Origin of the sequence: Paraburkholderia sp. Cpub6 (assembly GCF_014201065.1) — a bacterium.
GTDB lineage: Bacteria > Pseudomonadota > Gammaproteobacteria > Burkholderiales > Burkholderiaceae > Paraburkholderia > Paraburkholderia tuberum.
The window spans coordinates 1-54,821 of the sequence record NZ_JACHDM010000032.1; the positions used below are offsets into that span (position 1 = coordinate 1).

The window sequence follows — 54,821 nt, forward strand, 5'->3', positions numbered from 1 at the left end:
CGCCGCGCGTTCTTCCGCACTCAAATGCTTGTAGTTCTTCTTCATCGCAACACCCTACCTCATTCAAGGTGTTGCACTTGGAACTAGAGACTAAGAAGAATGCCTGCTTTGCCGTATCACCTATTCGATCTACTCAAACTTTCCGCCAATGCCATCCGCAATGGCGCTGAACATCGAAACCGGCGAATGGTTTCCGTTCGATAGGCTGAAGTCGTATTCAAACGGTTACGAGATGGCCGTAGCCCTGGGCACCGCATGGGCGTGCGATTGTCGCGGGCGCTCACGACAAGCGGACGACGCGAGCATGGCAAGCTCGCTCTATGGCAGCAGCCCGCGCGTGCCGGAGAATCTCGGCAATGCTCAGTCGTTCGTCTATCAGCCCGACATGCCGGACGGCGGCGCTGTGCAGCTCGCCGGCGCCGATGGTCGGCCCGGTAACAATCAGGCGCAGAACAAGCAATTTAAGGCGGTGGTCAAAGCACTTGGACTAAGCAAGAATCAAGCACGCCGCCTTCACTACGATATTCAGATGGACGATCTTGAGTATCACGGCATGATGGAGCGCGCCCTGGACCTGTTTGGAGACAAATTGGAATGATCGATACGAAAGAGCAGGTAGGACTTCACCTTTCCGCCTTGATCGGGCTTAACGTTAGCGGAGTGGCGCACGCGGCCGACATGCTTACGTTACAGTTCGGTCCGCTTCGGGAGGTAAAGACCGGCAGAGGAACCATCAAGTATCTGGGCGATTGGGCGCTCCATATTCAGTGCGACTGGCGCATCGAGCAGGGACACGTGATCGTTGCGTCTTATTCGGACTTCGCAGCGTCTGAAGAGAGAACGAGAGTGACAACGGAACGAATCCGTGATCTCCTTGTGACACATGGCCCAACGGCTGTTTTGAATATCGAGGCGGGCGAGAACGGTGATGCCGTCATTTTGCTGGCGAGAGATATGCGACTAGTCATTCTTGCGGATGCGATACCTGATGATGAGGACTGGCGCCTATTCCCCTCGAATCCCGACGCGAAGCATTTCGTGATCGAGGGTGGCAAGGTCGATCCCTGGTCCTTGTCGTAAGGAGAGACTGGACATTGAGCGTCCCCTCATTACCGGTATTCCTGGTAATCGTCAGGTGATGCTCGACATGGCAGAGGTATCGACATTGAATAAATTTTGGAGGTGCTTCTTGCTAGTCATGGCGCTTTGCAGCTTTCGACCGATATTTGCCGATGAGGTGATCAACGATTCGAATTGCATGCAGTACCTGGGCGGTGGCGGATTTGGAGATTTTGATTGCTATGAGCATCATGCAAGATCCCTTGAAGTCGACAACAGGAAACTGGCGAATTCAATTAAATCCGCACGAGGCATCAAAGGCGCGAGCAAGGCTGAGCTCGATCGGTACATGCGCGCACAAGATGAATCGGCAAAGGCTTGCGATCTAGCCCCTAAACTAGCTTATGATATGGAATATTGAAGAACCGCCAAAAACACACGTGGATATGTACGATGTCACGGGAGCGCGTTGCCATTATTCAATTCGCAAGCAGCAAAACGAAATCCTGCGCGACCTCTATTCGATAAAAACGGGTTGAACGACCCGTTTCGGCGGGGCCATTTAAAGGCGGGTCACGCAGGCAAGCGGCACCACCACGACTGAGCATCGGCCACGTCGCTTATCAACTCGATCCCGCGAGCACGAAGTCGTTAGGCATCAGACGTCGGGCTTACGGGTGCCGCGACGAGGCGTACATATTCCTCAAAATCCGCGCCGCGTTCCCCGGCATTGCGCTCGTGACGAAGCCTCAGGCTGCGGAAGGAGCGAAGCCATGCGATCCGCCCCGCCAAGCACCACTACTTCCACGCATACCTCATCCCCACCCAGAACCCCCTCGGCGCACCCGGCCCGACGAACTGCTCGTTGACCGGCGCCGTGCCGTTGAACGTATTGCCCGGTCCGGTAAAGAAGTTCTCCCCGAGCGCGCCGAAGCTCGCATAGCGCTTGTCGAGCAGGTTCGACACCGACGCGAACACCTGCAACTGTTTCGTCACCTGGTAGCTGGTGTCCATATCGATCAACAGATAGCCGGAGATCTTGCCGTTCACGTCCTGGTTGTTCTCGTCGCCCTGCGCGTAGATGCTGCCGCGCCACGTCAGATTCGTGCCGATTCGCCATTTCGCGGTGGCCGCGTAATCGAGCCGCAGCTTGACGGTCGTCGCCGGAATGCTCGGGATGTGGTCGCCGGGATGCACGGTGATGTTGCCGTTCGCGTCGGCGCTCGAGTTGCTGGGGCGGCTTTCGACCCATGTCGACTGGTAGGTCGCATTGACGTAGCTATAGCTTCCGGTCACCGTGAACGGACCGTACTTCGTCTGCCCAGCCAGTTCGACGCCTTGCCGGCGCGTGTGCCCGACGTTCTGGAAAAACCCCTGCGAACTGCCCGCGCCGTTGCTGCTGATGAACTCGATGTCGTTGTCGAGCGTCGTGCTGTAGGCAGCCGCGCTCCATGTCGTGTTGCCGCCGATCCTGCCGCGCGCGCCGACTTCATAGGTCTTCGAAATGACCGGCTGCAACGACGGATCGGAGATGAAGTCGTTCGGCAGCGAACACGGCGCGTTCGGATCGGCGCAGGCCAGCTCGATCGCGGTCGGCGAGCGCATGCCCTCGTTGTAGGTCGCGTAGGCGGTGAGCGCCGGCGTCGGATTCCAGTTGATGCCGACCGCCGGATTGAAGCGCGAGAACGTATGGTGGCCGTCGAGCTGCGGCTGCGTGCCGGATTCGTCGCCGATCGTCGCATCGGCCCAGTTGTAGCGGCCCGACAGCGTCAGCGACCACTGCGGCGTCAGCGAAAGCGTGTCCGTCAGGTAGATGCCGTAGTTCGTGTTGTGCGTGTTCGCGTTGGTCTGCTGAGCGAAATTCCCGATGCCGACCGTCGCGCGCGAATCGGTAAACGTCGCGTCCTGCGACGACTGCGTGAAGCGCGAGTCGGCGGCATCGACGGCCATGCCCGCGATGAACTGGTTCTGCATGCCGTCGAGCTTGCCGAGCAGCGTCAGTTGCAGGCTCGCGCCGTAGCTGTCGGTCGTCACGGTGGACTGTACGTTGGTCGCCTGCAACGTGTCGACGGTGCCGTCGGGATTGATCGTGCCGTAGTCGTTGTTGACGTTGCTGCTGGTGTTGGCATTGCGAAAGTGCCGGTAGTACGCGTTGCCGCTCAGCTCGACGTTGTCGTTGAAGTAATGATCGCCCGACAGCGTCAGGTAGCCGGCGCTGTTCTGATTCCGATCGGGATACGTGTACGGTTGCCTGGGGTTACCGAGGAACGAGCGTGGAATGGTTTGCGCGCCGTGCAGATCGTTGTCCGCGCCGCCGGCCGATAACGACAGCGTCGTGTCGGCGTCGGTATAGCGCAGCTTGCCGAACGCCTGGCGGATGCGGCTCTCGTTCTGCTCGGCCCAGCCGTTGTCGTTCGCGGCGTTGGCGGTGAAGTAGTAGTCGAGGTTCTGGCCGATCGTGCCGCCCTGTTCGATCTGCGCGGCCTTGCGTCCCCACGAGCCGCCCTGAATTTCGGCCTCGCCGACCGGGTTGTCCTTGCCGTTTTTCGTCGTGATCGACAGCGCGCCGCCGAGCGTATTGAAGCCGAAAGTCGGATTGGAGCCGGGGATCAGCTGCATCGTGTCGATCGCCTGTTGCGGCAGCAGGTCCCAGTTCACCACGTCGCCGAACGGTTCGTTCACGCGCACGCCGTCGACGAATACCGACAAACCTTGCGGCGTGCCCAGCAGCGGCGACGCGGTGAAGCCGCGATAGAACAGGTTCATCTGATACGGGTTGCCCTGCGCGTCGGAGATCGTGACGCTAGGCAGATTCGCCGCGAGGTAGTCGCTGAGTGTCTGGCGGCCCTGCCGTTGGATATCGGCCGCGTGGACCGTCTGCACGTTGGCCGGCACCAGCGTGAGCGGCGTGCCGATGCCGAGCAGCGGCGTGGTGCCTACGACGACGATCGGCGCGAGGGTCGTGGTGGGTGTCGTGTTGCTGTTGGCGTTGCCGTCGGCTGTGCCGGAAGAGGCAGCGGAAGACGCCGAGGCCGGCGCCGACGCCGCGACTGGCGGCTCCGCCTGCGCCCATACGCTCGTGGACAGACCGGCGAGCGCGCCGCCGACGCAGAAGGTGATGCCGGCACGCCGCTGAAGCCGGCGTTTGCGGCGTGCTTGTGATCGCATGCTCATCGTTATTGTCTCCTGCCGGCTTGATTGGTACGCGTGTCGCGCGTTGCTTGGGCGTTGGTGTAAAGCTTCGCATACGCGTCTGTAAGCCGCGCGGGAGCTTTTCCCGATCTGCCGGGGAAGCGTTCCCAAACTCGCGCAAAACCCGCTGCGTGTGCCGGCGCTGAGTAGAATGCAAGCGTCATGTCAAGCGAACCGATCCATTCCTCTTCCGCTGACCGAGCGCCGCCATCGTCGCCGATATGGCGCGACCTCGGCTGGGTCGTCGCCGTGACCGTGCTCGCGGCGGTGCTCGGCGCCGCCTTCGATCTCAGCGAGAAGGTCTACCGGTTCACGCGTGGCATGGAGCGCTTCCAGCTCGACGAGTTGCCGGGCGCGCTGTTCGTGCTGTCGATCGCGCTCGCGTGGTTCGCGTGGCGCCGCTATCGCGATGCGCGCCGCGAACTGCGCCATCGCCGCATGCTCGAGGAACAGGCCGAACGGCTGCTCGCCGACAACCGGCGCCTTGCCAGTCAGGCGCTGCAGGCGCAGGAACTGGAGCGCCGCCATCTGGCGCGCGAGCTGCACGACGAGCTGGGTCAATACCTGAACGCGATCTCGCTCGACGCGGCGCGCATCCGCGATCTATCGGGCGAGCGCGAGCCGGAAATTCATCGCATCGCGCTTGGGCTGATGCAGAGCGCGACGCATGTGTACCGCGAGATCGGCGGCATGATCCGCCGCCTGCGGCCGATCGGTCTCGACGAATTCGGCTTGCCGACGGCGCTCGAACATTGCGTCGACGGCTGGCGCGAGCGCTTGCCCGAGGCGTCGTTCTCGATGACGATCGAAGGGGATTTCAGCGGCCTCAGCGATGCATTGACGATCACGCTGTACCGGCTCGTGCAGGAAGGACTGACGAATGTGTCGAAGTTCGCGCGCCGCTCGCGCGTCGAACTGTTCATGGTGCGCGCGCCGCGCGAATACAACGGCACGCAGATCGACGAGATCGTCGTGACGATGGCCGACGACGGCCCCGGCACCGATCTGACCAGGCCGCGCAGCGGGCTCGGGCTCGGGCTGATCGGCATGCGCGAACGCGTCGAGGCGCTCGGCGGCGAATTTCACATCGCGAGCGAGCCGCAGCGCGGTTTTCTGTTCTGCGCGCGCGTGCCCGCTCAGGCGGGGCTGGCCGAGCCCGTGAACTGAAGCCCGAGGCGGCTTGCCATCTGCGCAAGCTGTACGCCGTTGTCGGCGCCGAACTTCTGCCGGATTACCGATTGGTGGTTGGCCACCGTTTTCTGACTCAAGCCCAGCTTTTCGGCGATGCTCGGCAGCGTATAGCCCTGCACGAGCAGCCGCAGCACCTCGAACTCGCGCGCCGACAACTGACGCCCCGGCGGCCCTTCGTTGAACGCGGTGCGCAGCGCGAGCGCCTGCGAGATGTCCGGGCTCAGGTAGCGGGCACGCCGCGCAATCGAGCGCACCGCTTCGACCAGCACGTCGGGCGCGCTCGCCTTGGTCACGTAGCCGAGCGCGCCCGCGTCGAGCGCGCGCCGCACGAAGATCGATTCCTCGTGCACGCTGAAGATCAGCACACGCGCGTCCGGTTCGCGCGCGAGCATGCGCCGCATCGCTTCGATGCCGCTTGCGCCCGGCAGCGACACATCCATCACGACCACGTCGGGCCGCAGCGCGCAAAAACGCTGGTAGGCCTGCGCGGCGTCGCCCGCTTCGCCGCACACCTCGACGTCGGCATTCAGTTCGAGCAGACGCCGGTAGCCTTCGCGCACGACCGCATGGTCGTCGACGAGCAGAACGGAGATGGTGTCGGCACTCATGATTGGACTCCGGGTGACGCCCGGTTATCGCCGCCGGCCTCGGGCTCGCGGGCAGCGGCCGCGAACTTGCGTGAGTTGGCGTCGTTGCGGAACAGGATCGGCTGTTCGCGGGCCGCTGCTGTCGCCTCGGTCGCGGATGCCGCGTGCCGCACGATCTTGACCACGGTGTCGTGAAACGGCGACTTGTCGCAGACCGGGTCGGCGTTGGCCGCGTCGCCGGTCAGCAGGTAGGCCTGGCAGCGGCAGCCGCCGAGGTCGCGGTCCTTTTCATCGCAGCTGCGGCACGGCTCCTTCATCCATTGCAAACCCCGAAAGCGGTTGAACGCGTCGCTGTCGTACCAGATCTCGTGCAACGGCATGTCCTTCACGTTCGGCAGCGTCAGGCCGGGCAGGCCGCGCGCCGCGTGACACGGCAGCGCGGCGCCGTCGGGCGCGACGCCGAGGAACACCGCGCCCCAGCCGTTCATGCAGCGCTTCGGACGCCGCTCGAAGTAGTCGGGCACGACGAAGAAGATCTTGCAGCGCTCGCCATGCGTGCGGCGATAGCGCGCGACCACCGCTTCGGCTTCTTCGAGCTGCTGTTGCGTCGGCATCAGTTGCGCCTGGTTCTCGCGCGCCCAGCCGTAGAACTGCGTGTTCGCGAGCTCCAGATATTCGGCGCCTAGGGCCAATGCCATCTCGATGATCTTGTCGACATGCGGCAGGTTGTAGCGATGCAGCACGCAGTTCATCACCATCGGAAAGCCGTGCCGCTTGAGCGCGACGGCGACGCGCTGCTTCAGCTCGAAGGTGCGCGTGCTGCTCAGGAAGTCGTTCAACTGCTGCGTCGAATCCTGGAAGGACAACTGGATGTGATCGAGCCCGGCGGCCTTCAGATCGCCGAGGCGCTGATCGGTGAGACCGACGCCCGACGTGATCAGGTTCGTGTAGAAGCCGAGCCTGTGCGCTTCTTCGACGAGTACTTCGACGTCGTCGCGCACCAGCGGCTCGCCGCCCGAAAAGCCGAGCTGCACCGCGCCGAGCGCGCGCGCCTCGCGCAGCACGTCGAGCCATTGCCCGGTGGTCAGTTCGCGGTTGTGATCGGTGTAGTCGAGCGGGTTGTAGCAGAACGCGCAATGCAGCGGACAGCGATAGGTCAGCTCTGCGAGCAGCCACAGCGGCGGCGGCACGGCGGCGGCCGCGTCGCTTTGCACTTGCGCGCCGGGTTGAGAGCCAGCTTGAGAAAGATCGGTCATCGCGCTACTCCAGCCAGCCGCGCCCATGCGCGTCGGCGATGAAGGCCCGCACCTCGCTGCCGATGCCGGTCGTGTTGAACGCCTGTTCGAGGTCGGCGATCATCGTATCGATGTCGCGTGTGCCGTCGCAGCGCTTGAGGATTTCTCCCGCGCTTTGATTGAGCTTCACCATGCCCTCGGGATACAGCAGCACGTGCGCGTTCTGCGCGGGCTCCCATTGCAGGCGAAATGGCTTCGCGATCGCGAGCGGCGTGGCGGGGTCGGCGCGTGTCGAGTCGTTCATTGTGGAAACGCCTTCTCGATCGCGTCGAGCATGGTCCACAGAATGTCGAGCTTGAACTGCAGGATGTCGAGCGCCCGTTCCTGCTGATCGCGTCGCGTGAAATGGGCAAGCGTGACCTCGAGTCCGTGCTGCACATCGCGCTGCGCGAGCGAGATGCGCGAACGGAAGTACGCGAGGCCCTCCGCTTCGATCCACGGATAGTGCTCGGGCCAGCTCGCGAGCCGGTCGCGATGCACCTGCGGCGCGAACATCTCGGTCAGCGACGAGCACACCGCTTCCTGCCACGGCGCGCGGCGCGCGAAATTCACATACGCGTCGACGGCGAAGCGCACGCCCGGCGTCACGTGTTCGAGCGACCACAGTTCGTCGCGTGTGAGGCCGACCGCATCCGCGAGACGCGCCCAGGTTTCGATGCCGCCTTCCGCGCCATCGTAGCCGTCGTGATCGAGAATGCGCACCACCCAGCGGCGGCGCGTCTCGCGGTCCGGACAGTTCGACAGCACGGCCGCATCCTTCAGCGGAATATTGATCTGGTAGTAGAAGCGGTTCGCGACCCAGCCGCGAATCTGCTCGCGCGAGCAGCCGCCGCTATTCATCTTCACGTTGAACGGATGGTGGATGTGATAGGCGGCGCCCTTCGCGCGCAACTGCGCCTCGAATTCTTCACGGCTCCAGGCGGGTCGGTCGATGCCTTGAGTTCCCGTGGTACTCACGTCGCGTGTTGGTGTCGTGTCCTGAATGTCTTTCGCGTTCATGCCGTCTCCGTTTTATCGTCATTCACAGCCGCGCCTCGTTACCGCATCGCTCCGTACTCTTCACTGCGCGCCTCAAAGCTCGAAGCTCATTCCGTCGTACGCGACCTCGATGCCATGCTCGCCCAGCATGCGCCGCTCGGGGCCGTCTTCGATCAGGATCGGATTCGTGTTGTTGATATGGATCAGCACTTTGCGTTTCGCGCCGAGCGAATCGAGCGTTTCGATCATGCCGCCCGCGCCGCTCTGCGGCAGATGGCCCATATCCGCCGAGGTCTTCTTCGACAGGCCGAGGCGGATCATTTCGTCGCCGGTCCACAGCGTGCCGTCGACGAGTAGCAGATCGGCCTCGCGCATCGCCGCCAGCACGTGCGGCTCGATCGCGCCGAGCCCCGGCGCGTAGAACACGCGCCGGCCCGATTGCAGGTTCGTCAGCACGAGTCCGATGTTGTCGCCGCGCTCCGGCGCATCGCGATGCGGCGAGTACGGCGGCGCCTTGCTCGACAGCGGCAGCGCGTCGATGCGGATGCCGGGCAGCGCGTCGACGGCGAGCGGCGCGCCGTCGAGCGCGATACGGCGGTGCTCGACTCCGCAGTAGTGCGACAGGATCGGCGCGACCGGAAAGCCGGAGCGGAGGTCTTGCCAGACCGCATCGGTCGCGTATAGCGGCAGCGGGGTGTCGCGTTCGCGCAGCATCAAGAGGCCGGTCACGTGGTCGATCTGCGCGTCGATCACGAGCACCGCGGCGATGCCGCTGTCGCGCGCGCGCCGCGCGGGTTGAAGTTCGGGATGCGCGGCGATCTGCGCGAGCAGATCGGGCGATGCATTGACGAGCAGCCAGTCCTCGCCGTTCGCGCTGACCGCGATCGACGACTGCGTGCGGCGCGTCGCCTTCACCGTGCCGCGACGCACTCCGTCGCAATTGCGGCAATTGCAGTTCCACTGCGGAAAGCCGCCGCCCGCCGACGAGCCGAGTACCTTGATCTTCATGCCGCGCGACGCATGCTGCTGCGCCCCTCTTCGACGGTGGGAGTGAACATCGCGGTGAGCGCCTGCGCGACGCATGCATGCAGCGCGGGGTCGCTCGCCAGATGACCCGCCGCGCTCACAGACTCGACGCGCGCCGACGGAACCGCGCGCGACAGACGTCGCAGATTGCCGCGCGGACACACCGGATCGCGCGCACCATGCACGGCCGCAATCGATACCCCGGCCGCCGCCGCGCGGCGCGCGAGCGACAGCAAACGCGTCTCGCCGAGCCAGCAGCGATGCGCGAGGTAGTGCGCCTGAATCCGATATTTGCCGATCAGCTTGCGCGCGTGGCGTTGGGATTCGCGTGGGTTTCGCAGGTTCGCAGGTCGTTGTGCGGCGCCTCGCGGCGATGCGCTCGCGAGCACCGCGTTTTCATAGCCGCGCCAGGCCAGCGCGAGCGCGCGTTGCCGCGCTTCGTTCGCGCCGTATTGCAAGGTCTCGCCGCAACGCGCGGCCAGTGTCGCGGGCTGCTCGCAGCGAGCAGCGGCACGCAGTCTCGACCACGCACGCGGCGCACGCTTGCGTGACGCGATGAACAAGCCGCGCACTTCGCGCGCGGACGTCAGGAACAGGCCGCGCAGCACGACGCCCGTCACCGACTGCGGACACTGCCCCGCATACGCGAGCGCGAGCGCCGCGCCCCACGATCCGCCGAGTACGCCCCAGCGCGCGAAGCCGAGCCGCGCGCGAATCGCTTCGAGATCGGCGATCAGATAGTCGGTGCGGTTGTGGCGCACGCTGCCGTGCGGCGTCGAGGCACCGGTGCCGCGCTGGTCGATCAGCACGACGCGAAAGCGCTGCAGATCGAACAGCCGCAGCACGCCGGGCTGACTGCCGCTGCCTGGGCCGCCGTGCAGCACCGCGACCGGCACGCCGTCGCGCGCGCCGGCCAGCGCATACCACACGCGATGACCATCGCGCGTGCGCAGCGTATGGACTTCGAGCGCGGCGGCTGCCTGCGTGTGGCGCGATAAGCTTCGCATCGTCATGGCAGCATCCTCGCGAGCAGGTTGTCGCGATCGATCCACTGATGCTTGAACGCGCCCGCCACGTGCAGCACGATCAGCACGATCAGCGCGAAGCCGATGGCGTGGTGAAGGCCGAAGAACAGTGCGCGCAGATGCGCGTCGTCCCAGCCCCACTTCGGCAGCAGGATGCCCCAGAAGCGCGTGCCGTAGGTGTTGAACGACGAGCCGAGATACCCGGCAAGCGGCATCGCCACCATGCCGACATATAAAAGACCCTGCGTAGTGCGCGCGGCGGCGCGTTGCCACGGTGGCATCGGCGGCAGCGGAGGCCGGTGAAGGACCAGCCGCGCGACGATGCGCAAAAGCACCAGCAGGAAAACCGTCAGTCCGAGCGACTTGTGCAGATTGATCAGCGTCGCCTTGACAGGCAAGCCCTTCGGCAAGCCGACCATATAAAGCCCGAGTGCGAGCAGCCCGACGATGCCGAGCGCGATCAGCCAGTGCAGCGCGATCAGCAGCCCGGCATAGCGCGGGCCGCCGGCGCTGGCATTTGCGTTGACGTTGATATCAGGCTTCGCGTTTGCAGAATCCGCTGTCCTCATGCCCTGTCTCCATGCAACATCGTTGCAGGACGTTTCTTTTTGCCGAACACCGTTTCAGTCCTGGCTGACATAGCGCCGCGTCAGCCGACGATCAGTATTTCACCGCGGCCGTCGACCGCGAGGTCGCCCGTGAAGCGGACCGGCAGACGGTCCGCGCGCCACTGCGAAAACGGCGCGATTTCGGCCGCGAGACTGCGTATGAGCAACGCCCAGAATACGTCGAAACCGTGTCCGCCGCCGGTGAAAGTAGGGGGCGGCAGTGGCTCTGGCCGTTGCGCGAGCAGCAGCGTGCCACGCCTCATTGCATAGGCATAATGCGCGCCCAGTTGCCCCGCCACGCCGACGGTCCCCGCCACCAGCCGCGACGCCGCGAAGTCGCCCGCGTTGCCGCCGACCAGTACGAGGCCGCGGCGCATCCGGTCGGCGAGCCGCGCGCCCGCGTTGCCGTGGATCGTCAGCGTGCCGCCGCTCATGCCTTCCATATCGCCCGTCAGTGCGCCGGCGGCGAAGTCGCCGCTGTCGCCGCGCACCGTCACGCGTCCGCCGCGCATTTCGCAGCCGGTGAAATGCCCCGCGTCGCCGTCGATTTCAAGCAAGCCGCCGCTCATTCTGAAGCCGCTGTAGTCGCCGACCGAGCCGCGCGCGACGAGCCGTCCGCCGTCCATCTGCGCGCCGAGCCGGTCCAGCCACCGCGCGGCGTCGTCGATCAGCAGCGTGGCCATGTCGTCGCCGGACGCAGGCGCGTCGTCGCGCGAAACCTCGAAGACGTCGCCGACCACGCAGCGCTCGTTGCCGGCCGGCAGCACGATGCGCTCGATCTCGGCCACGCTCATGCTGGCCAGCGCCGAGGGTGACAGCGCTGCGGCATCGACGCGAAAGCCGGGTGGTGTCTTCACGCGCAACGTGGTCGTGCTCATGCGTGACTCCCGTTGAGCCCCGCCGCCAGTTCGTGCAGATGAAAGTGGTACGGCCCGAGCTTGCCGCCGTAGTTGCCCGCCGAAATGCGCAGCACGCCGGCCGCGCGGCCGAGTCCGGCGGCCGCGCCGATCCCGGCCGTCATCGCCGCGCCGACGTCGGCGTCGGTCAGACCGTCGATGACGATCTCCAGCACGCAGCCAACGTCCGCGCTCAACTCGCTGCGCCGCGCGAGGCCGATCAGGCTCGGGCAGAACGCGTCGTTGGTCGACGCGGTCGCGCCCGCGTACTTCGAGCCGATCTTCGAGCCCGAGCGCACGATGCCGCCGGGAAACGGCATGATCACGTTCGGCAGCCGGCGCATCGCGTCGACCGCGGCTTCGGCGGCCGCGAGCGCGGCGCCGAGGTCGCGCGCGAGCAGCAGCAGGTTGCCGCCGCCGACGGCCTTGACCGTCGCCGCCGTGTCTTCGCAGACGAACTCGCCGTCCATCACCGGCACGCGCCAGTAACGCGTGGGTCCGTTCCCCGCGTCGATCATCTTCGCGATCTGCCAGCCGTCGCCGAAAAAGCGCAGCCCGCTGCCGAGCGGCGCCGGGTCCGACAGCGGCGCGCGGCTCGTGGCCGGATCGATGCCGCCGTAGACGGCCGTGCTCGGGCAGGTGAGCACGCATTGGCCGACGCGCCGCCCGATCTGCTTCGCGAGCTCCTTCGACGACACCGCGAACAACAGCACCGCGACGCCGGGCCGGCCGTCGGGCGTGGCAGTGGGCGCGAGCGCACGCTCGACGCCCGCCTCGCAGCCGCAACCGATCACCGAGGTCGCGAAGCCCGCCAGCGAGTTCGCCGCGTGCATCGCCCACGTCGCCGTGTGCGCGGTGATCACGAGCCGGGTCGCCTTCATCGGAAAGGCTTCGGCGAAGGTCGCGTCGATCGCGGTGCCGTTGATGTCGAGCGGGGCGGGAGGGTTCATCGTGGACGCGTCAGGTTAGACATTCGACGGGCAACAGTCGTCCGCCGCGGCAGCAGCGGCAGGCTTCGTCGTCGCTGATCGCGGCGTGGGCGAAGTTGCTCGCGAGGTTCGCGTCGCTATACGCGCGCAGCGTTGTCTCGATGCCGCGATCGAATTGCGGCGCGACGAAATGGATGCCGCCCGTCGGCGTCGCGACGAGCGTGCCGTCGCGCGCGACCAGCTCGCCGTCCTTGAACACATAGGCCGGCGACGTGAACATCCGCTCGCGGTCCGGCTCGTCGCGATAGACGGCGATGTCCGCCGCCGCGCCCGCGCCGAGATGGCCGCGATCGCGCAGACCGAGCAGACGCGCGGGACCGGCGCGCGTGATGATCGCGATCTCGTACAGCGAGAATTCGCGCTTGAGCTCCGGCAGCGCGCTGGCGACCTGCGCCTCGGGATGCAGCTTCGCCAGTTGCTCATCGCGAAACGGCTTGTCCATCAGCAGGCGAATCAGATGCGGATAGCTCGTGAACGGTCCGCCGTTCGGATGATCGGTGGTCATCGCGACGCGCCACGGGTCGTCGACGAGCAGGAAGATTTCGAGGCCGATGATCCATTGCAGCGCGTTCACGTAGCTCTGTTCGCGATAACGGAACGGCAGCACGCCGCAACCCGCGTCGCACTCGATATCGCCCACCACCCACTTGTGCGGCCGCGCGAGCGGCGCGTTGCGGAACTGCATCATCGTGTCGCCGGAGGCCGTGACGGTCTGTCCGAAGATGATCTGGCCGACGTCGATCGACACGTTCGGCCGCGCGTTCACGGCCTCGGCAATCTGCCGCGCGCCCGACGAAAACTTGCGCGAACCCTCGGTGCCATAGCTGTGAAACTGGATATGCGTCAGATGGATCGGCAGGCCGTCGGCGGCGTCCATCGTCGCGATGGTCGAGGCGAGGTTGCCGGGCACGCCGAGGTTGCTCGTGTGCACGTGCAGCGGATGCGGCACGCGCAGCTCGGTCAGCGCGCGCGTCAGCGTGCGCAGCACGTCGCGCGGCGTGATGCCGTAGTGCGCGTGCGGCTCGTCGACGTCTAGCGAGCGCTGGTTGAACTTGAACGCCGAGATGCCGCCGGGGTTCACCACCTTGACGCCGAGCGCCTTGCTCGCGTCGATCGTCCAGCCGACGTAATCGCGCAGACGTTCGAAGTCGTCGCGCGCGGCGAGCATCCGCAGGAACAGCTCGTCGTTGCCGAGCATCACGTACGCGCCATGATCGATGATCGGCGTGTCGCCCATTTCGAGGTGCGTGTGGCGCGCGTTGGACGGCATCATCGCCGGCTCGAACGCGGCCGTGTAGCCCATTTCGGCGTAGCGGTAGCCGGTCGCGAGCGTGCCCGGCGTGCAGACGCCGCACGACGGCAGGCGCAGGTAGCGGCCGTTGTCGTCGCGCGCGGCTTCGTAGGCGGCCTCGCGCGGCGCATGGGCGCCCCGCGCATCGGCGCGATGGTCCTCGGGCAGCAGCAGGCGCGACAGATTGGTCTTGCCGCCGCCGATATGCGAATGCAGGTCGATGCCGCCCGCCATCACGATCATGCCGGTCGCGTCGTATTCGCGATCGACGGGCGTGGTGGCGGGCATGTCGACGATGCGGCCGTCGCGGAACGTCAGGTCGCGGCGCTCGCCGTTGACGTTGTGGATCGGGTCGAACAACGTGCCGCCCTTGAGCCGGACGAGACTCATGGCTGATCCTCGCGCGTACTCGAGCGTTCGCTCAGTTGCCCGCTCAATCGCCCGCTCAACTTCGCGGCAATCGACGCCACCGACTCCAGCGCGGCACCACGCGCGGCGGTGAGCGGCATCACGACCGTGCCGTCGATGCGAAACAGATGCCCGCCGCTATCCACGCCCGGTGTCGCGACCGGCACGAACACGGTGTTCGCGCCGCGTGCCCTGGCGGCATCGGCGAGCGCCGGATGACCGAGCACGATGAGGGGAAGCGCGGGATCGAGCGACGCGGGCCACGCGTGCGGCGCGAAGCCCGCGATCCACAGCAGCGCATCGACTTCGCGTTCGGCGAGCAGCCGAGCCGCCCGATAGCGGTACGGATCGTGATCGAGCGGCGCGGTGCCCGCGGCGTGCGCCGGCATCGACACGCGCGTGCGCAGCGGCAAGCCGGACAGCCACGTGACGGTCTGATTCACCGTCAACGCGCCGTCGTCGCCGCCGAGCGCGAGACATGCCGCGCGCGTCGTGCGATTCACGGCCTTCACGATCCGGTTCAGCGCTTCGATCAGCAGCGCCGCGTGCGGCGCGGGCAGTGCGGCCGGTTCGTAGACGACCACCGTATAGCGCGCGCCGGCGATGCGTGCGTGCAACGACGCGAGCGCGGTTGCCACGTTGGCTGCGCTGCCATCGCCGTGGCTCAGCGCGGCGGCGTCGCGTCCTTCCGCGAGCGCTGACCACAGCGCGAGCGTGTCGTACGGATCGGTGTTCGGCAGCAGCGTGTCGATGCGCGTTTGCGCGAAGCCGGCCGCGGCCGGGTCCGCTTCGCAGCCGACGAACACCAGCTCGCGCGCGAGTTCGGTGCCCGCCAGCGCGCGCGTGAAAAAGCGCGGATAGCGCCGCGACGGCTGACAGCCGAAGAACACCAGCAGGTCGGCGCGCGCGCGCACTTCGGAGAGCGTCGTAAAGAACGAGCCGCGGTCTTGCAAAGCGAGCGTCGCGGGCGTCAGCGCATCGCCGTGCAGATGATCGAGGATCGCGCCGCAGGCGGCGGCAAGCGGATACAGCGCGCGGATGCCGGCGACGTCGGTGGCGAGGCCGCCGAATAGCGGGCGGCGCGCGTTCGCGAGCAACTGCGCGGCGCTCGTCAGCGCGGCATCCTTGGCCACTTCGTCGCCATCGACGGTGCAAGCGCATTGCGCGTCCGTCGCGCCGTACTGCGCGAGCGCGTGAGCGAGCCGCGAACATTCGGTGTCCGGCACATCGAGCGTGCCGTCGTCATGGGCAGCGGCGGCCAGGTCGTCGCACAGCAAAGGGCAGAACGGACAGATCCAGTCGCGTGTGAGCGCCGCGGCGCGCGTTGCGCTCGGGCCGGGGGTCGATGGATCGATGGAGGGGCTATGCATGGGGCAGGTTTAGCAAGCTCCATGCCGATCTTTCGACACGCATCGGCGGGCGAGCGCCGCGTTGAAGCGGGGCCGCGCCTACGGTCGCACTGCTTTGCATTCAGCGGATGAACATGCGCGGGGTCCCTGCGGTAAGCGCGCCTGATCCTGCGTCGGCGCGCGCGTCAAAGGCCCGCTGCACCATACAAAATGTGTGCCGTTCTGGAGCAGAGTGTCAAGCAGAGTGTCACACGCGAACAGTCCGGCTTGCGTTGCGTTTACCGACAGCGCTGTCAGGACGCGTGGCATGGAAATTGTATGGAAGGCCTACGCGGAATCGGAATGCGCGTAGTCGATCTGTCGATCGTGCAGCGCGGAGGCCACCAGCCAGGCGCTTGCGCCGGTGCCGGCCGCGGCGGCCAGATCGTCGCGATTGCGGATGCCGCCCGCGCCGATCAGCGTGGTGTGCGCGGCGGCTTGCGCGCGCACGCGCTCGAACGTCGCGAGATCGGGGCCGGCGTAGCTGCCGACCTGGTCGAGCGTCATCGCGATCACGCGCGGCGGCCACCATGCCGACGAGCGGTCGAGCGCGGCCGCGGCGAGCAGTTCGCCCGCCCGCTGATCGAGCGACAGGATCGGCGCAAGGCCGGCGCGCTGAGCCGCGTGCAGTGCGTGGATATCGCGCAGCGTCTCCGAGCCGAACACAGGCACGAGAGTCGCGAGGTGGGAACCGGCAGCAGGGCTGTCGTGTTGATCGATGGCGTCGTCGATGCGCTCGAACAGCGCGCGCATCGACGCGTAGTCCGCGAAACCCGCGTCGAGCCACAGTTCGATGCCGGGCAGCGCGGCCCGCAATGCGGCGAGCGTCGAAGCATGCGCGCCGCGCTGCAGGATGGCGCCGAGATCGGCGATATAGAGCGTGCGCGCGCCGCTGGCTTCGAGCAGCGCGCGGGCGGTGGCAAGTGGGTCGCTCGTCGCGACGAGGCGGGACTGGATGGGCCGATAGGCGCTCCGCTCGCCGCGTACCGCGCGTACGACCTGGCCGTCGAGCAGATCGAGAACAGGTATCACCTGCATAGGGGCGCTTTCCTTTGACCAGAATCTTTGTCTACGAGTATCTCACCGGCGGCGGCATCGACCCCCAACTCGCCGGCCCGGGCAGTCTCGCCGATTTGAGCGCGCTGATCGTCGAAGGACGCGTGATGCGCGACGCGCTGGTCGCCGCTCTGCGTGAATTCGACGGCGTGCAGGTCACGTTCGCGACCTCGCGCTTCGAAACGCCAGGGGCGGGCGAGGCCCATTGTATGGCCGCGCCCGGCGAATCGATGACGGCGTTCGTCGCGCGCGCGGCGCGTGAGCACGATTACGCGTGGGTCGTCGCGCCGGAATGCGACGGGCTGCTGCTGCGCTTTCACGATGCGGTCGGCACTGCGCGCTGGCTCGGCTGCGCGAAGGAAGCGATCCGCGTCGCGTCGAGCAAGAGCGCGACGGCGGCGTGTCTTGCCGCGCATGGCATTGCCACGACGCCGGCGTTAGAACCCGGCGACCCAGCCGCGCAGCACGACGGCCGCTGGGTGGTCAAACCGGACGACGGCGCGGGCGGCCTCGACACGATCCTGTACGAGCGCTTCGCCGATGCCTGCGCCGAGTACGAGGCGCGCGCGGCGGCGGCGCGCAATCCGGTGCTGCAGGCGTGGGTCGATGGCGAGCCGTTGAGCCTGTCGCTGATCTGCCGCGGCGACGCTACCAAGCTCCTCAGCATCAACCGTCAGCAGATCGGGCTGAGCGGCGGCGACGCGTCGGGTGAGGTTGCGCGGATCGTCGAGTTCGACGGCGTGCTGGTCGATCAGATCGACCAGCACAGCGACATGGGCCGCGCGCTCGACACGCTCGCGCATCGCGTCGCGCGGGCCATCCCGGGTTTGCGCGGCTTCGTCGGCATCGATGTCGTGTGGCATCCGCAACTCGGGCCGGTCGTGATCGAAGTGAATCCGCGTTTGACGGTCGCTTATGCGGGGCTGTCGGCGGCGCGCGGTAGCGGCCTGACGCGCGCGCTGCTGGCCGCGCATGGCGTGCGCATCGAGCGCTGCGGCGCGGCGCGCGCCAATTCGCCGACGTATGAGGTGCGCCCTTGAGCCCGGCCCGTTCGAACCCGGCGGCGCGGTTCGGCTGGGACGTCGGCGGCGCGCACGTGAAGGTGTCGCTCGTCGACGGCAGCGACGCCGTGCTGGACGTCGTGCAATGGCCGTGTCCGCTTTGGCAGGGGCTCGATCATCTGCACCGCGCGATCGACCTCGTCTTCGAGCGCTGGCCGCAGGCCCGCGCGGACGCCGCGCAGCATGCGGTGACGATGACCGGCGAGATGGTCGACCTGTTCGCGGATCGCGCCGAAGGCGTGCGCGCGATCGTGGCCGTGCTCGCGCAGCGGCTCGGTCCATCACTGCGTTTCTACGCGGGCGAGGCCGGCTGGCTCGCCGCCGCCGACTGCGCGGCCGGCTGGCGTCACGTCGCGTCGGCGAACTGGCTCGCGACCGCGAGCTGGGTCGCTACCTGCATGGCGAACGCGCTGCTGATCGACATCGGCAGCACCACCACCGACATCATTCCGATCGTCGACGGCCGCGTCGTCGCGCGTGCCGCGACCGATGCGGGCCGGCTCGCGACCGGCGAACTCGTGTATCACGGTGTCGTGCGCACGCCTTTGTGCGGCGTCGCGCAGCGGATCGAATTCGGCGGCGCCATGCTGAACGTGATGAACGAATGGTTTGCGACGACCGCCGACGTCTACCGGCTGACGGGCGAACTGGACCCGCTGCACGACGTGCAGCCGAGCGCCGACCAGAGGCCGAAGACGCAGGCGGCGAGCCGCGCGCGGCTCGCGCGCATGATCGGGCACGACGCGCACGACGCGTCGGACGTCGAATGGCTGCACTTTGCGCGGCGCTGGCGCGCGCTGCAGGTGCGCGAAATCGGCGCGAACCTGATGCGGGTGGTCGCCGCGCAGCCGGCGCTCGCGGCCGCGCCGCTGGTGGGCGCCGGCTGCGGCCGCTTCCTCGTCGCCGCATTGGCGCGCGACGAAGCGCGCGGCTATATCGATTTCGGCGCGCTGGCGGGCGTGCCCGATGCTTGCGCGGCATGGGCGGCGACCTGCGCGCCGAGCGTGGCGGTCGCGCTGCTCGCGGCGCGCGAACCGGGCGCGCAACGGCGCGGCGCGCGTGGTATCGCGGCGCGCGCGGCATGAGTTGAGAGGCGCGGCGCGCAATCCGGGGACGCGGCGCGCCGGCGCACGAGTAGCGCAAAGAGGGGCAGGGGACACGATAAGGTGAGCGGGACAAGTTCGGTGATGAACGAGGTTGCGAAACGACGCGACCCGGCCGGGCACTCAACTGGACACGAGGGCAACAGTCATGTGGGTGGTCAAGATCGGAGGCAGCCTGAGTCACGACCCGGCACTGCGCCACTGGCTCAGTGAGCTATGCGAAGTCGGCGGCGGACGGGTCGTGATCGTGCCCGGCGGCGGCGACTTCGCGGACAAGGTCCGCCAGTACCAGGGCGAGTGGAATTTCGACGATCTGGCCGCGCACAACATGTGTCTGCTCGCGATGACGCAATATGCGCTGCTGATGCAGGGCGTTTCGCCCGAACTGGTGATCGCGTCGAGCGAGGCGAAGATTCGCCGCACCCTGCGTGACGGTCATGTCGCCGTGTGGGCGCCGACCGCGCTGATGCGCGACACGCCCGACGCGATGAGCAACTGGGACACGACCTCGGACAGCCTCGCCGCCTGGCTATCGACGATGCTCAACGCGGAGCGGCTGGTCGTCGTCAAATCCTGTCCGATCGCCGTCGACGATCCGCTCGAAACGCTGGCCGCGGCGGGGGTGATCGACCGCAGGTTCGTCGACTACGTGAACGATGCGAACTATGTGGTCGAATTGCTCGACAAGAGCAACGTCGCGCTGATGCGCGACCGTTTGCTGAATATTCCGGTGACGTGATCGGCTGCTACAGCCGCGTCGCGTTCGTCGAGCCCGGCAACGGCGCCGCGCTATCGACGCGTACCTCTCCAGCCGGCCGATGCAACGCGCTCGCCCATTGCGCGACGCGCTCGGGGTCGAGCCGCGAGCGGCGCCCGTCGGCGCACAGCGCGGTGCGAAAACCGGCCACGTCGGGCGCCAGCGCGCGGATCTGCGGCAGTTGCGCCCAGCCGAGCGCACCGGCGATGCCCGCCATTGCGCCGCGCTGACGCGCGAGCCGCAACCAGCGCGCGAGCGAGTCGACATCGACGTGATCGAACAGCGTGCCGCCATCCTTGCTCGCGGTATCGAACATCAGGCCGGCGAAGCCGAGCGCCGCGGTGTGGCTGACCAGTTCGTCGTCCATGCCGCCGTCGCATAGCAGCACCGGCACGACGCTAGCCGGCAGATTCGCGAGTTGCTCGATGCAGCGGCGCGCGGCCGGTCCGCGCGCGACGCCGACCTTCACATAGTCGACGCCGGCATCGTTGACGTCGATCACGCGCGCGGCGATCTCGTCGAACGCATCGGCCGGCACGTCGCCGATCGCCGCGCTGATCGGCTTGACCGGGTAGCGCGCGCGAAGCTGTTGCGCGATGTTCGTGATGGCGCCGATCGACAGGCCGCCGAGCGCGCCGTCGTCCGGCTCTTTCAGGTCGATCAGCTCGGCGCCGGCGCGGGCGGCGTCGAATGCTTCGTCAGCCGAGCGGACGCTCGCGAGCAATGCGGTCATCGGGGTTCTCCGCGGAGGAAAGAGTTTTCAGTGATGGGCCGAAACGGCGGCCTGATGCGCCGCGTCTGCGAGGCTCGCGCGATATCGCGCGATCGCGGCGACGAGCCAGCTCCATGCGGTGCGCTCGTTGTCGCCGGCGGTTTTGTCGATCGCGATCTGCAGATACGCCATTTCTCGATCGACCTTGTCGGCCGGCAGCATGAAGAGCCGGCTCACCAGAATCGCGCCTTCCACGACCGCCGACTGCGCGCGATTGAAGCCCGCGAACGGCGCGTGGTTTTCACGGTGCACGCATTTCATCACCAGCACCGGGCGCTCGGCGTCGTCACGCAGCTCGTCGAGTTCGAGCTCGGCGTGGGCCAGCGACTCGGCCAGACGTACGCTCGGCACGCGGCTCGCGGCCACGGTCGGCCAATCGGTCGCGCAGTGCGTGACGCAGCCCGCGAAGATACGCACGTCGGTGCTGAAGTTCAGCACGGCCGCGCGCGTCGCGATCACGTTGTCGAGCGTGACCGACGGACGGAACGGCGCAAGGATGATGCGCTCACCCTCGGAGCGCGCGCCCATCGGCGCGATATGTGGACGGCCATCGCACGCTGCCGTGGTGACGATCGTTTCGTGGATCATGGCTGGGAACGTGTGTCCCGACAGCGCCGGAAGGCCGGCCGTCAGCAGAGGTCAAACACAAACGGAAACCGCAAAGGGGCCGCGGCGTGCGGCCCGGTTGCGGGCTTAACGCGTAGCGACATACATCACGATTTCAAAACCGAGGCGTACGTCGGTGTAGCTCGGAGTCGTCCATTGCATACGTGCTTTCTCCTTCGGTTGAAACAGCGGGTGGAACAGCGTTGCGCCGCCGGCCCGGCGTGATGCCCCGGTGTCGACGGCAGCCGGCATCACGCAAGCTTTATGCCTGTTCGGGTACCGGCCGGTCAGGCGGGCGGGCGTTCGACGGCCAATACAGCACCCGGCGAATTGCGCCACGCCGTGGCGCTCGCGCGGGTTGCCAGACGCAAAGAGCCGCGCGGTGTGGCGAAAACGAAGCAAAGTGTGCCATCGCGATTCGCTGATTCGATTGCGCTGTCACGCCGCGCCCGCCTCGCTCACCAACACATTCTGCTCCCATCCGCGTCGCACGGCTCGAAAAAGAACCTCACGATGTGATAGCGATAACCGATCCGTTAAGTCTGCCAAATGAAATCGTGAATTCACCTTGGGCGTGTCCGTGCCTACAGTGCAACTCAAGCGCTTCGTTCTTCCGGCAGTGCGCTTGCCACCTTCGAGGACACGTCATGAACGATTTCAGTCAACCGCCGATCCAGCCCGAACCTCAAGCGCGCGATCCGCACAATCCGCGCGAACGGTACGCGGCGGGCGTGATGAAATACCGCGAGATGGGGTACTGGCAACCGGACTACGAACCGAAAGACACCGACGTGATCGCGCTGTTTCGCATCACGCCGCAACCCGGTGTCGAACCCGAGGAAGCGGCGGCCGCGGTGGCCGGCGAATCGTCGACCGCGACGTGGACGGTGGTGTGGACCGACCGGCTTACTGCCTGCGACATGTATCGCGCGAAGGCGTATCGCGTCGAGCCGGTGCCGGTGTCTCGCGCCGACGAGCCGCAGTACTTCGCGTACATCGCTTATGAACTCGATCTGTTCGAAGAGGGCTCGGTCGCGAACCTGACCGCGTCGATCATCGGCAACGTGTTCGGCTTCAAGCCGCTGAAGGCCTTGCGGCTCGAAGACATGCGCATTCCCGTCGCGTATCTGAAGACGTTTCAGGGGCCGCCGACCGGCATCGTCGTCGAGCGCGAACGGCTCGACAAGTATGGTCGGCCGCTGCTCGGCGCCACGGTCAAGCCGAAGCTCGGTCTGTCGGGCAAAAACTATGGACGGGTGGTCTACGAAGGCCTGCGCGGCGGCCTCGATTTCCTGAAGGACGACGAGAACATCAACTCGCAGGCGTTCATGCACTGGCGCGACCGCTTCCTGTTCGCGATGGAGGCGGTGAACCGCGCCCAGGCGGAGACTGGCGAGCTCAAAGGGCACTACCTGAACGTGACGGCCGGCACGATGGAGGACATGTACGAGCGCGCCGAATTCGCGAAGGAGCTCGGCTCGTGCATCGTGATGATCGACCTCGTGATCGGCTGGACCGCGATCCAGTCGATGTCGCGCTGGGCCCGCAGGCACGACATGATCCTGCATCTGCATCGCGCGGGGCATGGCACCTACACGCGGCAACGCAACCACGGCATCTCGTTTCGCGTGATCGCCAAATGGCTGCGCATGGCGGGCGTCGATCACGCGCATGCGGGCACCGCGGTCGGCAAGCTCGAAGGCGATCCGCTGTCGGTGCAGGGCTACTACAACGTGTGCCGCGACGCGCACAACGCGGTCGATCTGTCGCGCGGCATTTTCTTCGACCAGCCGTGGGCCGGCTTGCGCAAGGTGATGCCGGTCGCCTCGGGCGGGATTCACGCGGGGCAGATGCATCAGTTGCTCGATCTGTTCGGCGACGACGCGATCCTGCAGTTCGGCGGTGGCACGATCGGCCATCCGGCCGGCATCCAGGCCGGCGCGACCGCGAACCGCGTCGCACTCGAAGCGATGGTGAAGGCGCGCAACGAGGGCCGCGACATTCTGCGCGAAGGGCCCGACGTGCTCGAAGCCGCCGCGCGCTGGTGCACGCCGCTCAAGCAGGCGCTCGATACGTGGCGCGACGTGAGCTTCAACTACGCATCGACCGATACGCCCGATTTCGCCGCCACGCCGACGGCGGCCTAGCCACGCCGAGCTTTTCCCGCGAGCGCCCCACGAGCGCATCCGCAACGCGGTGCAACGGCACCGCGCGGGGCACCGTTGACGCCGTTCCGAACGCGACATCCATCCACGAGGTTCGTCATGCGTATTACTCAAGGAACGTTTTCTTTTCTGCCCGAGCTGACCGACGAGGAAATCGGCCTGCAGATCGACTACGCGCTGCGCCAGGGCTGGGCCTGTTCGGTCGAATTCACCGACGACCCGCACCCGCGCAACACGTATTGGGAAATGTGGGGTCTGCCGATGTTCGACCTGCACGACGCGGCCGGTGTGTTGCAGGAGGTCAGGGCTTGCCGCGAGGCGCGGCCGCAGCACTACATCAAGGTCAACGCGTTCGACTCCGTGCGCACCTTCGAGACGATGCGCCTGTCGTTCATCGTCAACCGGCCGGACGTGGAGCCGGGCTTCCGGCTGTTGCGGCAGGACGCGCAGGGGCGCACGCAGCGCTACAGCATGACGGGCTACGCGGGCGACCGGCCAGCGGGCGAGCGTTATGGCGCGGCGAGCTGACGCCGCTGATCGCGCAACAACGCACACGACGACCCGCAGCGAGGAGGAACCATGACAGACGCCGCCATCGTGGACGCACTGCCCGCGTCCACCGCGCGCAGCGACACCGCCGCGCCCCACATCGACCTCGCGGCGCTGTACCGCGACTCCGGCATCGGCGACGTGCTCGGCGAACTCGATCGCGATCTGGTCGGGCTCGCGCCCGTGAAAACGCGCATTCGCGAGGTCGCCGCGCATCTGCTGGTCGAGCGCGCGCGGGCTTCGCTGGGTCTCGCGGGCGGCGCGCCGACCTTGCATATGTGCTTCTCCGGCAACCCCGGCACCGGCAAGACGACGGTTGCGCTGCGCATGGCGGAAGTGTTGCACCGGCTTGGCTACATTCGCCGCAATCATCTGGTGTCGGTCACACGCGACGATCTGGTCGGCCAGTACATCGGCCACACCGCGCCGAAAACGCGCGATGTGCTCAAGCGCGCGATGGGCGGCGTGCTGTTCATCGACGAAGCGTATTACCTGTATCGCCCGGAGAACGAGCGCGACTACGGGCAGGAAGCGATCGAAATTCTGTTGCAGACGATGGAGAACCAGCGTAGCGACCTGGTCGTGATTCTGGCCGGCTACGCGTCGCGAATGGAAGTGTTCTTCGAGAGCAATCCGGGTTTCCGCTCGCGCATCGCGCATCACATTACGTTTCCCGATTACGAGGAAACGGAGTTGCTCGAAATCGCCGAACGGATGCTCGGCGCCATGCATTACCGCTTCGATGCCGCGTCGCGCCGCGCGTTCGCCGACTATCTGGCGCGCCGCATCCGTCAACCGAATTTCGCCAACGCGCGCTCGGTGCGCAATGCGCTCGACCGCGCGCGGCTGCGCCAGGCGAACCGCCTGTTCGCGAGCGCCTTGCAAGGCGAGCCGGTCGACGCCGCCACGCTGACGCTGATCGATGCCGCCGACGTGCGCGCGAGCCGCGTGTTCGACGCGCCGCCGCAGTCCTCGCATTCGCCTTCCACCGCGCGCGCCGTCACGGCGCCGCCGGGCTGAATCACGACACCATCGACGGAGAACGCCATGCAGGACGGACGCACGACACTTTCGAAGTTCCTGATCGACACGCTCGATCGCCCGCCGTGTACGGACGACACGCGCGACACTGCAGGACTCTCCGCGCTGCTGATCGACGTAGCGGCGGCCATCAAGTCGATCTCGGCGATGCTGACCAAGGGCGCGCTAGGCGGCAACTACGGTTCCGCGCAAACGCTCAACACGCACGGCGAGCAACAGAAGAAGCTCGACGTCTCGAGCAACGAGATCTTCGTGCAGCAATGCGAGTGGGACGGCTTGCTGGCCGCGATGGTGTCCGAGGAAATGGAGCACGTCTACGCGATTCCGCCGGACTATCCGCGCGGCGAGTATCTGCTCGCGTTCGATCCGCTCGACGGCTCATCGAATATCGACATCAACGGCGTGGTCGGCTCGATCTTCTCGGTGCTGCGCACGCGCGATCCGGCAGAGAATGCAACCAGCGAAGCCGCGTTCCTGCGGCCGGGCTGCGAACAGGTCGCGGCCGGCTATGCCGTGTATGGACCGTCGACGATGCTGGTGCTGTCGGTCGGCAATGGCACGCATGGCTTCACACTGGAGCGCGAGATCGGCAACTTCGTGCTCACGCATTCGAACATCCGGATTCCGGAGGAAACCGGCGAGTTCGCGATCAACGCATCGAACGAGCGCTTCTGGGAGCCGCCCGTGCGCCGCTACGTGCAGGAGTGCAAGGACGGCCGCAGCGGTTGCCGCGCGCGCGACTTCAACATGCGCTGGATCGCGTCGATGGTCGCGGAAGTGCATCGCATCCTGATGCGCGGCGGCGTGTTCATGTATCCGCGCGACTCGAAAACGCCGGCGATGGAAGGGCGCCTGCGCCTGCTCTACGAAGCGAACCCGATGAGCTTCCTCGTCGAGCAGGCGGGCGGCCTCGCGATCACCGGCCGGGAACGCATTCTCGACGTCGCGCCGCGCGCGCTGCATGGCCGCGTGCCGGTGATTCTCGGCTCGAAGAACGAGGTCGAGCGCATTGCGCGCTATCACGGCGAATACGACCGCGGCGAGGACAAGCCGTTCACGTCGCCGCTGTTCGGCACGCGCTCGTTGTTCCTGCCGGATTTCACGGCGTGATCAGCGACTGACGGCGCGCTCAGCGCTCAGAACACAGTCATCCGGAGACAAACGCATGTCAGTCAAACATCCGATCATCGCGGTGACCGGCTCGAGCGGCGCCGGCACCACCACCGTCATGAAGAGTTTCACGCATATCTTCAGACGCGAGCACATCAATGCGCAGATCGTCGAAGGCGATGCGTTCCATCGCTACGACCGCAACGGCATGCGCGCGGCGATGCAGGAGCGCGAACGCGACGGTGTGCCGAATTTCAGCCACTTCGGGCCGGAAGCGAATCTGCTCGAAGAACTCGAAACGCTGTTCACGCGCTACGGCGAAAACGGCAGCGGGCAGTTTCGCCACTACGTGCACGACGCGGGCGAAGCGCAACTGTACAAGCAGGACGGTGGCACCTTCACGCCGTGGGAGGGGGTCGCGCCCAATACCGACCTGATGTTCTACGAAGGGCTGCATGGCGCGGCGGTGACCGACAGGGTCGATATCGCGCGGCATGCGGATCTGCTGATCGGCGTCGTGCCGATCATCAACCTCGAATGGATCCAGAAGCTGCACCGCGATCAGACGATGCGCGGCTACACGCACGAAGCGGTGGTCGACACGATCCTGCGGCGCATGCCCGACTACGTGAACTACATCTGCCCGCAGTTCTCGCGCACGCATGTGAACTTCCAGCGCGTGCCGACCGTGGACACGTCGAATCCGTTTACCGCCCGCGAGATTCCGCAACCGGACGAGAGCTTCGTCGTGATCCGCTTCGCGCGGCCGAAGGGTATCGACTTCCAGTATCTGCTGACGATGCTGCACGACTCGTTCATGTCGCGCCCGAACGTGATCGTCGTGCCTGGCGGCAAGATGGGACTTGCGATGCAACTGATCTTCACGCCGATGATCCTGCAACTGATCGACCGACGCTCGCGCGCCTGAGCGGTACCGGACGGATATCGAGGTTCATTTCGCAAGGAGAGATCCGATGAGTGCAGTCGCGCAACCGCTTGACGCACCCGCCACGCGCTCGATGGCCGACACGCTGCGCATGCTCGCGATCGATGCGGTGGTACGTGTTGCGCGATTCGAAGCGCGGCGCGTCGCGGACCGCGCGCGTTGAACCCGCCGTTCGCCAAGATTTCATTTCATATCGAGGAGCACGCAATGGCCTTCATCACCCTGCGGCAACTGCTGGATCACGCGGCCGAACACGACTACGGCGTGCCCGCGTTCAACGTCAACAACATGGAGCAGATTCACGCGATCATGCGCGCGGCCGAGGCCACCGATAGCCCGGTGATCCTGCAGGCGTCGGCCGGCGCGCGCAAGTACGCCGGCGAGCCGTATCTGCGCCATCTGGTGCTCGCCGCGCTCGAAGCGCACCCGGACATTCCGCTCGTGCTGCATCAGGATCACGGCGCGAGCCCCGCGGTGTGTCAGCAGGCGATCCGCTCGGGCTTCACGTCGGTGATGATGGACGGCTCGCTGCTGCCCGATCAGAAAACCCCCGCCGCGTACGACTACAACGTCGACGTGAGCCGGCGCGTGGTGCACGCCGCGCATGCGGTCGGCGTGTCGGTGGAAGGCGAACTCGGCTGTCTCGGTTCGCTCGAAACCGGCACGGCAGGCGAAGAGGACGGCGTCGGCGCACAAGGCAAGCTCACACGCGAGCACCTGCTGACCGATCCGGACGAAGCGGGGCGCTTCGTCGACGCGACCGGCGTCGATGCGCTCGCGATCGCGATCGGTACGTCGCACGGCGCGTACAAGTTCAGCCGCGAGCCGACCGGCGACATCCTCGCGATCGACCGGATCGCCGATATCCAGGCGCGCATTCCGAACACGCATCTGGTGATGCACGGTTCGTCGTCGGTGCCGCAGGAATGGCTCGCGGTGATCCGCGAATATGGCGGCGAGATTCCGACCACCTACGGCGTGCCCGTCGACGAAATCCGCCGCGGTATCGCGCACGGCGTGCGCAAGGTCAACATCGACACCGACATCCGTCTCGCGATGAGCGGCGCGATGCGCAAGTCGCTCGCCAATGCGCGCGCGGAGTTCGATCCGCGCGCGGCATTGAAGGCCGCCACCGCCGCGGCGAGCGCGATCTGCGTCGAGCGATTCGAGGCGTTCGGTTGCGCGGGGCAGGCGGCGCGCATCAAGCCGCTGCCGCTCGACACGATGGCGAGCCGCTACCACTAACGCCACTGGACGGAGAACGCAATGCGCGAATTCCTGATTGCGCCGTCGCTGCTGTCGGCGGATTTTGCCCGGCTCGCCGACGAGATTCGCGACGTGACGGCGGCCGGCGCGGACTGGATTCATCTGGACGTGATGGACAACCACTACGTGCCGAACCTGACGGTCGGCCCACTCGTGTGCTCGGCGATCCGGCCGTACACGACGCTGCCGTTCGACGTGCATCTGATGACCACGCCCGTCGATCCGCTGGTGTCGGCGTTTGCCGAGGCCGGCGCGAACCTGATCAGTTTTCATCCGGAGGCGACGCTGCACGTGCATCGGACCATCGAACTGATCCGCTCGCACGGTGCGCGCGCGGGGCTGGCGCTGAATCCGGCGACGCCGCTCGCGGCGCTCGATCACGTGCTGGAGATGCTCGACGTCGTGCTGGTGATGTCGGTGAATCCGGGCTTCGGCGGCCAGGCATTCATCGCCGAAACGCTCGACAAGCTGCGGCTGCTGCGCGAGCGCGTCGACACGACGATGCAGCGCACCGGGCGGTCCTTGCTGATCGAAGTGGACGGCGGCGTGAAGGCGTCGAACATCGCGCGTGTCGCCACGGCGGGCGCGGACGTGTTCGTTGCCGGGTCGGCCGTGTTCGGTGCGGGCGATCGCGCGCAGGCGATCCGCGGCATGCGCGGCGAACTGGCTACTGTCGACGAACCCGCGGGGGTGGCCGCCATGCAGTGATGGCGCTGCCGTTTCAGCGCTTTTTCAGCGTCTCGCCCGGCGCGCACCATGCGCTGAGATCTTCTTCAGGCCGGTCGACCGCGCAGCCCCAGTCGAGCGGCTGGTCCTGATCGAAGCGCTTGCCGAGCCGCCATGCAATCTCGGCGCGCGCAAGCTGCACGCCCATATAGAACGCGTGGCCGCCGTCTGTTTCGAGGTTCAACTGCGGGTACAGCGCGAACGGATCGTCGCCGCGACGATGGCCGTCGCGGTTGTACACGTGAATGCCGTCGCCGCTGATCTGCACGCGGAAATTCGGGTCGCGCACGCCGCGCGCGAATTCGTCGATTTCTTCGGCGCTGTACGGAAACGGCCGTTTCGCGTGGACCGTCGCGAGTTCGGTGCTGATGCCCTTCGGCAGCACCTGCGCATCGCGCGCGGCATGCATCACGCGGCGCGCGACATCGGCTTCGCGCAACGCGCGCCGCGCATGCTGGCTCACCGACGTCGCCAGCACCGCGCCAACGCGCAATTCAGCCGCCATGCCGAGCAGCACCGCGTTGATGCCGCTCGTGTCGGCCTCGGTCAGTTCGGTCACGTTGCCGATGCCCATCATGATCGCGATGTCGGGATAGCGCTCGCGCAAACGCACATAGCGCGCAATCGACGCGGCCAGCCCGAACGGAATCGGATCGAGAATCGGATCGGCGAGAAACGCGCGGCCGCGCGCGGACAGCGCGTCGATCGCGGCGTCGAGCGAAGCGGGGTCGGCCGGTTCGCGCGCGACGAGGATCGGCGTCGACGGCACTTCGTCGGCGATCCATAGCGTGTCGAGGTTCAGGCTCATCAGATAGTCGGCGCCCGCGCGCCCGCCGCGCAGCAGTTCGTCGTTGCGCATCGAATCGACGCTGACGCGATAGCCTTCGGCCTTCAGCCGCCGCACCGCGTCTTCGAGATGCGGAAACGGCGTGTCCGGCAGACAGCCGATGTCGATCACGTCCGCGCCTTGGGCCGCATACTCGCGCGCTCTTGCCGCGATGCCGTCGAGGTCGAGGCGCGGCGCATCGACGATCTCCGCGAAAATCTCCGTGTCGTAGCGGCTCAGATCGAACGGCTTCGCCTTGCGGCCGAAAAATTGCGGCAAGTCCTTGACCTCCTCGGGACCGCGTTCGAACGGTACGCCGTAGTGCGCGCCCAGCGCGTCGAGATCGCCACGGCAGCGGCCCGGCACGATCACGCGCTGCGCGGCGAGCGGCGCGCTCACGCGGCGCTGGATCAGGTCGGCGGTCATCAACGCGGCCACTTGCAGGCCGATTTCGCGCACCTCCCAACTGAACGGCGTCGGCGCCATGCCGTCGAGCACGCGCCGCAGGCTCGGTTCGGCAAGCCGGCCGGTCAGGAAGAGGAGGTGGTCCATGCGAGGTCGAGGGTCGCGAGGCGTTGGGTGAGCGCCGCTTCGAGTTCGTCGAGCGAGCGCGCGAGCGTCGTGTATTCGAAGCGCGCCAGACGCTCGACGTTGTCGAGTTCGATCGCCCGTGGCCGCAGTTCGACCCATTCGTCCGGGCTATGCGTGATCACGCTCGGTTCGGTGTCGCACGCAAAGACGATGCCGTGGATGCATTGCTTGCCGGCCTGCGCGTACATATTGGTCGGCAGCGTATCCGAGATGCCGTAAGCACATTTGGCGACCGTGTTGCTGGTGGCGGGTGCGATCACGACCGTGTGATAGATGCCGTGATACAGCATGCCGACCGGCACGCCGCTCGCGCTGTTGTCGCGCAGTACGCGAAAGTGTTCGCGCAGCTTGTCGAGCGACCAGCCATAGAGCGGCAGTACTTCCTCGGCCGCCGCGGACAGAAACAGATCGACGCGCGGCAAGCGCCGCGCGAGCGCGATCGATTCTTCCAGCATATGACCGGAGCCGGTCACGCACCACGCGAAGTGCGCATCCGGCTTGAAGTCGGCGAGATCGCGGGCGCCCTTGCGGGCAGACTCGCTGGAGGACCTGAGGGACGACCCGGTCATGCGTCGAGATCGAACGGCATGCCGTCGGCCGGCGAGCCTTCATGCGACAGCCGGATGTGCAGCCGGCGCATCTTGCGATACAGCGTATTGCGGCTGATGCCGAGCGCCTTCGCGACGTTGCTGACGTTCCAGCGGTGCTCGTCGAGCAGCGACAGCACCGTTTCGCGCTCGTTCAGCTGGATCGCGTTCAGCGAAGAAATGTCCGCTTCGTCGGCGAGATGCCCGTCCATGTCCGCGTTCGCGAGGCGCAGCGCGATCGGCAGGTCGACCGCCGACGTGCGTTGCGTGACCTCGGGCGGCAGATGCTCGCAGCGGATCGGCTCGCCGTCGGACAGCGCGATGGCCATCTGCAACACGTGACGCAGCTGACGGATGTTGCCGGGCCATGCGTAGGTGAGCAGCGCGTGTTCGGCTTCCGGCGTCAGATCGGGCGGATCGTCGGTTTCGTTCGCGAGCAGATGATGGATCAGCGGCAGCTTGTCGACGCGCTCGCGCAGCGCCGGCAGGTTCAGCTCGACGCCCTTGAGCCGGTAGTACAGATCCTCGCGGAATTGCCCGCTTTGCACGAGTTCGAGCAGATTGCGGTGGCTCGCGCTGATCAGCTGGAAATTGACCTTGACGGTGGTCTCGGCGCCGAGCGGCGTGACCTCGTGTTCCTCGATCACGCGCAGCAGGCGAGCCTGCAACACGAGCGGCATGTCGCCGATCTCGTCGAGAAACAGCGTACCGCCGTTGGCCTGCACGATCTTGCCGCGGCGTCCTTCACGCTGCGCGCCGGTAAACGCGCCCGCGCGGTAGCCGAACAGTTCGCTCTCGATCAGGTTCTCCGGCAGCGACGCGCAGTTGACCGGCACGAACAGACCGTCGGCGTGCGGGCTGATGCTATGCAACGCCTGCGCGAAGACTTCCTTGCCGGTGCCGGTCTGGCCGCGCAGCACGATCGGAATCTTGCGCTGGATCACGCGCGCGGCCAACTGGATCTGCGAGGCCATGCGCGGGTCGCCGAATTCGAGGTGCGCGATCTCGTCGAGCTTCGGCACCGGCGGATGTTTCTCGTGTTTTTCGGCGGCGTTGGCGCGCATGGCGGAGTCGGGGACGAGCACGCGCGTCACGCGCCCCGTGGCGTTTTGCGGCGTCTGCGCGACGAGGAAAAAGCGGTTCGTCGCGTTTGCGCTGTAGACGGTGACCGGATGGAACGAGCCGCGAATGCTGCGCGCGATCATGTCTTCGAGCGACGCGTTGAATGCTTCCTCGATGCGCCGGCCGCGCAGCTCGCTCAGCGAGCGGAAGCCCAACTGGAACAGCGCGCTGCGATTCGCGGCGAGCACGGTGCTGTCGTCGCCGACCGCGAGCTTGCCGCCGTGCAGCGTGCCGACGAATTCCGGGCGGCTGTGGAAATGGATCATGTTGGCGTGCCGGTAGCGCGCATCGAGCAGACGGTTTTCGATCATCTGACGCGACATGCCGACCAGCACCAGCGAGTGCTGCTGCAGCAGCTTCGAGCGGCTCGTGACGTCGAGCACGCCGGCGATTTCGCCGCCGTCGTCGAAGATCGGCGCGGCCGAGCACGTCAGCGACGTATAGCGCGGATAGAAATGCTCGTGCTGACAGACGGCAATGCAATCGCGCTCCGCGAGGCAGGTGCCCATGCCGTTGGTGCCGGCTTCGCGTTCGCTCCACAGCGCGCCGACGCGAAAGCCGTCGGCGGCGACCGCCTCGGCGAACGGCACGGACGACACCTGATGCACGATCACGCCGCCCGAATCGACCAGCACGACCGCGAGCTCGGGATCGGCCAGTTGCTGGTAGAGCGTCGTCATCTCGAGCTTCGAACACGCGATCAGATCGCCGAGCGCCTCACGGCGCGCGCTGAGTTCGTACTCGGTGAGCACCGGCGGCGGCACGAAACGCGCGGGGTCCAGCTGGAATTCGTTGATGCAGCGCGTCCACGACTGAGCTACGGGTTCGCTTGTCGGGCGCGTGGTCAACTGATGGTTGACCACGTTCAGAACTTCCCGGACGTGCGTACTGCTGTCAGCGAGCAACGACATGGGATTTGCCTCCGTTGCGTCATTTCGCAAGCGTGAGTGCTGCGCACGCCACGAATGCCGCTTTATCAAGCCTGCCTGCCCCTGGTGCGGCGGAATCTCGGTTCGCCTGCGCCCTCGCGACCGGCCCTACTACGAGGCGGGCGTTTAAAACTGTACGCCCGATGCAGGATCGGTTCAACAGGAAGTCACACTGGGTTTACCTCACTGTGCCCGGAATTTGCTTTTCTCGATGCACGACGTGCTAAACGGGCTGCAGGTTGCATGCCTGTCGCAGCTTTGGCACAGAGTGTGCCGCGCGTCGTTCAGTTCTACTGTTCTACTGTTGCATCGTTTCGCTCGTCATCACTGGCTGTTCAATCCTGGGCCGCGCCGCGGCGGAGAGCAAATCATGGATCGTTTCGATACTGTTCGTCTTGCCGCATTTTCCAGCCTCGGCGCCAATCCCGGCCCGCAAGTCGGCGCGTTGCCCGAGCGCCTCGACATCGTATTCATCGAGAATTTCATCGGCCAGACGGTCATCGGTATCGATAGCAGCGAGTTGCATGTTGCGCAACCGGTGCGTGTGAACCTGGCTATCGGCGTGCCAGCGATCCGCGCCTGCGCGACGGACCGGATCGAAGATACGGTCAACTACGCGGCCGTGCGCGGGGCGCTGCTCGATCTGTTCGCGTCGCATCGCGTGCGGCTGCTGGAGGCGCTTGCCGAGACGATCGCGCAACGGCTGATCGCCGACTTCGGCGCGCACTGGGTGCGCGTATCGCTCGCGAAGCCGGCCAAGTTCGCCGACCTCGCGGCCGTCGGCGTGCAGATCGAGCGGCGTCGCGGCGATGGCTCGGCGGCGGCCGTGGGTCTCGCGCGGTACGCGTCGCTGGGCGAGGGGCTGGTGCCGAATTGAGGGGGGCGCCTAGCCGGGCGCGCCTAGCGGGGGGCGCCTAGCCGGGGGCGCCGAGCCGGGCGCGCCGAGCGGGGGCGCGCCTAGCCGGGCGCGCCGAGCGGGACGCGCCAAACGCCCGGCGCGTTTCAGGCCGTGGTCATTTCGCCACGGTCGACGTCTTCTGCGGACCGAGTCCGCACGCCTGATATGCGCTGGTTTGCAGCGCGCGGAAGCGCCTGGTTTGCGCCTTCGCAAGATCGACGCGGAATTCCGCGCCGCCTTCGCCGCCAAGCGTCGCGTACTTCGAGAAGGTCGACTGGTCGACGAATTCGTCGTACGGCAACGACGCGGCCATCTTGTCGATCACGCACGAGCACTTGTAGACGTTCGCGAAATCGTGGCCGTTATCGTCCATGCAGCTGAGCACGTATTCGACGCGACCCTCGGTCGGATAGCTGTAGCCGCCCGCCCACGCGAGCGGCGCGGCGAGCAGGAGCGAGGTAAAGGCGAGAAGCGCGCGACATCTGTTGGTCATTGAATGCCTCTGCGAGAGCATTGAGCCTGCTTCGCGAACCGCTGCGCGAGATGCGTGCCTTGCGGCCGCGAGGCGACGGGATGCGCGAGGAGGCGGGGCCGGCAACGGCGCCGCGTCTCCTGCGCTTGCGTGCGCCGTCAGTTCGGCGCGAACGGATGCGCGACGCTGCCCTTCTTCGCCAGCACTTCAGCCGCGCTCGGGTCGCCGCTGACCGCGCGCTTGATGGCCTCGCGCGTCGCCTGATAGTTGAACTGCTGGATCTTCTTGTCGTCCTCGGCCTGCCAGTGAATGAACACGCCGACGCAGAGGAACAGGTCGTCGGCTTCTTCCTGCGGGATCGTGCCGTCCTCGACACTGTCGGCCACCGCGAGCGCGACCGCGTGCTGCGCCGGGCCGAACATCTGCACGGCCTGCTTGGCGCCTTTGATCGTCACCTTGTTGAACAGGATCGTATTGGGCTTCGTGATGAGATTGGGCGCGACGACGGCGAGCAGCGACGTGAAGCCGTCCTTGTTGTTGGTGAGCGCGTTGCAGAACGCGGTTTCCGCAGCCGAACCTCGCGGTCCGATCAGCAAGTCGATGTGCGCGACCTCGTTGCCGTCGCCGACGAGCGACTCACCGATCATGACGCGGTTGATCTTGGCCATTCTGTTCCTCCAAAAGAGTAGGTATGGACCTGCTGACGAGGCGCCGCCCGCGATCGTCCAGATCAGCATCGCGAGAGCGGTGCGGGAAGGCACGGCGGTACTAACTAACAGGTTCCGTGCCAGTTGTTGCTAAGGGCCTGCTGGCGCGCCTGTCCGGGTCGTGTTCAGTCCAGACGATTCAGGGTTAACCGCGCCCCTCGACGCAGCGCGCAAGAAACAGCGTGGCCACCGCGAGGTCCGCGCTGGTGCCGGGATTGATCGCGCGGGCCTTCAACTCGGCATCCCAAGCATCGAGTTGCGGATCGCTTGCCGAGCGGCGCGCGGCGGGTCGCGCCTGGCGCCAGCGCGCGTGCTGTTCGCGTGCCACGAGCGTGACACTCTGCGCCAGCGCGCGGCCGTGCTTGCGCACAATGTGAGAGTCGGGCCAGCCGCCGAGGAACGTGAGAAACACGTTGAGCATCGCGATTTCGCCTGGATCGGCGGGCGCGGGTTCGGGCGTTGGTCTCGAGGCTTCGAAGTAGGCGGCGAGGCCGGTGTCGAACAGGTCGGCGAAACCGTTCGCGTACTGCCGCGCGATGCTGTCGCGTTCGCTGGCGAGCCGCATCGCGTCGCGCAGGCCGATCGTCGGCGGTGCGTGGACCGATTGCTCGGGCGCGTCGCCGAGGCCGCCGGGATTGGCGAGCGCGATCGCGCGGTAAGCAAGCCGAGCGTCTTCGACGTCGAGCCGGCTCAGCACGTCGCCGACGGCCGCGCGCCACGCTTGCGCCGACACCGGCGGTTCGCCGGTGTCGTCGAGGGCCGCGGCGAGCGGCGCGACCAGCAGCACGATGCCGAGATTCGTATTGCAGCCGACGGCCGCGCGCGTGTGCGTGACCGCGTCGAGAATGCGCTGTCCGACGCGCTCGCCGCGCGCGAATAGCGCGTCGAGCGACGCGTCCGCGCTGGCGAGGAACTGGGCCGCGTGCATGCCGTGGCCGGGGCTTTGGGTGCTGACGTTGCCGGGTTTCGGGGTGGTGACGTCGAGCGCGCAGGCTTCGAGGAAGGCCGCGCGCGCGCGCTCGACGGGAATCGCATGAGTGTCGGGCATCGCGGCTCAAGCCCGGCGCTGCGGAGACTGCTCAGGCAACCCGGCGCTAGCGGCTTGCCCGGCCAGCCTGCGATCGAGCAGATCGTCGACGAGCGCCGCCGCGACATCGAGCGGCACGACCGACTGCAAACCGCGCCACGCGGCCACGCCGTTGACTTCGAGCACGAGGGGCAGCGCGGCGTCGTCGGCATTCGGGATCAGGTCCACGCCCGCGTAGTCGAGCCCGAGCGCGGCGGTTGCGCGCACTGCCGTCTGTGCGAGCGGGACCGTCAGCTCGGCGGGCTCGCAGCGCGCGCCTTGCGCGACGTTGTGAATCCAGCCCTTGCCGCCGCTGCGCCGCATCGCCGCAACCGCCTTGCCGCCAATCACCAGCACGCGCCAGTCGAAACCGGGCCGGTCGCTTGCGGCGAAGCGCTGCAGATAAGCGACCTGCCGATAACGCGCGAGCGACGGCAATGGCGCGAGCAGCCCGCCGCGCGCGCCGAGCCGTTTGAGCCCGTGGCCTTGCGAGCCGAACAGCGGCTTGAGCACGACCTGACGGCCGGCGGCCGCTTCGCGCATCAGTACGCGTTGCGCGAACGCGGCGGATTCGCCGGCCCAGGTGGCCGGTGTCGGCACGCCCGCGCGATGCAGCAGGAAGCTCGTCATCGACTTGTCGACGCTGCGCTCGATCGCGCGCGCGTCGTTGTACACCGGCACGCCCGATTCACGCAGCGCGTGCAGGATGCCGAGCCGCAGCGTCACCTGCTCGAAGCTGCCGCCGGCGATGCCTCGTACGAACACCGCGTCCGGCAGCGTGCGGCCGAAGCCCGGGATCGCGAGGCCGTGCGGCAGCCACGTGGTGTCGATGCGGCAATCCGCGAGATCGACGCAACGCGCTTCGGCGCCGCGCGCGCGGAACGCCTTTTTCAGCCGGCCGGTGTGCCAGCCGGTTTCGTCGGTCATGATCGCGATGCGCACGCCTGATGTGATCATCATCGTGCGACGGACTCGCCGCCCCACTGTTTGCGCAGCAGGCCGCCGTCGAGCCGGCCGCCATGATAGGTCGCGCCGCTTTCGAGGCTGCTGACCCACACCTCGGCGGGCGCGAACAGCGCGGGATCGATCTGATAGAAGTCGAAGTTGACGGCCGTGAAGACGTCCGCGAACGGCCGGCCGTAGTCGCGCGAATTGGCGGAGGGGAGGGTGTCGGCGAGACGTTGCGCGATCTCGTCGTGCTGGACGCTCAGGTGCACGCGGCCGCCGTACAGGATCGCGTCGTTGGTGCGGCCCATCGCCTGAATGCCGTCGGGCGCGGGCGGCGGCAGCGGCGCCGAGCCCGTCCCCGCGACGATCTCATCGAGCGGCACGCCGAGCACGTGCACCTTGTGCAGCGCAACTTCGACGACGCGGGCGACGACCTGTACCGTTCCCGCGACAGAGTGTGTCGGCGTGACGATCAGCGTCAGGTGTTCGGGCGCGAGGCCGCAATCGTGCAGCACCTTGTCGATCACGACCTGCGGCGGCAGGCGGTCCACTTCGAGCACCAGCGCGCCGCGCTCGTGGCGGTCGCGATAGCCGAGTTCGTCGAATAGCGGCTCCTTGACCGCGAGCGCGCGCGCGGGCCCCGAGCCGAGCGAAAAGAATTTCTTGCCGCCGGTCTGCTCGCTGGTCGCCGACAGGCTCCAGCCCGCGTACTGGCTGCCGAGACAGGCGAGCACCGGCGACGATGTGCTGACCTCGAGCATCGTCGGCCACAGCGGCGCGGCGTCGAAGTTCGCGCGTACCGCGACGCGGCCGAGACCGCCCATGCAGATGCGCGCGATCAGCACGCCGGCGTCGAGGCTGCCGCGCGCGTCGACGCCGGCGTCCGCGATCACGGTGCCATCGCGCGTGCGCGTCAGTGCGACACCGAGCTGTGCCGCTTGATCGACGAGCCGTGCTACGAGGCGCTCTGAAAGCGCGTTCACGCTCGGCAACGCGGCGGGCGGGGAAGTCTCAGCTGTGGGCGTGGAGGCAGGCATGGTCGGGTTCATCGCAGGTTTCGATTCGTTGGACGACGCGTTCGTGCTGCGCGTCGAGCGCGGTGAGCACCGCGTCCACCGATGCCGCTCGCGCGTGCAGCGTGCAGACCGGCTGCCCTGCGTCGATGTGGGTGCCCGGCATCGGCACGTCGCGGCATTGCGGATCGCGCAGGCAGGCGTCCGATAACGCGGCCGAGACGCTGAACGGCCGCTGCGCGAACAGCACGCGCTGACCGGCACGCCAGCGCGGCGCGCGGGCGAGCGCGAGGCTCGCGGCCGACGGCGCGCGGCCGTGGCGGCACGCGTCGAGGTGGCAGGCGAGCAGGCCGGCCGGCCATGCATCGGGCGACGCGGTTTCGTAGAGCGCCATCGTCGACGAAGGGCGCGGGTTGATTTCGAGCACGTCGAACGAGGTGCCGTCCGACAGGAAGTCGCAGCTGTTGATGCCGACGAGGCCGGTGTTTGCGCACAGCGCGTCGAGCGCTTGCTGGACGTGCGCGATAAACGCTGGCGGCAAGTCGATCGGCCCGATCGAGCCCGCATGCACGAAGCGCAGATCGCCGATCGCGCAGGTGAATTGCTCGGCGAAACCGATCAGATGCGCGCTGCCGTGCGTGCCGATGAAAAGCGCCGACAGCGAGCGGCCCTGGCCAATGCGCTGGAAGTAGCCGTGCGCGGAGTCGGTCGTCAAATGGAACGAGTCGGCCGCCTCGATATGCGTACCGCCACAACCATCCGCCTGCTTGAACAGCCAGCCCTCGGCCGTCGCGGGCCGCTCGAACGACACGGCCGGATGCGCAATCCGCAACGCGTCGAGCAGCGCGAAAAAACGCCGCGGCTCGCGCACGGCTGCGATCGTCTCGGCAGCGTTGCCGAGAAAGCGCGGCAAGCCGGATTCGCGGCACAACTGAGGCATCAAAGGTTCGAGCCCGCTGCCGCCGATCCAGCCAAGCAAACCCGGCAAGCGCGCGATACGCGCAAGCGCATCGACGAGCCGCGCCCGGTCGATCCCGAGCGCGCCATCATCACGGCCGATGTCGAACCATAGCTCGGCGGCCTCGCGCGTGTCGCGATCGCCGAAGATATCGAGCGCGGCGACATGCAGGCCGGCGCGCGCCGCGGACTGCGCGAGCAAGCGCGCGGACTGCCCGACGACCGCGACCAACGGCGCATGCATGAGCGGGCGGTGCGACTTCATGACGACCGCGCTCAGCCGAGACCGGCCGCGACCGCGCGGGCCTCGTCGTAGGCTTCCGGGAAGCCCAGGTAGACCGGCTTACCACCCGTGCGCATGCGCATGAAGAGGCGATGCTCGACCTGATACTTGACGTTGCCGATCGCCAGCGCGCCGATGCCGACCGCGCCCGCGTTCGGCACGCCGTCGATCGGCTTGCCGTCGTTCATCACGTTCACGCCGGCGATCCCTTCGGGCGGCACCGCGTTGACGTCGGCGGCGACGAGCAGGCGCTTCGCATGCACGAGGTCGTCCCGGCCGACCACCTGCGCGCCCGCGACGGCGGTGGCGAGCACGATTTCCGCGTCGGCGAGCGCGCCGCGCAGTTCGTCGGGCGTCGTGGCGCTGATGCCGTTCGTGAAGATGCCGAAGCGCTCGTTGACTTCGGCCGAGACCCCGAGCGCGCGATTGCGGTCGTGGTGGCTCGCGATCGTCACGTCGGCGCCGCGCGACGCGGCGATCGCCGCCGCGATGCGCCCGACCGCGCCCGTTCCGCCGAGAATCAGCACGCGCTTGCCGCCCAGCTCCACGCCGTGCTGTTTGCCCAGATGCCGCTCGACCAGCGCGACGAGCGCGGCCGCGGTCGTGTACGAACCGCTCGGATCGGCGAACACCGAGACCTCGAACGGCGGGACCATCGCGCGGCGCGCGGTGTCGAGCATGTCGGCGGCCTGCATCACGTCCCGTCCGCCGATGAAGATGCCGGTGCGCGACACCCCTTTCGGGCCGCGCGAGAAGATCGCGTCCTGCGTCAGATTCGCGACCATGCCCGCTTCGACGTTGCAATACGGCACGATGACCTGATAGCCGGCATCGGCGGCCATGTTGACGTCGAACGGACTCATCTGTGGCGTGGCCGTGAACATGTGCAGGATGTAGGGCCTTTCAAGGGTTTCTGACATGGCGGGGCTCGTTTTAGTGGCAATCTCGGGGACGGCGCAAGGCAAGGCCGCGCCGCGCGTGGCAGCGCCTTATGTAAGCGGCGGCCTGAGCGGTGCAGCGCATCATGCGGCGTCGATGTGCGGCGCGCGCGCCTCGGCACCGCTGATCGCCGCGCCGCTATTACGGCCCGCGACGACGCTGCATTCGATATGCGGCAGCGCGCTCGCGACGGCGCGCGCGGTCGCGAGCGCGCGGTCGGCCTCGCGCGCGCTCGCGAGCACCGCGAAGCCAGTCGGGCCCCACGAGGTCTGGCCGATGCCGGCGGTGCGTTCGGCGGCGACCGCGCGCAGTACGTGCTCGACGTCGGGACTCGCGAACACGCCGCCTTGCGCGCTCGCGAAATATTCGCCGATGGTCTGCTGCAGCTCGGTGAGGCCGTGCGCGAACGGCGCGAAGTTATGTTCGGCGGCGCCGGGCAGGATCTGCATCAGCACCAGATGGCACAGATGCGCGGCGAGCCGCTGCGGAAACGGCGCGAGCGATGCGAGCGCGCTGCGTTCCTCGTTACCGTGCAAGCCCTCGCGGCTGTTGTCGCTGACGAGCAGCACGCGCCACGGCTGCGGAAACGGCTGGCGCGACAGCAGCGGCGGCATGCTCTGGCGCAGATCGCCGGACGGGCCGCCATCGAGCAGCAGGCCGCCGCACTCGAAGCCGAGTATGCCGATGCCGGAGCGGGCGCCGCGCCCGAGCAGACTGGCGAGCTCGGCGCTCCGCGCCGGCTGGCCGACGAGGCGCGCGAACGCGGTGCCGACCGCCAGCGCCAGCTGCGTGCCGGAGCCGAGGCCGGTGTGCGCGCGTGGTGCCTCCAGCACGTCGATCGCGAGTGTCGCCGGTCCATAGGCGGCCTGCAGCCGCGCGAGACTCAGCGCGATGCGCTCGCGCTCGGCCTCGCTGACCACGCCGCCGATCTGCTCGCGTTCGGCGAGCCGCGCTTCGATCCGCGTGCCGTGCGTATCGATGACGAGCCCCAGGCTGCCGAACGCACGCCCGAGCGACGCGTTCGGATCGAGAAAGCCCAGATGCAGCCGCGCGGGCGCATCGATCGTGATGGGGGCGCGTGGCGGCAGGCGGCGGAGCTGAAGCGGCATCTCGAGTGTCCTCAGGTGTCCTTGCGGGTGCGCAAGACCGGGTTCGGCCGCGGGGCGTCCGCAACGCGTCGCGGGTTCCAGCGATAAGTGCACCCGGCGACGTCAAGCGAAAGCCGTACCAGGCACGCGCAACGGCCGCCGCCGCGGGTTGTGCTCATTGGAACCTCTAACCGGGCACGCCGCGCCCCACGCGGTTCGCCGCGGCATGGACGCTGTGTGACGCCGAAGGCGCACTGTGTCACGCGCTGTTTCATCCGGCGACAGGAACGCGCGTCAACTGCCTTGCGTGGGTTTGGGCGCGTCGTACTTGATATAGCGGAAGCGCTGATCGTCGGCGGGCGTGCCTTCGAGCGGGCCGTCCTCGCGGCCGGGCTGCCAGTGGACCACCGATTCGATCTTCGTCGCGAGCGCGAAGTCCTTGTCGGTGATGCCCTTGGCGCTGTGCGTCTTCAGCTTCACGGTCACGAATGCGTACGAGACCGTCAGATCGGGGTGGTGCCAGGCGGCTTCCGCGAGGTGGCCGACGGTGTTGACCACCATCAGCGTTCCCTTCCAGCCTTCGGTGCGGTATTTGCGCCGCAGCCAGCCATCTTCCAGATACCAGTGCTGCAGCGGACCGACGAGGCGCTGCTGGATCTCTTCGTCGGTATAGACGTGCTCGGTGTTTGCCATGGCTGTTGCTCCTCGAATGCGCGAATCGATCGCCGAACGAAGCATCGTTGCAAGTGACAGGCCCGTGCCGCGGCGTGTGATTCGCAAAGGACACGATTCGTATCACGCAAGTGACACAGTATGTGCCGCATCGCGTGACGCAGGCCCTTCAGCTTACCGCCATGCAAGCATCGGCGTGCAACGCCCGAGTGCCGCGACACCTCTCGCGTGCCGAGTCGCCGGGGCAGCGCAGCCAATAGCAGCAAACGTTGCCGCTATTCCGGCATGGAATATGCGTCGGCCGTTCATGCGTCGCGAAGCCCGACATCGAATCGGGATAGCGCGTTAATCGTTACCTGCACTCGAGAAGGCGCGCACGATGCGATGAGGTAGCGTGGGTCATTCGTGAGTTGAACAGCAGGACAATTCTGGAGGAGACATGAACTTACGCACTGTAGTTCTTGGGCTCGCGATCCTCGCATCCGCAGCCTTTGGCTCTCTGGCTGCGCAGGCCGATTCGCAGCTCGACGGACTGATGAAAAACCCGGCCAACTGGGCGGCCCAGGCGGGCGATTATGCGAATCACCGCTACAGCCCGCTCAAGCAGATCAACGAGAACAACGTCGGCAAACTGCAGGTTGCATGGACCATGTCGACCGGGGTGCTACGCGGCCATGAAGGCGCGCCGCTCGTGATCGGCGACACGATGTATATCCACTCCCCGTTTCCGAACAAGGTCATTGCGGTCAACCTGAAGGATCAGACGTTCATCTGGCAGTATCAGCCGAAACAGGACGAGCAGGTCGTCTCCGTGATGTGCTGCGACACCGTCAATCGCGGTCTCGCATACGGCGACGGCAAGATCTTCCTGCAGCAGGCCGACACCAAGCTCGTCGCGCTGAACGCGAAGACGGGCGACGTGGTGTGGACCGCGCAGAACGGCAATCCGAAAGCCGGTGAAACCAATACCAACGCGCCGCACGTATTCGGCGACAAGGTGCTGACCGGCATCTCGGGCGGCGAGTTCGGCGTGCGCGGTCGTCTGATCGCGTACGACATCAAGACCGGCAAACCGGCCTGGACCGCGTACAGCACGGGCCCCGACAACGACATGCTGCTCGACCCGGAAAAGACGATGACGTACTCGAACGGCCAGATGGTGCCGGTGGGCGCGGATTCGTCGATCAAGTCGTGGAAGGGCGATCAGTGGAAGCTCGGCGGCGGCACCACGTGGGGCTGGTATGCGTGGGATCCGAAACTCAATCTTGTGTACTACGGTACTGGCAATCCGGGCACATGGAACCCGACGCAACGTCCGGGCGACAACAAATGGTCGATGTCGATCTTCGCGCGCGACCTGAATACCGGCAAGGCCAAATGGGTCTACCAGATGACGCCGCACGACGAATGGGACTATGACGGCGTCAACGAAATGATCCTGTCCGATCTGACGATCAACGGCAAGCAGGTGCCCGCGATCGTGCACTTCGACCGGAACGGCTTCGGCTATACGCTCAATCGCGAAACCGGACAGCTGCTGGTCGCGCAGAAGTACGACCCGGCGGTGAACTGGGCCGACCGTGTCGACCTGCAAAGCGGCCTGCCGATCCGCAACGCGGCGTACTCGACGCAGGCGGCCGGCTCCGATCACAACGTGAAGGGCATCTGCCCGGCGGCACTCGGCTCGAAGGACCAGCAACCGGCGGCATACGATCCGAACTCGCACCTGTTCCTCGTGCCGACCAACCACGTCTGTATGGACTACGAGCCGTTCGATGTCGACTACGTGTCGGGACAGCCGTATGTCGGCGCCACGCTGTCGATGTATCCGGGCCCGAACGAGGGCAACGCGATGGGCAACTTCATCGCGTGGGATGCGAGCAAGGGCAAGATCGTCTACTCGAAGCCGGAGAGGTTCTCGGTGTGGTCGGGTGTGCTGGCGACCGCGGGCGGCATCGCGTTCTACGGCACGCTGGAAGGCTACCTGAAGGCGGTGCGCATCAAGGACGGCAAGGAACTGTGGCGCTTCAAGACGCCGTCGGGAATCATCGGCAACGTCTTCACGTATGAGTATCAGGGCAAGCAGTACGTCGGCGTGTATTCGGGCATCGGCGGCTGGGCCGGCATCGGCATGGCGGCAGGTCTGGAGAAGCCGACCGAAGGTCTGGGTGCGGTCGGCGGCTACAAAGATCTCGCGAAGTACACCGCGCTCGGCGGCACGCTGTTCGTGTTCGCGATTCCTGGCGAAAAGAGCTGAACGAACGGCTGAAATGAAAGGCTGAACCAGCGGGGCGGCTTGAACAGGCACGGCCGCCCCGTCAGCCTCGCGCAAGCATTGAATCACCCCCAGATCGCGCCCGTTGGTGGATGCGTCGATGAATCGCATCGGGGCGCGGCTTATTCCCAGATGGAGACATGTGCATGAAAGGCCGATCTATCCTGTTGCTCACGGTGTTGCCCGCAGCGCTCGTCGTGCTGCCCGTCGGATACGCGCAGAACAATCCTTCGATTGCGCAGGTCGCGTACAAGGTGGTCGACGGCACCAAGGTGGACAGTAATACGCTGCAGGGCTGGAAGACGTGGCGCGCGCTTGCCTGCGAACGCTGCCACGGCGCGCAGCAGCAGGGCATGGTCGGGCCGTCGCTGATCGACGCGTTCAAGACGCTGGACAAGACCGAGTTTCATCGCACGGTGTTCGGCGGCCGGGTGGACAAGGGCATGCCCGATTTCAGCACGAGCCAGATGATGCAGAAGAACTGGGAAAACCTCTACGCGTACCTGAAAGGGCGCTCCGATGGACAGATCAAGCCGGGCGATCTGCACGCCATCGACGCCAAATAACGCCGTGCCGTCATTCTTCCGGAGGCTCGCGATGCGTGATAAGAGAAGCATGTCCGTGCATGTCAGCGTGATCGCGGCCGCGTTGTGCGGCGCGGCGCTCGCGAGCGCCGCGGTCCGGGCGGACGGCCCCGCGCTGCCGAACAACGACGGCGCGGACGGCGTGCTCAGGGTGTGCGCGGACCCGAACAACATGCCGTTGTCGAACGACAAGGGCGAGGGCTACGAGAACCGCATCGCGGCCCAGATGGCGAGCGACTTCGGCTACAAGCTCGAATACACGTACTTTCCGCAGCGCATGGGCTTCGTGCGCCACACGCTGCGCGAGAAGGAGGACGGCAGCGAGCGCTATCGCTGCGACCTGATCATCGGCGTGCCGAAGGGCTATGACATGACGTCGACGACGCAGCCGTATCTGCGCTCGACCTACGCAATGGTGCTGCCGAACCGCCCCGAGTTCGCGAGCATCAAGACGCCCGACGACCTGCTGAAGCTGCCGCCCGATCAACTGCACAAGCTGCGCTTCGGCATCTTTTCGCAAACCCCCGCGGTGGACTGGCTGCTCGGCCACAACCTGATCGACCAGGCGGTGTCGTACCAGGTGCAAAGCGGCGATCCGGCCGTGTACCCGGGCCAGATGATCGAACACGACCTGCGCGCAGGCAAGGTCGACGTGGTGTTCCTATGGGGGCCGATTGCCGGCTACTTCGCAAAGCGCGCCGGTGATTCGGTCAGACTCGTGCCGTTCCCGCCGGGGCCGGGCATCCGCTTCGACTACACGATTTCGATGGGCGTGCGCTACGGCGAGAAGGACTGGAAGGACAAGGTGGATCAATGGATCGGCGCGAATCACGACAAGATCGACAGCATCCTCGCGACCTACCAGGTGCCGATGCTCAAACCGGTCGACGCGCCGGCGGGCAAGCCTGGCGACGCGTCGCCATGACGCGCGCGGGCGGCGCCTGGCTGCGCGCGGCACGCGCCGCGCTGATGGGGACGCTGTGTGTGCTGTGCCTCGCGCCAGCCGTCGCGCGTGCGGGGAGTCCGGCGTCGGCGCCGGGCGGCGACGAGATCACGCCGGCCGAGCGGCTGATTTTTCTGACCGATCATCTGCACGGCGTCGCCGCGCAGACCGAACTCGACTACGCGCTGATCGATTCCGGGCAGCCGTCTCGCAGCGCCGATGTCGTCAAGGTGCTGGTGCTGAGCGAGAACAACGCGAAAGGCGACGCACAGGTGTCCGACCGTAGCGGCAGCGTGAACCTGCCGATCGGCGGCCTGCAGTGCAATCCGGCGATCATTTATTTTCTCGAACACGACATCGCGGAGATGCAGGGTCTCACCGGCGGGCAGCGCCGCTATTTCCAGCAGCGTCTGCGTCTGGCGCTCGCCGCGGGGCCGCAGATCGAGAGCGTGCCGAGCGAGGTCGGCGGCAAGCCGGTCAGCGCGCGGCGCATCGTCGTGCGGCCTTATCTGAACGATCCGAACGCGGAGCGCTTCGCACAATACACGGGCAAGCGCTACACGTTCCTGCTCGCCGACGGCGTGCCGGGCCAGGTCGTGCAGATCCGCACCGACGTGCCGGGCCCGAACAACGACTTTGCGCATCCGGCGCATACGGAGTCGTTGAGCTTTCAATCGGCACTGAATAAGTTGCCTTCGGGCAAGGCGCCGGCGAAACCGTCATCGAATGCGCCGCGAGCGAGTCGCTGAATCAAATGCAGAACGCGAGTTTCGCGACGAACCGGGTCAAGCTGAATTTCGTTCGCACGCTGACCCTGCGGCAGTTGCAGATTTTCGTCGTCGCGAGCCGCTATACGAGCTTCGCGCGCGCGGCCGAGGAGCTGCATCTGACGCAGCCGGCGGTGTCGATGCAGATTCATCAGCTCGAAGAGGCGGTCGGCCTGCGGCTGTTCGAGCGCATCGCGCGCAAGCTCACGCTGACCGAAGCGGGCGAGGTGCTGACCCATCACGCGAGCCGCATTCTCGGCGAAATCAAGGACACCGAAGACGCGATGATGTCGCTGAAGCAGGCCGACAGCGGCTCGATCAACGTGGGCATCGTCAGTTCGGCGACCTACTTCGCGCCGAAACTGCTGGCGATGTACTCGCATCTATACCCGAAGGTCGACGTGCACTTCTCGGTCGGCAATCGCGACGCGTTGCTGCGTCTGTTGCAGGACAACGCGATCGATCTCGCGATCATGGGCCGCCCGCCGCCCGAACTCGATACGACGGCCGAGCCGCTCGCGAGTCATCCTCAGGTGGTGATCGCGCCGCTCGATCATCCGCTGTGCGGCGCGCGCCGCTTCGATCTGCAGGAGTTGCGCCGTGACACCTTCCTGCTGCGCGAGCCGGGCTCGGGTACGCGCATGGCCGCCGAGGCGATGTTCCGGCAGCATCTGTTCACACCCGCGAAAACCATCACGCTCGGCAGCAACGAAACGATCAAGCAGGCGGTGATGGCGGGCATGGGCGTGAGTCTGATCTCGCTGCATACGTTGCAGCTGGAGTTGCGCACCGGCGAGATCGCGCTGCTCGACGTGAACGGCACGCCGATCGAACGCGCGTGGCAGGTCGTGCATCTGCGCACGAAGCAGCTTTCGCCGACCAGCATGATGTTCCGGCAGTTTCTGCTCGAGCATGCGGCGGTGCATCTGGAGCAGGAATATGCGCAGTTTGCAGGGGTGTTTGCGAAACCGCCGGTCGGCGCGAAGCGGTAGCGTCATGCGCGCGTTGCGCGACTGCGCTCGTCGGCTTGCTGGTGAACGACGCGTCCCAGGCCGCGTCGATGGCACAGTCTGTACCCGGCTGTCGTGACAGGCTGCCAACTTTTCGCATTCGATTTAACTCTTGGGTCCCGTGCTCACGATCGGCATAAACCATGCTTGAACGGAAGGCTGGCGAGCCTTGAAGCGCGTCGACGTTCGAGCGTCGTGCAAATAAACGCCAGCCACCACGGAAGGGGATCGCAGCGATGGTTTCTGGCGAGCAGCTTCAGGACTGGCGTTCTCACGCCCAGCGGATCGAAAACGAAGTCGCGAGAGTTGTCGTCGGTCAGCAGCAAACGCTGAGGCTCATCAACGTCGCGTTGTTCGCACGCGGCCACGTGCTGCTCGAAGGCGGCGTCGGGGTCGGCAAGACGACGGTGTTGCGGGCGTTCGCGCGCGTGGTCGGCGGCGACTTCGAGCGCGTCGAAGGGACGATCGATCTGATGCCGGGCGACCTCGTCTATCACACCTATGTCGATGCCGACGGCAAGCCGCGCATCGAACCGGGCCCGCTGCTGCGCCACGGCGAGCAGCTGACCACCTTCTTCTTCAACGAGATCAATCGCGCGCGTCCGCAGGTGCAATCGCTGCTGTTGCGCGCGATGGCCGAACGTTCCGTGTGGGCGTTCGACCGCGAGCACCGCTTTCCGCACATGACCGTATACGCCGACCGCAACAAGGTCGAGAAGGAAGAGACCTTCGAGCTCGCGTCGGCGGCGCGCGACCGCTTCCTGTTCGAGCTGAACATGCCGACGCCGACCGACGAGGAGGCGCGGCGCAGCCTCGTCTTCGACACGAGGTTCCACGACGTCGACGGCCTGCTCGCGCAACTGACGCCGTCGATCGTGCCGTGGGAGCAGTTGAACCGGATCGGCGCGGCGATCCAGCAGGGCGTGCAGGCGAGCGAGACGATCGAGCGCTACGTGCACGACATCTGGCAGGCGACGGAAACGCCGGCGCGCTTTGGCATCGCGCTCGACGGCGTCGACATGGAGCAGCTGATTCTCGCGGGCGCAAGTCCGCGCGGCATGAGCGCGCTGCTGCGGGCCGTGCGCGTGGTCGCGTGGCTCGCGGGACGCACGCATCTGCTTCCGGAGGACATTCACGAAGTGCTGCTGCCGGCGCTGGGGCATCGGGTGTTCTTCACACCGATCTACGAGCTACGCCGCCAGGAGCTGGCCGAGGCGCTGATCGCGCGGATCGTCGCGAACGTCGCCGTGCCTCGCTGACCGGCGGCGCGCGCACCACGATGAACGACACCGCGGAATTCCACTACCGTCTGCCGATGCGCGCGGCCGGCGCGCGGCCCGGCTCGCATCCGGGCTCGAGCTTCGGCTCGGGTCAGCAGTTCGCGATGCACGGCCGGTTGTTCGACTACCCGGACCCGCGCCGGCTCGATCTGCGCGCGAGCTTGCGCGCGGCGCGCGACGAGTGGCTCGTGCGCGTGCATTTGCAGCGCGTCGCGGTGCAGGTGTTCGTGATCGTCGACGTATCGGCGTCGATGCGGTTCGGCAGCCGTAAAACGAAGCTGGAGGTCGCCGCCGATTTCGTCGAAGCGCTCGGCCATAGCGCGTTCCGGGTCGGCGACCGGCTCGGCATGCTGGCCTTCGATGGCGGCGAACGCGACGATCTGTTCATGCCGGCGCGCACGGGGCGGGGCACCGGCTCGCTGCTCGCGAGCATGCTGCGCGAACGCGCCGGTGAAACGGCTGATCGTCAGGCGAATGGCCAGGCTGGACGTCAGGCCGAAGCTCAGACCGAACACGCGGCCGTCGAAGGATTGCGGCGTTGCGCGATCCGTATCGCTGGACGCCAGGCGCTCGTGTTCGTCGTGTCCGATTTCCACTGGCCGCTCGCGCGACTGTCGTCGGTACTCGACATGCTGGTGCATGCGTGTGTGGTGCCGATGGTCGTGTGGGACGCGGCCGAGATCACGCCGCCGCAGCACGCGTCGCTGCTGGCCGTCAACGATGCGGAGTCCGGCGAGGAGCGTCGCGTGTGGCTTTCGCGCGATGTGCGCGAGCGCTGGCGCGAAGGCGTCGCGCGCCGTCGCGACGAACTCGCCGCGGGGTTTGGCGCGCGCGGCATCCGGCCGTTCTATGTCGAAGGCGCGTTCGATCCGGAAGCGATGTCGCGTTACTTTCTGGAGATGACGGTATGAGCGCGCGCGGTGTGCGCGGTGGCGTCGCTCGTCGGGCGGCGCTGCATATGCTGATCGCGTCGCTTGGCGGCGCCGCGAGCGCGACGGCCAGCGCCGCCGTGGCGACCGCGCTCGTTCAGGAGCCGCGCGCGTTCGGCTATGTGCTCGGCGATGTGCTGACGCAGCGCGTGCTGCTGGAGGCCAACGATCGGGACATCGGCGCGGTCACGCCGCCTTCGGTCGGACGCACGGGCGTGTGGCTCGAACGCCGGCCCGTGACGCTCGAAACCGATGCCAACGGCCGCAAGTGGATGGTGATCGCGTATCAGGTCGTCAACGCGCCGCAGACGCTCACGCAGATCACGTTGCCCGCGTTGACGTTGACGTCGGCGGCGGGCACGCAATTGCAGGTCGCCGAATGGCCGGCGAGCATCGGACCGTTGACGCCGCAAACCGCGTTCGCCGCAGGGGATTTGCAGCCGCTGCGGCCCGATCGTCAGGCACCCATGCTGGGCACGGCCGGCTGGCGTCGGCAGATCGCGTGGGCGCTCGGCCTGCTGCTCGCGACCCTGCTCGCGTGGGTGAGCTGGTGGTGGGCGCGCAACCGACGCGAGGCGGCACGGCTGCCGTTCGCGCGTGCATGGCGGCAGATGCAGCGGCTGCCGGAGGCGCCCGCTGCTTCATCGAACGATGCGTGGGTCTGCCTGCATCGCGCACTGAACGAAACCGCCGGCCAGGTCGTGCATGCGGCTTCGCTATCCGCGTTGCTCGCGCGCGCGCCCTATCTGCAACCGCTGCGCGCGCAGCTCGAACGTTTCTATCTGGCGTCGTCCGAGCGCTTTTTCACGCCGGCGCCGAAGGCCGTCGGGAATCCCGGCGAGCTTTCGTTGCACGTGCTGTGCCGTGCGTTGTATCGGGCGGAGAGGCGCCATCAGCGATGACCATGAGCCTCGATTTCGCCCTGCCGTGGATGCTGGTGCTGCTGCCGCTCGCCGCGCTGCCGCTGCTGCGGCGACGCAGCGACACGCTGGTGTTTTCGAGCGTCGCGTGGCTGCCCGCCGACGATCTCGGGCGCGCGGCCGGCTGGCTCGTACGCGGCGGCGCGGCACTGGCGATTGCCGCGATCGTCGTCGGGCTGGCGGGGCCGGGGCGCTCGCAGTTGCAGGTGCTGCGCACCGGCAGCGGCGCGCAGATCCTGATCCTGATGGACCGCAGCGCGAGCATGGACGAGCCGATGGGCAGCAAGGGCGTCGAGGCGCCGCGCGGCGACTCCAAGAACCACGTGGCGCGCGCCGCGTTGACGCGCTTCGTCGAGCAGCGGCCCAACGACCGGCTCGCGTTCATGATGTTCGGCACCAACCCCGTGCTGGCGATGCCGTTCACGTACAACCATCGCGTGATCGAGGCCGCTGTCGCGGCGACGGCGATTGGCCGTGGCATGCCGGACACCGAGCTCGATCGCGGCATGCTCGCGGCGATCGCGCAGTTCGACGGGCGCCTGTCGTCGGGCCGCCGCGCGATCGTGCTCGTCTCCGATGGCGGCGCGTTGCTCGACGAAACGATGCAACGGCGCATCGAGGCGGGACTGCGACGCAACCGGATCGCCCTCTACTTCATCTACTTGCGCAGCAGCGTCTTCAGTCCCGATCTGAACGCGACGCAGCCCGTCAGCGGAACCTCGGCCGAAGCGCAGCTGCATCGCTTCTTTCTGACGCTCAGGACGCCGTATAGGCTGTTTCAGGCCGAAGACCCGAAGGCGATGATGGCGGCGATCGCGGAGATCAACCGGCAGCAGAACGCGACGACGACGTTCGTCGAGCATCTGCCTCGCCAGGATCTGAGTCTGTACTGTTTCGCGCTCGCGCTGTTCTGTTCGGCGCTGCTGGTGCTGCTGCACCAGTTGCAGGTCAGGAGCTGGGCATGAAGCGCACGCTGATCCACACGCTGTTCGGCACCGTGGCGATCTGTTGCGCCGCGTGGGCCGCGTATGGCTTCGTTCGTCTGCAGCACGCGGAGCGCGTCGATCAGGCCATTCTCGCGACGAACGCCGCTTCGCGCGACCAGCCTGCCGGCGACGACGCGCGCGAGGTCCAACTGGCCCGCGCGATAGCGCTGTCGAAAGCGGGCGCGTATGACGCGGCGGCACGGCTCTATAACGGTCTGATCCCCGAGGGCAGCCCGCCTGACGAAGTCGGCCGCGCGGCGCTGTTCGATCTCGGCAACCTGTACCTGCGCGAAGGCAGCGGCGACACGGCGCAGACGGTCAGGTCTCTCGCGATGATCGGTGAGGCCAAGGCGCGCTACCGGCTCGCGCTGCGCGCGGCGCCCGACGATTGGGACGTGCGCTACAACCTCGAGCGCGCGCTGTGGCTTGCGCCGGAAACGCCGTCCGCGCTCGCCGGGCCCGAGGTGAAAGAGCAGCACAACGTCAAGCTGCGTGACCCGCAGAGCCAGGACTTGCCATGAGCGGCGTCTCGCGCGAGCGCGGCTTCGCAAGATGGCGTCACGCGTTGACGCCGCTCGCGCTCGTCGCATTGATCGCGGCGGTTGCGATGCCGGACGTCACTTTGCCGCGCAACACGTTTAACTACATCGTGACGTTCGATATCACGCAAAGCATGGACGTCGAGGACGTGGTGCTCGACGGCGCTCCGGTCAGCCGGCTCAAATTCGCGCAGGCCGCGATGCGCGACGCGCTCGGGCGCTTGCCGTGCGGCTCGAAGGTCGGCTGGAGCGTGTTCACGGGGCAGCGGGTGTTGCTGCTGATGGCGCCGGTCGAAGTCTGTGGCAACTACGACGCGCTGCTGGTGTCGCTCGATGGCATCGACGAGCGCATGCGCTGGACCAACTGGAGCCGCATTGCCGAAGGCGGTGTGTATTCGGCCGTGCGGGTCGCGCAGGAGGTCGGCGGCGGCGCGGCCATCGCGTTCGTCACCGATGGTCAGGAGGCGCCGCCGGTATCGGCGTCGCGCCCGCTGATGGAGGGCATCAATGCCGCGCGAATCAGGGGCTGGCTGATCGGCGTCGGCGGCGACCAGCCCGCGGCCATTCCGAAGACCGACGCCGACGGTAACCGGATCGGCTACTGGCAGGCCGACGACGTGATCCAGGTGCCGCCGACGCCAGGCTCCGGTGTCGAGGCGAAAACGCACGAGGAGTTGTCCGAATTGCGCGGCGAGTACCTTGCGTCGGTGGCGGGGCAGACTGGCCTCGACTACCGGCGCCTGCTGAACGTGACGTCGTTCGGCGATGCGCTGCTCGATGCGCGCTTCGCTCGCCGCGAACCGGTGCCGACCGATCTGCGCTGGTGTCCAGCGCTGCTCGCGCTGCTGCTGCTCGTCGCGCGCTTCATGCCGGATGCCGTTCTCGCATGGCCGCGCGCCTGGCGAAAGCGCATTCGAACGATCGTTTTGCAGATCGCGCCGGCATTCAATGGCCGGCCGACACGAGTCGACTGATTCACGCGAGCGCGAACGTTGACGCTGCAACGGTTGAAGGTGCAGGTATCCAATCGAGCAGCGTAGTTGCTTGCGAAACCTCGCAAGAGTTGCCGGGATCGACCGACTCACGAGGCTTGCGCCAGAAGCTCTTGCCGGTTTTCGAGGCCGGAGAGCGTTGCCAGGAATCATTCTCAATCGGTCCACTTCGACGTCGACTCCAGCGCTGAGTCGCGAAGGCGCATGCGCTCGCCACACACGCGAGATACCTCACACTTTGACCTACCAGTACGCCAATGACTGACTACAATGTCTGAGTGCAAGCGACGCTGCAAGGCGCTCGGTTCGACGGGAGCGCCGTGTCATGTGGCATTTCAATTCCTTCACTGGAGGCATGCGATGACGTGCCAAAACGAGAGGATTGTCGGAGCGGTACTCGTCTTGATGAGCGGCTACGCGTTTGCGGGCGGCCCCTTCGGCGATGTGCCGCAAGCGATGATGGTCGCCAACATCGTCGCGTCGCCCGTCGAGGTCGTGCCGCCGATTCCCGAGCCTCGGCACTACTTCGAGCAGCAGCGCTATGCGATGGAGTATCACGGGGATCAGGGCAAGCCGTTCTTCGCGAAAATGGAGAATTACTATAGTGTGGACGTGACGCGCGATGTCCAGCTCGGCACTGCGAAGGCATTGGTGTCGTCCGGACCGGAGTTCGCGCCGGTGTCCGAACCGGGCGCAAAACCTGCCGCGCAAAATGCTTCGAATCCTCTGCATCTGGGTCCATCTACCGCGCCGCAATTGTCCATCGTTCAGATGAACAGTTCAGTGTTGTCGATAGGCGCGTCACCGCAGCGACGCTTGTCCTTGACGATCGACGACTGGGTGTTCTCCGGCACCGCGCGCGTCGCGATTCTGCATTCTCACGATACGGGCGCGACGCTGATCGTCAAACGTCGCTACTGAGTGATGTCGGACGGCCGCGCATTTCGCGTCGATGAGTCACGTCGACGAGTCACGTCGATGAAAAGCGCTCGCGATACACCTGCGGCGCCACGCGCAGCTGACGCACGAAGCTGCATCGCATCGTTTCCTCGCTGCCGAATCCACACCGCGCCGCGATTCGTTTGATCGACCAGGATGTCTCGCATAGCAAGCGCTGTGCCGCTTCGATGCGCAACTGCTCGACCGCGCGGGCCGGCGTGCGGCCCGTTTGCGCCTTGTAGTGGCGCATGAAGCTGCGCTCGCTCATATGAAGCCTTCGCGCGAGCGCGGGTACCGACAGGTCGGATGCGAGATGCGACGTCATCCATGCATGCAGTTCGCCGAAACGGTCGTCGGCATGTTGCAGCGACAGCGTCGCGCTGAACTGCGACTGACCCCCCGGCCGCTTCAGAAACACGACGAGCTCGCGCGCGACATCGAGCGCCAACGCGCGCCCGTGATCTTCTT

57 protein-coding genes (1 of these 57 running past the window's edge) are annotated in these 54,821 nt (G+C 66.7%); 28 read left to right on the forward strand and 29 right to left on the reverse strand.

Features of this window, described 5'->3' with window-relative positions:
* The first annotated feature begins 160 nt into the window (after positions 1-160).
* From HDG33_RS38500 to HDG33_RS32240, 3 genes are all read left to right on the forward strand, one after another.
* Positions 161-598 carry a hypothetical protein gene (locus HDG33_RS38500; protein ID WP_409259109.1) on the forward strand — a complete coding sequence of 146 codons (438 nt, stop codon included), beginning with the start codon at positions 161-163 and terminating at the stop codon, positions 596-598.
* Positions 595-1,080, forward strand: a complete 486-nt coding sequence (locus tag HDG33_RS32235; RefSeq protein WP_090809023.1) for a hypothetical protein — start codon at positions 595-597, stop codon at positions 1,078-1,080. Before HDG33_RS38500 ends, HDG33_RS32235 begins: the two co-directional genes overlap by 4 nt.
* A 67-nt stretch (positions 1,081-1,147) precedes the next feature.
* Positions 1,148-1,480 carry a hypothetical protein gene (locus tag HDG33_RS32240; RefSeq protein WP_184039038.1) on the forward strand — a complete coding sequence of 111 codons (333 nt, stop codon included), beginning with the start codon at positions 1,148-1,150 and terminating at the stop codon, positions 1,478-1,480.
* A gap of 377 nt (positions 1,481-1,857) precedes the next feature.
* Here HDG33_RS32240 and HDG33_RS32245 read toward each other — a convergent pair whose 3' ends face one another.
* Positions 1,858-4,233, reverse strand: coding sequence for a TonB-dependent receptor (locus HDG33_RS32245; protein WP_184039040.1), 2,376 nt, complete (start codon positions 4,231-4,233; stop codon positions 1,858-1,860).
* Positions 4,234-4,413: 180 nt separating this feature from the next.
* Between HDG33_RS32245 and HDG33_RS32250 the strand changes: the two genes are divergently transcribed.
* Positions 4,414-5,418 (forward strand): histidine kinase, encoded by a 1,005-nt coding sequence (locus HDG33_RS32250; RefSeq protein ID WP_184039042.1) that lies wholly within the window; start codon positions 4,414-4,416, stop codon positions 5,416-5,418.
* Here HDG33_RS32250 and HDG33_RS32255 read toward each other — a convergent pair.
* From HDG33_RS32255 to HDG33_RS32310, 12 genes are all read right to left on the reverse strand, one after another.
* Positions 5,388-6,050, reverse strand: coding sequence for a response regulator transcription factor (locus HDG33_RS32255; protein WP_184039044.1), 663 nt, complete (start codon positions 6,048-6,050; stop codon positions 5,388-5,390). The genes HDG33_RS32250 and HDG33_RS32255 overlap by 31 nt on opposite strands.
* The gene (gene pqqE, locus HDG33_RS32260) at positions 6,047-7,285 is read right to left on the reverse strand and encodes a pyrroloquinoline quinone biosynthesis protein PqqE (RefSeq protein ID WP_184039047.1); all 1,239 of its coding nucleotides are present in this window, start codon (positions 7,283-7,285) and stop codon (positions 6,047-6,049) included. Before pqqE ends, HDG33_RS32255 begins: the two co-directional genes overlap by 4 nt.
* A gap of 4 nt (positions 7,286-7,289) precedes the next feature.
* Positions 7,290-7,568: a pyrroloquinoline quinone biosynthesis peptide chaperone PqqD gene (gene pqqD / locus HDG33_RS32265; protein ID WP_184039049.1), complete on the reverse strand. Its 279-nt coding sequence runs from the start codon at positions 7,566-7,568 to the stop codon at positions 7,290-7,292.
* Positions 7,565-8,323 (reverse strand): pyrroloquinoline-quinone synthase PqqC, encoded by a 759-nt coding sequence (gene pqqC / locus HDG33_RS32270; RefSeq protein ID WP_184039052.1) that lies wholly within the window; start codon positions 8,321-8,323, stop codon positions 7,565-7,567. Before pqqC ends, pqqD begins: the two co-directional genes overlap by 4 nt.
* A gap of 72 nt (positions 8,324-8,395) precedes the next feature.
* Complete coding sequence (gene pqqB / locus HDG33_RS32275) at positions 8,396-9,310, reverse strand: pyrroloquinoline quinone biosynthesis protein PqqB (protein WP_184039055.1); 915 nt, start codon at positions 9,308-9,310, stop codon at positions 8,396-8,398.
* Positions 9,307-10,341, reverse strand: coding sequence for an alpha/beta fold hydrolase (locus HDG33_RS32280; RefSeq protein ID WP_184039057.1), 1,035 nt, complete (start codon positions 10,339-10,341; stop codon positions 9,307-9,309). Before HDG33_RS32280 ends, pqqB begins: the two co-directional genes overlap by 4 nt.
* Positions 10,338-10,922: a cytochrome b gene (locus HDG33_RS32285; RefSeq protein WP_221311608.1), complete on the reverse strand. Its 585-nt coding sequence runs from the start codon at positions 10,920-10,922 to the stop codon at positions 10,338-10,340. Before HDG33_RS32285 ends, HDG33_RS32280 begins: the two co-directional genes overlap by 4 nt.
* Before the next feature lie 80 nt (positions 10,923-11,002).
* Positions 11,003-11,839, reverse strand: a complete 837-nt coding sequence (locus HDG33_RS32290) for a formylmethanofuran dehydrogenase subunit C (RefSeq protein ID WP_184039059.1) — start codon at positions 11,837-11,839, stop codon at positions 11,003-11,005.
* Positions 11,836-12,807 (reverse strand): formylmethanofuran--tetrahydromethanopterin N-formyltransferase, encoded by a 972-nt coding sequence (fhcD, locus tag HDG33_RS32295; protein WP_184039071.1) that lies wholly within the window; start codon positions 12,805-12,807, stop codon positions 11,836-11,838. The genes HDG33_RS32290 and fhcD overlap by 4 nt, the downstream gene beginning before the upstream one ends.
* Positions 12,808-12,817: 10 nt before the next feature.
* Complete coding sequence (locus HDG33_RS32300; protein ID WP_184039074.1) at positions 12,818-14,527, reverse strand: formylmethanofuran dehydrogenase subunit A; 1,710 nt, start codon at positions 14,525-14,527, stop codon at positions 12,818-12,820.
* On the reverse strand, positions 14,524-15,915 hold the full coding sequence (locus tag HDG33_RS32305) for a formylmethanofuran dehydrogenase (protein ID WP_184039077.1): 1,392 nt from the start codon (positions 15,913-15,915) through the stop codon (positions 14,524-14,526). The genes HDG33_RS32300 and HDG33_RS32305 overlap by 4 nt, the downstream gene beginning before the upstream one ends.
* Positions 15,916-16,221: 306 nt before the next feature.
* Positions 16,222-16,971, reverse strand: coding sequence for a HisA/HisF-related TIM barrel protein (locus HDG33_RS32310; RefSeq protein WP_184039080.1), 750 nt, complete (start codon positions 16,969-16,971; stop codon positions 16,222-16,224).
* A gap of 14 nt (positions 16,972-16,985) precedes the next feature.
* Here HDG33_RS32310 and HDG33_RS32315 point away from each other — a divergent pair, with 14 nt between their 5' ends.
* The 3 genes from HDG33_RS32315 (at position 16,986) to HDG33_RS32325 (ending at position 19,892) form a co-directional block, all read left to right on the forward strand.
* Positions 16,986-18,029, forward strand: a complete 1,044-nt coding sequence (locus HDG33_RS32315) for an ATP-grasp domain-containing protein (protein WP_184039083.1) — start codon at positions 16,986-16,988, stop codon at positions 18,027-18,029.
* Positions 18,026-19,135, forward strand: coding sequence for a hydantoinase/oxoprolinase family protein (locus tag HDG33_RS32320; protein WP_184039086.1), 1,110 nt, complete (start codon positions 18,026-18,028; stop codon positions 19,133-19,135). The genes HDG33_RS32315 and HDG33_RS32320 overlap by 4 nt, the downstream gene beginning before the upstream one ends.
* Before the next feature lie 166 nt (positions 19,136-19,301).
* Positions 19,302-19,892: an aspartate kinase gene (locus tag HDG33_RS32325; RefSeq protein ID WP_184039089.1), complete on the forward strand. Its 591-nt coding sequence runs from the start codon at positions 19,302-19,304 to the stop codon at positions 19,890-19,892.
* A gap of 7 nt (positions 19,893-19,899) precedes the next feature.
* On the opposite strand, the gene HDG33_RS32330 is transcribed toward HDG33_RS32325, so the two are convergent.
* The 3 genes from HDG33_RS32330 to pqqA all read right to left on the reverse strand — a co-directional run bounded on the left by HDG33_RS32330 (position 19,900) and on the right by pqqA (position 21,540).
* Positions 19,900-20,643: a (5-formylfuran-3-yl)methyl phosphate synthase gene (locus HDG33_RS32330; RefSeq protein WP_184039092.1), complete on the reverse strand. Its 744-nt coding sequence runs from the start codon at positions 20,641-20,643 to the stop codon at positions 19,900-19,902.
* A 27-nt stretch (positions 20,644-20,670) separates the two neighbouring features.
* The gene (locus tag HDG33_RS32335; protein ID WP_184039095.1) at positions 20,671-21,270 is read right to left on the reverse strand and encodes a DUF447 domain-containing protein; all 600 of its coding nucleotides are present in this window, start codon (positions 21,268-21,270) and stop codon (positions 20,671-20,673) included.
* A gap of 105 nt (positions 21,271-21,375) precedes the next feature.
* On the reverse strand, positions 21,376-21,540 hold the full coding sequence (gene pqqA, locus HDG33_RS38150) for a pyrroloquinoline quinone precursor peptide PqqA (protein WP_311548404.1): 165 nt from the start codon (positions 21,538-21,540) through the stop codon (positions 21,376-21,378).
* Positions 21,541-21,935: 395 nt separating this feature from the next.
* Here pqqA and HDG33_RS32345 point away from each other — a divergent pair, with 395 nt between their 5' ends.
* The 8 genes from HDG33_RS32345 (at position 21,936) to rpe (ending at position 29,073) form a co-directional block, all read left to right on the forward strand.
* The gene (locus HDG33_RS32345) at positions 21,936-23,435 is read left to right on the forward strand and encodes a form I ribulose bisphosphate carboxylase large subunit (RefSeq protein ID WP_184039098.1); all 1,500 of its coding nucleotides are present in this window, start codon (positions 21,936-21,938) and stop codon (positions 23,433-23,435) included.
* A gap of 117 nt (positions 23,436-23,552) precedes the next feature.
* On the forward strand, positions 23,553-23,981 hold the full coding sequence (locus HDG33_RS32350) for a ribulose bisphosphate carboxylase small subunit (RefSeq protein WP_184039101.1): 429 nt from the start codon (positions 23,553-23,555) through the stop codon (positions 23,979-23,981).
* 51 nt (positions 23,982-24,032) lie between these two features.
* Positions 24,033-25,022 (forward strand): CbbX protein, encoded by a 990-nt coding sequence (gene cbbX, locus HDG33_RS32355; protein ID WP_184039104.1) that lies wholly within the window; start codon positions 24,033-24,035, stop codon positions 25,020-25,022.
* Positions 25,023-25,049: 27 nt separating this feature from the next.
* On the forward strand, positions 25,050-26,153 hold the full coding sequence (locus tag HDG33_RS32360; protein ID WP_184039107.1) for a class 1 fructose-bisphosphatase: 1,104 nt from the start codon (positions 25,050-25,052) through the stop codon (positions 26,151-26,153).
* A gap of 55 nt (positions 26,154-26,208) precedes the next feature.
* Entirely contained in the window at positions 26,209-27,081 is an 873-nt protein-coding gene (locus tag HDG33_RS32365; RefSeq protein ID WP_184039110.1) for a phosphoribulokinase, read from the forward strand.
* 46 nt (positions 27,082-27,127) lie between these two features.
* Positions 27,128-27,262, forward strand: coding sequence for a hypothetical protein (locus HDG33_RS37780; RefSeq protein WP_260330657.1), 135 nt, complete (start codon positions 27,128-27,130; stop codon positions 27,260-27,262).
* Between the two features lie 44 nt (positions 27,263-27,306).
* On the forward strand, positions 27,307-28,344 hold the full coding sequence (gene fba, locus HDG33_RS32370; protein ID WP_184039113.1) for a class II fructose-bisphosphate aldolase: 1,038 nt from the start codon (positions 27,307-27,309) through the stop codon (positions 28,342-28,344).
* 21 nt (positions 28,345-28,365) lie between these two features.
* Entirely contained in the window at positions 28,366-29,073 is a 708-nt protein-coding gene (gene rpe, locus HDG33_RS32375) for a ribulose-phosphate 3-epimerase (RefSeq protein WP_184039116.1), read from the forward strand.
* A gap of 13 nt (positions 29,074-29,086) precedes the next feature.
* Here the strand turns inward: rpe and HDG33_RS32380 are convergent, their stop codons facing one another.
* Genes HDG33_RS32380 through HDG33_RS32390 form a run of 3 tightly spaced genes read right to left on the reverse strand, consistent with a single transcriptional unit; the run spans position 29,087 to position 33,128 of the window.
* The gene (locus HDG33_RS32380) at positions 29,087-30,469 is read right to left on the reverse strand and encodes a DUF6513 domain-containing protein (protein ID WP_184039119.1); all 1,383 of its coding nucleotides are present in this window, start codon (positions 30,467-30,469) and stop codon (positions 29,087-29,089) included.
* Positions 30,448-31,077, reverse strand: a complete 630-nt coding sequence (locus HDG33_RS32385) for a flavoprotein (RefSeq protein WP_184039122.1) — start codon at positions 31,075-31,077, stop codon at positions 30,448-30,450. The genes HDG33_RS32380 and HDG33_RS32385 overlap by 22 nt, the downstream gene beginning before the upstream one ends.
* Positions 31,074-33,128 (reverse strand): sigma-54-dependent Fis family transcriptional regulator, encoded by a 2,055-nt coding sequence (locus HDG33_RS32390; RefSeq protein ID WP_184039125.1) that lies wholly within the window; start codon positions 33,126-33,128, stop codon positions 31,074-31,076. The genes HDG33_RS32385 and HDG33_RS32390 overlap by 4 nt, the downstream gene beginning before the upstream one ends.
* Positions 33,129-33,516: 388 nt before the next feature.
* Here HDG33_RS32390 and HDG33_RS32395 point away from each other — a divergent pair, with 388 nt between their 5' ends.
* Complete coding sequence (locus tag HDG33_RS32395; RefSeq protein ID WP_184039128.1) at positions 33,517-34,023, forward strand: dihydroneopterin aldolase; 507 nt, start codon at positions 33,517-33,519, stop codon at positions 34,021-34,023.
* A gap of 136 nt (positions 34,024-34,159) precedes the next feature.
* On the opposite strand, the gene HDG33_RS32400 is transcribed toward HDG33_RS32395, so the two are convergent.
* From HDG33_RS32400 to HDG33_RS32440, 9 genes are all read right to left on the reverse strand, one after another.
* A complete protein-coding gene (locus tag HDG33_RS32400) occupies positions 34,160-34,537 on the reverse strand; it encodes a hypothetical protein (protein WP_184039132.1) in 378 nt (125 codons plus the stop codon).
* A 137-nt stretch (positions 34,538-34,674) separates the two neighbouring features.
* On the reverse strand, positions 34,675-35,184 hold the full coding sequence (gene fae, locus HDG33_RS32405) for a formaldehyde-activating enzyme (protein ID WP_090809086.1): 510 nt from the start codon (positions 35,182-35,184) through the stop codon (positions 34,675-34,677).
* 184 nt (positions 35,185-35,368) lie between these two features.
* Entirely contained in the window at positions 35,369-36,271 is a 903-nt protein-coding gene (locus HDG33_RS32410; RefSeq protein ID WP_184039135.1) for a triphosphoribosyl-dephospho-CoA synthase, read from the reverse strand.
* A gap of 6 nt (positions 36,272-36,277) precedes the next feature.
* Positions 36,278-37,249, reverse strand: coding sequence for a RimK family alpha-L-glutamate ligase (locus HDG33_RS32415; protein ID WP_184039138.1), 972 nt, complete (start codon positions 37,247-37,249; stop codon positions 36,278-36,280).
* Complete coding sequence (gene mch / locus HDG33_RS32420; RefSeq protein WP_260330658.1) at positions 37,246-38,286, reverse strand: methenyltetrahydromethanopterin cyclohydrolase; 1,041 nt, start codon at positions 38,284-38,286, stop codon at positions 37,246-37,248. The genes HDG33_RS32415 and mch overlap by 4 nt, the downstream gene beginning before the upstream one ends.
* A complete protein-coding gene (locus HDG33_RS32425; RefSeq protein ID WP_184039141.1) occupies positions 38,249-39,472 on the reverse strand; it encodes an ATP-grasp domain-containing protein in 1,224 nt (407 codons plus the stop codon). The genes mch and HDG33_RS32425 overlap by 38 nt, the downstream gene beginning before the upstream one ends.
* Before the next feature lie 11 nt (positions 39,473-39,483).
* Complete coding sequence (locus HDG33_RS32430) at positions 39,484-40,410, reverse strand: NAD(P)-dependent methylenetetrahydromethanopterin dehydrogenase (protein WP_184039144.1); 927 nt, start codon at positions 40,408-40,410, stop codon at positions 39,484-39,486.
* Between the two features lie 102 nt (positions 40,411-40,512).
* The gene (locus HDG33_RS32435) at positions 40,513-41,538 is read right to left on the reverse strand and encodes a beta-ribofuranosylaminobenzene 5'-phosphate synthase family protein (RefSeq protein ID WP_184039147.1); all 1,026 of its coding nucleotides are present in this window, start codon (positions 41,536-41,538) and stop codon (positions 40,513-40,515) included.
* Between the two features lie 273 nt (positions 41,539-41,811).
* Positions 41,812-42,210, reverse strand: a complete 399-nt coding sequence (locus HDG33_RS32440) for a 4a-hydroxytetrahydrobiopterin dehydratase (protein WP_184039150.1) — start codon at positions 42,208-42,210, stop codon at positions 41,812-41,814.
* A gap of 418 nt (positions 42,211-42,628) precedes the next feature.
* Here HDG33_RS32440 and HDG33_RS32445 point away from each other — a divergent pair, with 418 nt between their 5' ends.
* The 12 genes from HDG33_RS32445 (at position 42,629) to HDG33_RS32500 (ending at position 54,335) form a co-directional block, all read left to right on the forward strand.
* Positions 42,629-44,446 (forward strand): methanol/ethanol family PQQ-dependent dehydrogenase, encoded by a 1,818-nt coding sequence (locus HDG33_RS32445; protein ID WP_184039153.1) that lies wholly within the window; start codon positions 42,629-42,631, stop codon positions 44,444-44,446.
* 164 nt (positions 44,447-44,610) lie between these two features.
* Positions 44,611-45,030, forward strand: a complete 420-nt coding sequence (locus HDG33_RS32450) for a c-type cytochrome (protein WP_184039156.1) — start codon at positions 44,611-44,613, stop codon at positions 45,028-45,030.
* Between the two features lie 31 nt (positions 45,031-45,061).
* Positions 45,062-45,973 carry a substrate-binding domain-containing protein gene (locus HDG33_RS32455; protein ID WP_184039159.1) on the forward strand — a complete coding sequence of 304 codons (912 nt, stop codon included), beginning with the start codon at positions 45,062-45,064 and terminating at the stop codon, positions 45,971-45,973.
* Complete coding sequence (locus HDG33_RS32460) at positions 45,970-46,740, forward strand: hypothetical protein (protein WP_184039162.1); 771 nt, start codon at positions 45,970-45,972, stop codon at positions 46,738-46,740. The genes HDG33_RS32455 and HDG33_RS32460 overlap by 4 nt, the downstream gene beginning before the upstream one ends.
* Before the next feature lie 5 nt (positions 46,741-46,745).
* Complete coding sequence (locus HDG33_RS32465; RefSeq protein ID WP_184039165.1) at positions 46,746-47,750, forward strand: LysR family transcriptional regulator; 1,005 nt, start codon at positions 46,746-46,748, stop codon at positions 47,748-47,750.
* Between the two features lie 254 nt (positions 47,751-48,004).
* Positions 48,005-49,027 (forward strand): MoxR family ATPase, encoded by a 1,023-nt coding sequence (locus HDG33_RS32470; RefSeq protein ID WP_184039168.1) that lies wholly within the window; start codon positions 48,005-48,007, stop codon positions 49,025-49,027.
* A gap of 20 nt (positions 49,028-49,047) precedes the next feature.
* Complete coding sequence (locus HDG33_RS32475; RefSeq protein ID WP_184039171.1) at positions 49,048-49,959, forward strand: DUF58 domain-containing protein; 912 nt, start codon at positions 49,048-49,050, stop codon at positions 49,957-49,959.
* Positions 49,956-50,879: a calcium incorporation protein MxaA gene (locus tag HDG33_RS32480; RefSeq protein WP_184039175.1), complete on the forward strand. Its 924-nt coding sequence runs from the start codon at positions 49,956-49,958 to the stop codon at positions 50,877-50,879. Before HDG33_RS32475 ends, HDG33_RS32480 begins: the two co-directional genes overlap by 4 nt.
* Entirely contained in the window at positions 50,876-51,862 is a 987-nt protein-coding gene (locus HDG33_RS32485; protein ID WP_090809112.1) for a vWA domain-containing protein, read from the forward strand. The genes HDG33_RS32480 and HDG33_RS32485 overlap by 4 nt, the downstream gene beginning before the upstream one ends.
* Entirely contained in the window at positions 51,859-52,404 is a 546-nt protein-coding gene (locus HDG33_RS32490; protein WP_184039178.1) for a tetratricopeptide repeat protein, read from the forward strand. The genes HDG33_RS32485 and HDG33_RS32490 overlap by 4 nt, the downstream gene beginning before the upstream one ends.
* A complete protein-coding gene (locus HDG33_RS32495) occupies positions 52,401-53,396 on the forward strand; it encodes an MxaL protein (RefSeq protein ID WP_184039181.1) in 996 nt (331 codons plus the stop codon). The genes HDG33_RS32490 and HDG33_RS32495 overlap by 4 nt, the downstream gene beginning before the upstream one ends.
* A 378-nt stretch (positions 53,397-53,774) precedes the next feature.
* Entirely contained in the window at positions 53,775-54,335 is a 561-nt protein-coding gene (locus tag HDG33_RS32500) for a hypothetical protein (protein ID WP_184039184.1), read from the forward strand.
* Positions 54,336-54,384: 49 nt separating this feature from the next.
* Here HDG33_RS32500 and HDG33_RS32505 read toward each other — a convergent pair whose 3' ends face one another.
* Positions 54,385-54,821 carry the final stretch of a GlxA family transcriptional regulator gene (locus tag HDG33_RS32505; RefSeq protein ID WP_184039187.1) on the reverse strand. Its footprint extends 538 nt past the window's final position, so the window shows 437 of its 975 coding nt (coding positions 539-975); the start codon falls outside the window, past its right edge; the stop codon is at positions 54,385-54,387.

Coding starts and splice junctions, on each gene's coding strand:
- pqqD (WP_184039049.1), bottom strand. CDS start 7,568: ATGAACGACTCGACACGCGCCGACCCCGCCACGCCGCTCGCGATCGCG.
- rpe (WP_184039116.1), top strand. CDS start 28,366: ATGCGCGAATTCCTGATTGCGCCGTCGCTGCTGTCGGCGGATTTTGCC.
- HDG33_RS32310 (WP_184039080.1), bottom strand. CDS start 16,971: ATGCAGGTGATACCTGTTCTCGATCTGCTCGACGGCCAGGTCGTACGC.
- HDG33_RS32280 (WP_184039057.1), bottom strand. CDS start 10,341: ATGACGATGCGAAGCTTATCGCGCCACACGCAGGCAGCCGCCGCGCTC.
- HDG33_RS32365 (WP_184039110.1), top strand. CDS start 26,209: ATGTCAGTCAAACATCCGATCATCGCGGTGACCGGCTCGAGCGGCGCC.
- HDG33_RS32380 (WP_184039119.1), bottom strand. CDS start 30,469: ATGGACCACCTCCTCTTCCTGACCGGCCGGCTTGCCGAACCGAGCCTG.
- HDG33_RS32300 (WP_184039074.1), bottom strand. CDS start 14,527: ATGAGTCTCGTCCGGCTCAAGGGCGGCACGTTGTTCGACCCGATCCAC.
- pqqB (WP_184039055.1), bottom strand. CDS start 9,310: ATGAAGATCAAGGTACTCGGCTCGTCGGCGGGCGGCGGCTTTCCGCAG.
- HDG33_RS32255 (WP_184039044.1), bottom strand. CDS start 6,050: ATGAGTGCCGACACCATCTCCGTTCTGCTCGTCGACGACCATGCGGTC.
- mch (WP_260330658.1), bottom strand. CDS start 38,286: ATGAACCCGACCATGCCTGCCTCCACGCCCACAGCTGAGACTTCCCCG.
- pqqA (WP_311548404.1), bottom strand. CDS start 21,540: ATGCCGGCTGCCGTCGACACCGGGGCATCACGCCGGGCCGGCGGCGCA.
- HDG33_RS32410 (WP_184039135.1), bottom strand. CDS start 36,271: ATGCCCGACACTCATGCGATTCCCGTCGAGCGCGCGCGCGCGGCCTTC.
- HDG33_RS32495 (WP_184039181.1), top strand. CDS start 52,401: ATGAGCGGCGTCTCGCGCGAGCGCGGCTTCGCAAGATGGCGTCACGCG.
- fae (WP_090809086.1), bottom strand. CDS start 35,184: ATGGCCAAGATCAACCGCGTCATGATCGGTGAGTCGCTCGTCGGCGAC.
- HDG33_RS32395 (WP_184039128.1), top strand. CDS start 33,517: ATGGATCGTTTCGATACTGTTCGTCTTGCCGCATTTTCCAGCCTCGGC.
- HDG33_RS32390 (WP_184039125.1), bottom strand. CDS start 33,128: ATGTCGTTGCTCGCTGACAGCAGTACGCACGTCCGGGAAGTTCTGAAC.
- HDG33_RS32435 (WP_184039147.1), bottom strand. CDS start 41,538: ATGCCGCTTCAGCTCCGCCGCCTGCCGCCACGCGCCCCCATCACGATC.
- HDG33_RS32345 (WP_184039098.1), top strand. CDS start 21,936: ATGAACGATTTCAGTCAACCGCCGATCCAGCCCGAACCTCAAGCGCGC.
- HDG33_RS32465 (WP_184039165.1), top strand. CDS start 46,746: ATGCAGAACGCGAGTTTCGCGACGAACCGGGTCAAGCTGAATTTCGTT.
- HDG33_RS32290 (WP_184039059.1), bottom strand. CDS start 11,839: ATGAGCACGACCACGTTGCGCGTGAAGACACCACCCGGCTTTCGCGTC.
- HDG33_RS32330 (WP_184039092.1), bottom strand. CDS start 20,643: ATGACCGCATTGCTCGCGAGCGTCCGCTCGGCTGACGAAGCATTCGAC.
- HDG33_RS32250 (WP_184039042.1), top strand. CDS start 4,414: ATGTCAAGCGAACCGATCCATTCCTCTTCCGCTGACCGAGCGCCGCCA.
- HDG33_RS32500 (WP_184039184.1), top strand. CDS start 53,775: ATGACGTGCCAAAACGAGAGGATTGTCGGAGCGGTACTCGTCTTGATG.
- HDG33_RS32325 (WP_184039089.1), top strand. CDS start 19,302: ATGTGGGTGGTCAAGATCGGAGGCAGCCTGAGTCACGACCCGGCACTG.
- HDG33_RS32360 (WP_184039107.1), top strand. CDS start 25,050: ATGCAGGACGGACGCACGACACTTTCGAAGTTCCTGATCGACACGCTC.
- HDG33_RS32335 (WP_184039095.1), bottom strand. CDS start 21,270: ATGATCCACGAAACGATCGTCACCACGGCAGCGTGCGATGGCCGTCCA.
- pqqC (WP_184039052.1), bottom strand. CDS start 8,323: ATGAACGCGAAAGACATTCAGGACACGACACCAACACGCGACGTGAGT.
- HDG33_RS32285 (WP_221311608.1), bottom strand. CDS start 10,922: ATGAGGACAGCGGATTCTGCAAACGCGAAGCCTGATATCAACGTCAAC.
- HDG33_RS32480 (WP_184039175.1), top strand. CDS start 49,956: ATGAGCGCGCGCGGTGTGCGCGGTGGCGTCGCTCGTCGGGCGGCGCTG.
- HDG33_RS32485 (WP_090809112.1), top strand. CDS start 50,876: ATGACCATGAGCCTCGATTTCGCCCTGCCGTGGATGCTGGTGCTGCTG.
- HDG33_RS32430 (WP_184039144.1), bottom strand. CDS start 40,410: ATGTCAGAAACCCTTGAAAGGCCCTACATCCTGCACATGTTCACGGCC.
- HDG33_RS32455 (WP_184039159.1), top strand. CDS start 45,062: ATGCGTGATAAGAGAAGCATGTCCGTGCATGTCAGCGTGATCGCGGCC.
- HDG33_RS32235 (WP_090809023.1), top strand. CDS start 595: ATGATCGATACGAAAGAGCAGGTAGGACTTCACCTTTCCGCCTTGATC.
- HDG33_RS32240 (WP_184039038.1), top strand. CDS start 1,148: ATGGCAGAGGTATCGACATTGAATAAATTTTGGAGGTGCTTCTTGCTA.
- HDG33_RS32350 (WP_184039101.1), top strand. CDS start 23,553: ATGCGTATTACTCAAGGAACGTTTTCTTTTCTGCCCGAGCTGACCGAC.
- HDG33_RS32400 (WP_184039132.1), bottom strand. CDS start 34,537: ATGACCAACAGATGTCGCGCGCTTCTCGCCTTTACCTCGCTCCTGCTC.
- HDG33_RS32415 (WP_184039138.1), bottom strand. CDS start 37,249: ATGATGATCACATCAGGCGTGCGCATCGCGATCATGACCGACGAAACC.
- HDG33_RS32245 (WP_184039040.1), bottom strand. CDS start 4,233: ATGAGCATGCGATCACAAGCACGCCGCAAACGCCGGCTTCAGCGGCGT.
- fba (WP_184039113.1), top strand. CDS start 27,307: ATGGCCTTCATCACCCTGCGGCAACTGCTGGATCACGCGGCCGAACAC.
- HDG33_RS32445 (WP_184039153.1), top strand. CDS start 42,629: ATGAACTTACGCACTGTAGTTCTTGGGCTCGCGATCCTCGCATCCGCA.
- HDG33_RS32425 (WP_184039141.1), bottom strand. CDS start 39,472: ATGAAGTCGCACCGCCCGCTCATGCATGCGCCGTTGGTCGCGGTCGTC.
- HDG33_RS32385 (WP_184039122.1), bottom strand. CDS start 31,077: ATGACCGGGTCGTCCCTCAGGTCCTCCAGCGAGTCTGCCCGCAAGGGC.
- HDG33_RS32460 (WP_184039162.1), top strand. CDS start 45,970: ATGACGCGCGCGGGCGGCGCCTGGCTGCGCGCGGCACGCGCCGCGCTG.
- fhcD (WP_184039071.1), bottom strand. CDS start 12,807: ATGAACCCTCCCGCCCCGCTCGACATCAACGGCACCGCGATCGACGCG.
- HDG33_RS38500 (WP_409259109.1), top strand. CDS start 161: ATGGCGCTGAACATCGAAACCGGCGAATGGTTTCCGTTCGATAGGCTG.
- pqqE (WP_184039047.1), bottom strand. CDS start 7,285: ATGACCGATCTTTCTCAAGCTGGCTCTCAACCCGGCGCGCAAGTGCAA.
- HDG33_RS32305 (WP_184039077.1), bottom strand. CDS start 15,915: ATGCATAGCCCCTCCATCGATCCATCGACCCCCGGCCCGAGCGCAACG.
- HDG33_RS32475 (WP_184039171.1), top strand. CDS start 49,048: ATGAACGACACCGCGGAATTCCACTACCGTCTGCCGATGCGCGCGGCC.
- HDG33_RS32440 (WP_184039150.1), bottom strand. CDS start 42,210: ATGGCAAACACCGAGCACGTCTATACCGACGAAGAGATCCAGCAGCGC.
- HDG33_RS37780 (WP_260330657.1), top strand. CDS start 27,128: ATGAGTGCAGTCGCGCAACCGCTTGACGCACCCGCCACGCGCTCGATG.
- cbbX (WP_184039104.1), top strand. CDS start 24,033: ATGACAGACGCCGCCATCGTGGACGCACTGCCCGCGTCCACCGCGCGC.
- HDG33_RS32490 (WP_184039178.1), top strand. CDS start 51,859: ATGAAGCGCACGCTGATCCACACGCTGTTCGGCACCGTGGCGATCTGT.
- HDG33_RS32470 (WP_184039168.1), top strand. CDS start 48,005: ATGGTTTCTGGCGAGCAGCTTCAGGACTGGCGTTCTCACGCCCAGCGG.
- HDG33_RS32450 (WP_184039156.1), top strand. CDS start 44,611: ATGAAAGGCCGATCTATCCTGTTGCTCACGGTGTTGCCCGCAGCGCTC.